The sequence below is a fragment of the Pseudoxanthomonas sp. OG2 genome (assembly GCF_014192765.1).
GTDB lineage: Bacteria > Pseudomonadota > Gammaproteobacteria > Xanthomonadales > Xanthomonadaceae > Pseudoxanthomonas_A > Pseudoxanthomonas_A beigongshangi.
Genome location: NZ_JACHYM010000001.1, coordinates 2778733 through 2836403, shown reverse-complemented (window position 1 = coordinate 2836403; position 57671 = coordinate 2778733). Strand labels below are relative to the sequence as shown.

Annotated in this window: 45 protein-coding genes, 1 tRNA gene and 1 pseudogene (2 of these 47 only partly in view); 29 read left to right on the top strand and 18 right to left on the bottom strand. The window is 66.7% G+C overall.

Annotation, left to right across the window (positions count from 1 at the left end):
- On the bottom strand, positions 1 to 110 hold the 5' portion of the coding sequence (locus FHW78_RS12925; protein ID WP_141454229.1) for a (2Fe-2S)-binding protein. The gene continues 106 nt to the left of window position 1, outside the view; only the first 110 of its 216 coding nucleotides appear in the window; its start codon is at positions 108 to 110; the stop codon falls past the left edge of the window.
- 207 nt (positions 111 to 317) lie between these two features.
- Positions 318 to 773, bottom strand: a pseudogene (locus FHW78_RS12920) (RNA pyrophosphohydrolase); the annotation flags it as partial.
- Between the two features lie 118 nt (positions 774 to 891).
- Here FHW78_RS12920 and FHW78_RS12915 point away from each other — a divergent pair.
- Positions 892 to 968, top strand: a tRNA-Met gene (locus tag FHW78_RS12915).
- Between the two features lie 206 nt (positions 969 to 1174).
- A complete protein-coding gene (locus FHW78_RS12910) occupies positions 1175 to 1501 on the top strand; it encodes a hypothetical protein (protein WP_183640921.1) in 327 nt (108 codons plus the stop codon).
- Between the two features lie 627 nt (positions 1502 to 2128).
- Here FHW78_RS12910 and FHW78_RS20180 read toward each other — a convergent pair.
- A complete protein-coding gene (locus FHW78_RS20180) occupies positions 2129 to 5107 on the bottom strand; it encodes an RHS repeat-associated core domain-containing protein (protein ID WP_183640919.1) in 2979 nt (992 codons plus the stop codon).
- Positions 5108 to 5840: 733 nt separating this feature from the next.
- Complete coding sequence (locus FHW78_RS12900; protein WP_183640916.1) at positions 5841 to 6977, bottom strand: hypothetical protein; 1137 nt, start codon at positions 6975 to 6977, stop codon at positions 5841 to 5843.
- Positions 6978 to 7607: 630 nt separating this feature from the next.
- On the opposite strand from FHW78_RS12900, the gene FHW78_RS12895 reads away from it, so the two are divergent.
- Positions 7608 to 9284: a serine hydrolase domain-containing protein gene (locus FHW78_RS12895; protein WP_183640914.1), complete on the top strand. Its 1677-nt coding sequence runs from the start codon at positions 7608 to 7610 to the stop codon at positions 9282 to 9284.
- Positions 9285 to 9354: 70 nt separating this feature from the next.
- Here the strand turns inward: FHW78_RS12895 and FHW78_RS12890 are convergent, their stop codons facing one another.
- Positions 9355 to 12309, bottom strand: coding sequence for a TonB-dependent receptor (locus FHW78_RS12890; RefSeq protein WP_183640912.1), 2955 nt, complete (start codon positions 12307 to 12309; stop codon positions 9355 to 9357).
- Between the two features lie 374 nt (positions 12310 to 12683).
- Between FHW78_RS12890 and FHW78_RS12885 the strand changes: the two genes are divergently transcribed.
- A complete protein-coding gene (locus tag FHW78_RS12885; protein ID WP_183640910.1) occupies positions 12684 to 14084 on the top strand; it encodes an alpha-L-fucosidase in 1401 nt (466 codons plus the stop codon).
- The gene (locus tag FHW78_RS12880) at positions 14081 to 15538 is read left to right on the top strand and encodes an alpha-L-fucosidase (protein WP_183640908.1); all 1458 of its coding nucleotides are present in this window, start codon (positions 14081 to 14083) and stop codon (positions 15536 to 15538) included. Before FHW78_RS12885 ends, FHW78_RS12880 begins: the two co-directional genes overlap by 4 nt.
- Before the next feature lie 89 nt (positions 15539 to 15627).
- Here the strand turns inward: FHW78_RS12880 and FHW78_RS12875 are convergent, their stop codons facing one another.
- The 3 genes from FHW78_RS12875 to FHW78_RS12865 are packed head-to-tail and all read right to left on the bottom strand — an operon-like array spanning position 15628 to position 21963.
- Positions 15628 to 17142 (bottom strand): alpha-L-fucosidase, encoded by a 1515-nt coding sequence (locus FHW78_RS12875; RefSeq protein ID WP_255443212.1) that lies wholly within the window; start codon positions 17140 to 17142, stop codon positions 15628 to 15630.
- Positions 17143 to 17182: 40 nt separating this feature from the next.
- Positions 17183 to 19597 (bottom strand): glycoside hydrolase family 3 N-terminal domain-containing protein, encoded by a 2415-nt coding sequence (locus tag FHW78_RS12870; protein ID WP_218533333.1) that lies wholly within the window; start codon positions 19595 to 19597, stop codon positions 17183 to 17185.
- Complete coding sequence (locus FHW78_RS12865) at positions 19597 to 21963, bottom strand: family 20 glycosylhydrolase (protein WP_255443211.1); 2367 nt, start codon at positions 21961 to 21963, stop codon at positions 19597 to 19599. Before FHW78_RS12865 ends, FHW78_RS12870 begins: the two co-directional genes overlap by 1 nt.
- Before the next feature lie 91 nt (positions 21964 to 22054).
- Between FHW78_RS12865 and FHW78_RS12860 the strand changes: the two genes are divergently transcribed.
- Genes FHW78_RS12860 through FHW78_RS12820 form a run of 9 tightly spaced genes read left to right on the top strand, consistent with a single transcriptional unit; the run spans position 22055 to position 31188 of the window.
- On the top strand, positions 22055 to 22822 hold the full coding sequence (locus FHW78_RS12860) for an SDR family oxidoreductase (protein ID WP_183640906.1): 768 nt from the start codon (positions 22055 to 22057) through the stop codon (positions 22820 to 22822).
- A gap of 10 nt (positions 22823 to 22832) precedes the next feature.
- Positions 22833 to 23675, top strand: coding sequence for a fumarylacetoacetate hydrolase family protein (locus FHW78_RS12855; RefSeq protein WP_183640903.1), 843 nt, complete (start codon positions 22833 to 22835; stop codon positions 23673 to 23675).
- A 44-nt stretch (positions 23676 to 23719) separates the two neighbouring features.
- Complete coding sequence (locus FHW78_RS12850) at positions 23720 to 24994, top strand: L-fuconate dehydratase (RefSeq protein ID WP_183641409.1); 1275 nt, start codon at positions 23720 to 23722, stop codon at positions 24992 to 24994.
- On the top strand, positions 24994 to 26775 hold the full coding sequence (locus tag FHW78_RS12845; protein ID WP_183640901.1) for an alpha-L-fucosidase: 1782 nt from the start codon (positions 24994 to 24996) through the stop codon (positions 26773 to 26775). The genes FHW78_RS12850 and FHW78_RS12845 overlap by 1 nt, the downstream gene beginning before the upstream one ends.
- The gene (locus FHW78_RS12840) at positions 26772 to 27617 is read left to right on the top strand and encodes an amidohydrolase family protein (RefSeq protein WP_183640899.1); all 846 of its coding nucleotides are present in this window, start codon (positions 26772 to 26774) and stop codon (positions 27615 to 27617) included. The genes FHW78_RS12845 and FHW78_RS12840 overlap by 4 nt, the downstream gene beginning before the upstream one ends.
- A 10-nt stretch (positions 27618 to 27627) precedes the next feature.
- Positions 27628 to 28404, top strand: coding sequence for an SDR family oxidoreductase (locus FHW78_RS12835; RefSeq protein ID WP_183640896.1), 777 nt, complete (start codon positions 27628 to 27630; stop codon positions 28402 to 28404).
- A gap of 10 nt (positions 28405 to 28414) precedes the next feature.
- Complete coding sequence (locus FHW78_RS12830) at positions 28415 to 28753, top strand: L-rhamnose mutarotase (protein ID WP_183640893.1); 339 nt, start codon at positions 28415 to 28417, stop codon at positions 28751 to 28753.
- A gap of 25 nt (positions 28754 to 28778) precedes the next feature.
- Complete coding sequence (fucP, locus tag FHW78_RS12825) at positions 28779 to 30017, top strand: L-fucose:H+ symporter permease (RefSeq protein WP_183640891.1); 1239 nt, start codon at positions 28779 to 28781, stop codon at positions 30015 to 30017.
- Positions 30018 to 30045: 28 nt separating this feature from the next.
- Entirely contained in the window at positions 30046 to 31188 is a 1143-nt protein-coding gene (locus FHW78_RS12820) for an alpha-hydroxy acid oxidase (protein ID WP_183640889.1), read from the top strand.
- 19 nt (positions 31189 to 31207) lie between these two features.
- On the opposite strand, the gene FHW78_RS12815 is transcribed toward FHW78_RS12820, so the two are convergent.
- The 5 genes from FHW78_RS12815 to FHW78_RS12795 all read right to left on the bottom strand — a co-directional run bounded on the left by FHW78_RS12815 (position 31208) and on the right by FHW78_RS12795 (position 36039).
- On the bottom strand, positions 31208 to 31972 hold the full coding sequence (locus tag FHW78_RS12815) for a FadR/GntR family transcriptional regulator (protein WP_183640887.1): 765 nt from the start codon (positions 31970 to 31972) through the stop codon (positions 31208 to 31210).
- A gap of 134 nt (positions 31973 to 32106) precedes the next feature.
- Positions 32107 to 32847, bottom strand: a complete 741-nt coding sequence (locus FHW78_RS12810; RefSeq protein ID WP_183640885.1) for an SDR family NAD(P)-dependent oxidoreductase — start codon at positions 32845 to 32847, stop codon at positions 32107 to 32109.
- A gap of 329 nt (positions 32848 to 33176) precedes the next feature.
- Positions 33177 to 33284 carry a cytochrome bd-I oxidase subunit CydX gene (gene cydX / locus FHW78_RS12805; protein WP_141454247.1) on the bottom strand — a complete coding sequence of 36 codons (108 nt, stop codon included), beginning with the start codon at positions 33282 to 33284 and terminating at the stop codon, positions 33177 to 33179.
- A gap of 12 nt (positions 33285 to 33296) precedes the next feature.
- Positions 33297 to 34451 carry a cytochrome d ubiquinol oxidase subunit II gene (gene cydB / locus FHW78_RS12800; RefSeq protein ID WP_183640883.1) on the bottom strand — a complete coding sequence of 385 codons (1155 nt, stop codon included), beginning with the start codon at positions 34449 to 34451 and terminating at the stop codon, positions 33297 to 33299.
- Between the two features lie 13 nt (positions 34452 to 34464).
- Entirely contained in the window at positions 34465 to 36039 is a 1575-nt protein-coding gene (locus tag FHW78_RS12795; protein WP_183640881.1) for a cytochrome ubiquinol oxidase subunit I, read from the bottom strand.
- Positions 36040 to 36265: 226 nt separating this feature from the next.
- Here FHW78_RS12795 and ccoN point away from each other — a divergent pair, with 226 nt between their 5' ends.
- The 12 genes from ccoN (at position 36266) to cydC (ending at position 48731) form a co-directional block, all read left to right on the top strand.
- Entirely contained in the window at positions 36266 to 37705 is a 1440-nt protein-coding gene (ccoN, locus tag FHW78_RS12790; RefSeq protein ID WP_183640879.1) for a cytochrome-c oxidase, cbb3-type subunit I, read from the top strand.
- A gap of 13 nt (positions 37706 to 37718) precedes the next feature.
- A complete protein-coding gene (ccoO, locus tag FHW78_RS12785; protein WP_183640878.1) occupies positions 37719 to 38339 on the top strand; it encodes a cytochrome-c oxidase, cbb3-type subunit II in 621 nt (206 codons plus the stop codon).
- Between the two features lie 16 nt (positions 38340 to 38355).
- A complete protein-coding gene (locus FHW78_RS12780) occupies positions 38356 to 38484 on the top strand; it encodes a cbb3-type cytochrome c oxidase subunit 3 (RefSeq protein ID WP_318288375.1) in 129 nt (42 codons plus the stop codon).
- Positions 38481 to 39416 carry a cytochrome-c oxidase, cbb3-type subunit III gene (gene ccoP / locus FHW78_RS12775; RefSeq protein WP_183640876.1) on the top strand — a complete coding sequence of 312 codons (936 nt, stop codon included), beginning with the start codon at positions 38481 to 38483 and terminating at the stop codon, positions 39414 to 39416. Before FHW78_RS12780 ends, ccoP begins: the two co-directional genes overlap by 4 nt.
- A 17-nt stretch (positions 39417 to 39433) precedes the next feature.
- Positions 39434 to 39730 carry a hypothetical protein gene (locus tag FHW78_RS12770; RefSeq protein WP_141454254.1) on the top strand — a complete coding sequence of 99 codons (297 nt, stop codon included), beginning with the start codon at positions 39434 to 39436 and terminating at the stop codon, positions 39728 to 39730.
- A gap of 179 nt (positions 39731 to 39909) precedes the next feature.
- Entirely contained in the window at positions 39910 to 41460 is a 1551-nt protein-coding gene (locus FHW78_RS12765) for a 4Fe-4S dicluster domain-containing protein (protein ID WP_183640874.1), read from the top strand.
- Complete coding sequence (locus tag FHW78_RS12760; protein WP_183640872.1) at positions 41457 to 41969, top strand: FixH family protein; 513 nt, start codon at positions 41457 to 41459, stop codon at positions 41967 to 41969. The genes FHW78_RS12765 and FHW78_RS12760 overlap by 4 nt, the downstream gene beginning before the upstream one ends.
- Entirely contained in the window at positions 41966 to 44371 is a 2406-nt protein-coding gene (locus tag FHW78_RS12755; protein WP_343205563.1) for a heavy metal translocating P-type ATPase, read from the top strand. The genes FHW78_RS12760 and FHW78_RS12755 overlap by 4 nt, the downstream gene beginning before the upstream one ends.
- Complete coding sequence (ccoS, locus tag FHW78_RS12750; protein WP_183640868.1) at positions 44368 to 44610, top strand: cbb3-type cytochrome oxidase assembly protein CcoS; 243 nt, start codon at positions 44368 to 44370, stop codon at positions 44608 to 44610. Before FHW78_RS12755 ends, ccoS begins: the two co-directional genes overlap by 4 nt.
- On the top strand, positions 44600 to 45325 hold the full coding sequence (locus FHW78_RS12745; protein ID WP_183640866.1) for a sulfite exporter TauE/SafE family protein: 726 nt from the start codon (positions 44600 to 44602) through the stop codon (positions 45323 to 45325). Before ccoS ends, FHW78_RS12745 begins: the two co-directional genes overlap by 11 nt.
- The gene (cydD, locus tag FHW78_RS12740; RefSeq protein ID WP_183640864.1) at positions 45322 to 47016 is read left to right on the top strand and encodes a thiol reductant ABC exporter subunit CydD; all 1695 of its coding nucleotides are present in this window, start codon (positions 45322 to 45324) and stop codon (positions 47014 to 47016) included. The genes FHW78_RS12745 and cydD overlap by 4 nt, the downstream gene beginning before the upstream one ends.
- Positions 47013 to 48731, top strand: a complete 1719-nt coding sequence (gene cydC, locus FHW78_RS12735) for a thiol reductant ABC exporter subunit CydC (RefSeq protein WP_183640862.1) — start codon at positions 47013 to 47015, stop codon at positions 48729 to 48731. The genes cydD and cydC overlap by 4 nt, the downstream gene beginning before the upstream one ends.
- Before the next feature lie 360 nt (positions 48732 to 49091).
- Here cydC and FHW78_RS12730 read toward each other — a convergent pair whose 3' ends face one another.
- Complete coding sequence (locus FHW78_RS12730; protein WP_183640860.1) at positions 49092 to 49865, bottom strand: helix-turn-helix domain-containing protein; 774 nt, start codon at positions 49863 to 49865, stop codon at positions 49092 to 49094.
- Between the two features lie 386 nt (positions 49866 to 50251).
- Here FHW78_RS12730 and FHW78_RS12725 point away from each other — a divergent pair, with 386 nt between their 5' ends.
- A complete protein-coding gene (locus FHW78_RS12725) occupies positions 50252 to 51598 on the top strand; it encodes a DEAD/DEAH box helicase (protein WP_183640858.1) in 1347 nt (448 codons plus the stop codon).
- 104 nt (positions 51599 to 51702) lie between these two features.
- Here FHW78_RS12725 and FHW78_RS12720 read toward each other — a convergent pair whose 3' ends face one another.
- The 3 genes from FHW78_RS12720 to FHW78_RS12710 all read right to left on the bottom strand — a co-directional run bounded on the left by FHW78_RS12720 (position 51703) and on the right by FHW78_RS12710 (position 56050).
- Entirely contained in the window at positions 51703 to 54048 is a 2346-nt protein-coding gene (locus FHW78_RS12720; protein WP_183640856.1) for a TonB-dependent hemoglobin/transferrin/lactoferrin family receptor, read from the bottom strand.
- A gap of 261 nt (positions 54049 to 54309) precedes the next feature.
- Positions 54310 to 55221 (bottom strand): EF-hand domain-containing protein, encoded by a 912-nt coding sequence (locus FHW78_RS12715; protein WP_183640854.1) that lies wholly within the window; start codon positions 55219 to 55221, stop codon positions 54310 to 54312.
- A 31-nt stretch (positions 55222 to 55252) separates the two neighbouring features.
- Positions 55253 to 56050, bottom strand: coding sequence for a DUF4198 domain-containing protein (locus FHW78_RS12710; RefSeq protein WP_183640852.1), 798 nt, complete (start codon positions 56048 to 56050; stop codon positions 55253 to 55255).
- A gap of 181 nt (positions 56051 to 56231) precedes the next feature.
- Between FHW78_RS12710 and queD the strand changes: the two genes are divergently transcribed.
- Both queD and FHW78_RS12700 read left to right on the top strand, forming a co-directional pair.
- Positions 56232 to 56585, top strand: coding sequence for a 6-carboxytetrahydropterin synthase QueD (queD, locus tag FHW78_RS12705; RefSeq protein WP_141454267.1), 354 nt, complete (start codon positions 56232 to 56234; stop codon positions 56583 to 56585).
- 322 nt (positions 56586 to 56907) lie between these two features.
- The gene (locus FHW78_RS12700) at positions 56908 to 57303 is read left to right on the top strand and encodes a phasin family protein (RefSeq protein WP_183640850.1); all 396 of its coding nucleotides are present in this window, start codon (positions 56908 to 56910) and stop codon (positions 57301 to 57303) included.
- Between the two features lie 192 nt (positions 57304 to 57495).
- Here the strand turns inward: FHW78_RS12700 and bioD are convergent, their stop codons facing one another.
- Positions 57496 to 57671: the 3' portion of a dethiobiotin synthase gene (gene bioD, locus FHW78_RS12695; protein ID WP_183641407.1), read on the bottom strand. It continues 493 nt past the right edge of the window; only the last 176 of its 669 coding nucleotides appear in the window; the start codon falls outside the window, past its right edge — the gene reads right to left on this strand; its stop codon occupies positions 57496 to 57498.

The window sequence follows — 57671 nt, the reverse complement described above, 5'->3', positions numbered from 1 at the left end:
GTGGCGCCGCAGCCGGTCCGCATGGTCAGTTCGGCCACCGTGCGCACGCCGTTGGCGGCGGCTTCGCGGATCTGGTGGTCGGTGACTCCGTTGCAGATGCAGACGTACACGGCGGCGAGGTCAATGTGCGGGCCGGGGTGGCTCGAGGCACATTTGACCGCGAATGAGAATGATTGTCAATTCTTGGCGTCGCCGGCGCCCTGGCCCTGTTTACGCTTGGGCCGGCTTCGTGGACGCGGCCGGCTGTGGCCTTCCCCCAACCGTTCCGACCGCTGTGGCGGCAGCGCCAGGGTCCCGACCACGCTGCGGGCATAGGACGCTAGATGTCCCAGCGCGCGGGCGTAAACGCCGCGCTTGAACATCACCACGTGCTCGATGGGGTACCAGAAATCCACCCACCGCCAATGGTCGAACTCGGGGGTGTCGGTGGCGTCCAGGCGCAGGTGCGCCTCGTCGCCGACCAGGCGCAGCAGGAACCAGACCTGCTTCTGGCCGATGCAGACCTGGCGTTCGTGGTGGCGGATGGCGCGGGGCGGCAGCCGATAGCGCAGCCAGCCGGGCGTGGCCCCCAACACTTCAACATGTTCGGGCAACAGGCCGGTTTCTTCGTGCAACTCGCGGTACATGGCCTCGACCGGCGTCTCGTCCGTGTTCATCCCGCCCTGCGGGAACTGCCAGCCGTCCCGGCGCACCCTTCGCGCCCAGAACACCCGGCCATCCGGGCGCATCAACACTATGCCGACGTTGGGTCGGTAGCCGTCCGGATCGATCACGATGCGGACTCCTGAAATCTACTGTCCCCGACTCTGCCACGGCCGGCCCGCGCCGACAAGCCGGCCCGACCGGATTGACAGCCGCCCCCCGAACCGGAAAAATGTGCGGTTCCTGCACGGCTATGTAGCTCAGCCGGTTAGAGCACAGCACTCATAATGCTGGGGTCGGTGGTTCGAGTCCACCCATAGCCACCATGCAGGGTTTAGGAATCAAAGCGTTAGCCAAGGCCGCCCACGAGGCGGTTTTTTTGTGAGCGCGTATTTGGAGTACGGGGCGGGAAGACGCCGGCTTCAGGGCGGCTCAGAGAGCCACAGGCCCCAATCAACTCCACGAGCCCAGGAGTCCACTTGCCCCGGCGGCTAGTCCAAGTAGCATCAAGTAGGGACAACTGGAGCGAATCATGACCGCGATAGAAGTCATTGCTGTCGTGCTGGGTAACACTGCGGTGATAGGCATCTTAGGCACTGCAGCCGCCTACGTTACAAAATCGGTGTTCAACAACTACCTCACTTCCCGACTTGACGTCCATCGCGCGAACTTAGAACAACAAGCGAGCGCCGCACGGGCAAGACTTGAACACGAGCTTCGCCTAGTAGCGCAAGAACACCAGATTAGTTTTGCAGGCCTCCATGCCCGCAGAGCGGAAGTTATTGCTGAACTGTATCGCCTCTTAGCCGAGACTCATTGGGACAATGCGGCTTCCTTCAACTCGAGGGCTTATCAGTAATTGCTGGTACGGCGAACGGGAACGAGTCAGATAGCTCCAGACTTCCTGCGCACTAATCCCGCACAGTTGAATGTCCGCCAAACACAAAGCAGGGACACATCGTCACATAGTGCCCGCTATTCGCCAGACTGGCTTTGCATCTTCCTTTCCGCAACCCACAGCCTCGCGAAAGAAACGGATCTGAATAAGCATCTGAACTTAGTATGGAAATACTATTTTTGAGTTCTTAATGATGTCATATGCGCCAACGCCACTCAGATAGCACTTCCCATCAATGACAATCTCCCTGCTGGCGTTCGCATAAGCAACGTTATATCTACCTATCGACACAACCAGATCAAATCCATCCTTGGTGCAATCAAAATCCTCTGCCGTCTTAGCCTGCTCAACCAACACATCAAATGTGCGCAAACAGTTTAGGCCACAAGCTCGATAAACCCGCCTAGATGCGTTTTTTCTTTATATATTCCACATCTCTTACGTAATTATCAGTTACTTCATAGAAGTACATATCGACTGAAGTCGCACTTGATAGTGCACTCTCCATGCGCGAAGTCCTATATTCAGCACGCCCTGGCTGTTCAGCCTGCCCATGGCACGCACAAATAAATACAGTAAGTGCAATTATCAGCACTTTGAAATTGTTTTGCATGGCACTAGCTCACCTGCGTTTTGATAAACTCGCCGCGACGGCACCTTTAATTCATCAGCGACCTTGCTTTCTTGTTTAGTCGCCCTCACCTCCTCAGGCGCATTCCCCAGCACCGGCCTCCCCGACGGACTCTTCCCGATTTCGGGCTTCATCATGTCTTCTTTCCACTTAACCGGCCCATCACGATAAAATTTCACAGCATGAATTATTTCATGAAACCCATTTACTAACGGCGGCTGCACCTCTCCGGTGCTTATTATCTCCATCCCCATTCTCGGATTGATAAATATTTCATCCTCGTTTGGATTAAACCCATATTCATCTCCGAATGTTATAGACACGTAAAACGGAAGTCGCTCAAGCGCCTGCATAGCATCCATACCCTCTGACGTTGTAGAAAGATGCACCATAAAGGTGTAAGCCTCTTGCATGGAAACTCCGTCTTGGCTAACTATCATAATTTTTCGTCCATCGGGGTCCTTATAACGATAAGGATTCCCGCTGGCATACCAGTAACGATTGAATGAGGCAATGCCTCCTGAGTAAGGAGTCACCGGGTCCACCGACAGGAATCGCCCGATGAGCGGGTCATAGTAGCGCTGCTGCATGTAGGTCAGCCCGGTGGCCGCATCCTGCACATGCCCGGTGAAGCCCGGCCCGTCCGTCAGCGGTCGGTTGACCAGGCGCCCGTAAGGCTCGTACTCACTCCGCTGCAGCACACCCTTGGCCGCATCCGTCACCGCGATGGGCGTGCCCAGCGCATCGGTGTGCTGGTACTTCACCGTTGTCACGCTGCCGGCCACTTCCCGCACCGCCACCAGGCTGCCGCCCAGGTACACGTACTGGCTCGACTTGCCCGCCCGGGCATCCGAGTCAAACACCAGTTGCCCACTCTGGCTGTACAGGCTGTACTTGCTGGCCGTGGTGTAGTCCCGCACCCGTCGGCCATGGCCGTCATAGACATAGCTGGCCACGCCGTTCACACCGCGCAACCGGTTGCCGAAATCGAAGTTGAATACCTGACCATTCTTGTTGGCCAGGTTGCCCTGCACGTCGTAGCTCAAGCCCGTTACCGTGGCCCCGCCCACCGTGTTGGTCACGCTGGTCAGCCGGTTGCTGGCGTCGTAGTGGTAGGTGTGGTCGCGGGCGTGGCTGCCACCGGTCACCTTCAGCGTGGTCAGGTTGTCCAGCACGTTGTAACTGTAGTTGGCCACACCGAAACTGGCGCCGGTGGTCTGGAGCAACTGGTCCAGCCCGTTGTAAATCATCGCGCGGCTCTGGCGGGCCCCGGTCGTGTAGTCGGTGATGCCGGTGACGTTGGCATGCTTGTCGTAGGCATAGCCCAGGTCCAGCACGCCATTGCTGTCAGTGCTGCGCGCCGGCAACTGGCGTGCGTTCTGGGTCATCGTGTGGACGATGCCGTTGCCGTAGGTGAATTGCTTCATCCCCCCGTTGGGGTGGTATTGCACCCCGGTGGCGTAAGTGCCGGCCTGGGTCGGCTGGCCCAGCGCATTGGGGGCAAAGGCCACCGTGCCGGTGTTGGGGTAGGTCTGGCTGGCCAGATGCCCCAGCGCGGTATAGGCGTAACCGATGGACCAGTCGATGCTGCCCCATTGCATCCGCTCGCTGATGGGCAGGCGGCGGCGGTTGTAGCCATACGTGGTGGTCACCACGTTGGTGCCGTCGTTGTCCACCGCCGTGCTGGCCAGCAGGCCGTCCGGTGCGTAGGTGTTGGTCGTGTTGCCGCGTCCGTCCGGGAACACCAGCGTCTTGACCCGGTTGCGGGCGTCGTAGGTCCGTGCGGCTTTGCGGGCCAGCACCGCCGCGCTGGTGCCGTTGGCCTCGCAGGCCGTGGTCGCCGGCAGGCCCGCCGCGCTCCAGGCCAGGTTCCCGGCCCCGTCATAGCCCATCAAGGTGGCCCCGGTCTCCGGCTCCACCGAACGGCACAGCTCCTGGTTCGCGTTGTAGGCGTAACTGCGGGTCACGGCCAGCGTCCCGGCCGCGTTGCGCTTGCGGATGGACAGCACCTTGCCGAACACGTCCCGGGTGATGTCGATGCCCACCCGCTCGGCCAGGTTCTGGCCCTGGTCGATGAGTACCGGGGTGTCGTAGCTGGGCTGGTCGAAGGCCTGGTGCCGGGTTACCGTCACCACGCCGCGGGGACTGACCGTGCGCACATACGCGCTGGTCGCATCGCCGAGATACTGGGTGGTGGTGGTCAGCAGCCCCAGCTCGCTGTCCTGGCTCACCGACGTCACCCGGCCCAGCGCGTCGTACTCGGTCCAGGTGCCGGTGGCCAGCGCGTCGGTCGTGCCCGGGTAGGAGGCAAATGTCACCCGACCGTCGGCGTCGTAGGTGAAGCGCTGGAAGCGCTTGGTCAGGGTCTCGGTCGTGCCGTTGGTGGCGTCCAGCTCCTTGGTCACCAACGGCCGCCACAAGGCATCGAAATAGGTAATCTTCTGGCCGGCCCCGGTGCTCACCGTCTGCCGCCAGTGCCCGGCCGGAATGCCGTACTCGGCCACTGCCACCGGCTGGAAGCTCAACAGGGTCTTCTTCCAGTTCCCCTCGGTCGTGTCGCAGGCATTGGCCGCAGTCTCCGACGGCGGGGTGAGGCTCGCCAACCGGCCCATCGCATCAAAGGTGTAGCAGGTCTTGTAGCCGTTCTCGTCGGTGACGGAGTCAATCCAGCCGTGGTCGTTCACCACCGCCGACTGGGTCGTGCTGTCGGCATAGGTGATGGACTGCGGAATGCCCCGCTTCCAACTGCCAAAGGTGGTGACGTTGCTGTTGCCGTCCTTGGCCGTCTTCAAGGTGCCGTCGGCGTTGTAGGTCAAGGTCTGCTGCAGCTTGCCGTAGGCCTTCGCTGTCACCGGCGGGGCCAACGTGTCATACGTGGTCTCCGACACCACGATGCCGGTCGGCGCCCAGCTTGGTGTGCAGGCCGCCGGCGCCACGCAGGTCACCTTGGCCGTCTGCCCCAATACCCATAGCGTGGAATTGTCATGGTACTCGTTGGCATCGACCCGGCTATTACCGAGTGAATTGGACCGCGTAATACGTACTGGACGAGCAAAGGAATCGAACTCGCCAATAGCCCGGACAAACGTTACCCCGTCTTGTACCACTACACTCTTAGATGTTGGCGCCAACTGCTCCAGCTGAGCGTTGTTAACGTTCGGCTGCCGGACAGTGCCTATTCGAGATGGCCAAGGGCCTGCAGTCGGAGCTGCATAAGCATATTCCTCAGCTCGCACCACTGCCGACCCTGAAGCTCCCGAATAGTAGTCCTTGCGCAGGAGTTGACCTTCGCTCACATCATAACGATTGCTATATGTGTATCGCACCACCTTGCCGGAAGGATCGGTCACTTCCGTCCAGACACTCGTCGCGCAACCCGAGACACAATCTTTGGCCCAACTTTGGTTGGCAGGTGAGTACTTGTAACTCCGCACCTGCGCCGCCACTCCGGGGCCAGAGATCTTTATCTGATCCACAGCCGCCACGGTACGAGCATTTGCGATGTCCAGACTATGCGCCCCTCCGGACAGCGTGCTGCACCGATATGGCACATAGGAGCTTCCTCGCATGACAAATTTCAGATTGAACTCACCCACCAATCCGGATGGATGAACGATACTTCCCTGCAAGGAGGACGTCGTATTTTCTATATCGTAAAGACATCCATCACTACTGCGATACTTGATAATCGGCGCGGCGCCCCCCCGTGAAGCGCAAAGCTCCAAGATTGAAAGACCATGCGCTTCCATCAGGTTGCACGACCGCGGTAAGGCGCTGATTCGACGGCGAGTCTTGAGCCGAACTATAGGTATATGTCCAAGTGCGCGAAGGGGCGTCATTAGCAGAAAGGACTGCGGTACGAATACGCGTCGATGGTTGGCTTACGCCATAGGGTTGCCATGGTTCATAGGAAAGCACCAGCTTGCGCCCGTCACTGGCCTGAATGGATGCAAGATCCCCATTGGCATCATAGCTGTAAGACAAGCTATTGCCGAAGCGGTCCTCCACGCGGGATACCATCATCATCGCGACACGCCGAGCCACTCCGCCGAATCCGGGCTGGGCAAAACCAACCTTCCGATACGGTTTATACGTAAGCCAATCCATCCAGTATTTGATGCCGTCAGGAGAAACCACGAGAAACCCTTCTCCTGCCATGCCGTTGGATGTATTTGCCAAGCAGCTCACCATCCAGTTCTGCTTCGTCACGATATGAAAGTTCCGCACTCCTCCACCACCAGATGGCATTTGCGGAGAAGCGGTGTTCGACGAGTCTCTAAGCAGAAGATCCTGCGAACCTAGACCAGGGATCGCAAGTTGATAACCGTTCCACCAGTGACCTGGAAGGTAAAAAATAGGAACTGGCGAACCACCTGAGGACAAAACTATGCTGGGCGCTTGCCTGAAATTGCTGCATCGACTGGCATCGTTCAAGAAGAACCACGGCCCCCCACCATCCTCTGTTCCATTCGCATTCGCCGAGAGCGTTTCAATATGCGGAGCTTCCAGCTCCCAGTCCAGGAACTTCGATGCTCGCATCGAATCGTCCGTTCGGTATGTGCGTGCCAATTGAATTGGCAGCCCCAGCCCTGGCTGTTCAATATCTACTTGCCTAAAGGAAACCGTCCCGTCATAGAGATTGATACTTTCACCAAATGGCGATTCGCCTAGAGGCTGTACTTCGCCAGCAGCGCGAACTTTCTTCCCCAGCTCTTCTTCGGGAGTGATGGAAGCCGTCTGAGCAAGAGCCGAGCCAGCGAATAGAACCCCAAACAACAGAACAGATTTCCACTTTTTATTACTCACACAATTCCCCTCGAGTCCTTTCTTGTTTTGATTCAGACCTCAAGCCATCAGGCAGCAATCTTCAGGCTAGCATCGTTTCCCCGTCTGCTATTCCGAGCGCAGTCACGCGATCAACCAAGGATACGCAGGTGACTGTATCCGCTTGATTTAGCGCCTCACCGCTTTCCATAGAAAGAGGTCACGCTTCGGTCAGTCACCTAGCTCACCGCACACCAGCTTCAAACCATACCGCCCCAAGAATAAGAAGAAAAGATATGGCTTCACGTAGCACGTTACAAAGTAACCAGCTATCTACGCTATGGCTCACACCTAAGACCCATTCACCACGATATCGAAGCGTTCAATGTTAGACGTGACCGTGTTACACGAATAACATCTTAGTGGCGTTCGGACAGCTCGAATGCGGACCTCAGTCTCGCCTTGCTCAGGTTTAAATCCAAGGGGCGGACAAGCGCTTCCGAATGGCCTCTTCCGGATTCTCAGATTTCAGGCCTGCTTGTCGCAGAACACCCCCCCACCGGCCGCGCGTTCAGGTTCGAGCAACAAGCTGCAACGGTCATGCGGACTTTGTCTAAACCCTGATGGTCTATCGAGCATCCATGGCTGGGGCCACCCGCGAGATTGCAGACCATGAAAACGATGCGTCCCGTCTTCCTGTTCCTGCTGCTTGTGGCCGTTGGCGCCCACGGCGCGGAAAAGGCCTCTTCCCTCGCCGAACGGGTCGATGCGATTTTCGGGAGCACGGCAGGCGATTCACCCGGGTACGCGATCGCGGTCATCAAGGACGGGAAGGTGGTCCTTGAGAAAAGCCACGGACTGGCCAGCGTGGAATATGGCTCGCCGTTTACTCCGACCACGCCTTTCAACACCGCTTCATTGTCCAAGCAGTTCATCGGGCTGGCCGTGTCGATGCTGATCGAACAAGGCAAGATCGCGCTGGACGATGACGTGCGCAACTATGTGCCCGAATTTCCGGAATACGACGAAGGTCCGGTCAGCGTTCGCCAGCTGCTGCATCACACCAGCGGCATTCGCGACTGCTACGCGGTCCTGGTCGCGGCCGGATGGCGGTGGGACGACGCTTTCTCCGGAGAGGACTGCATGCGTACGGCGATCGCGCAGAAAGACCTGGCGTTCAAGCCGGGCACGCGCTACGCCTACAGCAATACCGAGTACCTGTTGTTGCAGAAAATCGTTGCCAAGGTGGGCGGCAAGCCTTTTCCGCAATGGGCAACGGAAAACATCTTTCATCCGACTGGAATGGATTCGACCTGGTTCGTCGATGACTATTCCAGCATCGTCAAGGATGCAGCAATGCCCTATTCGCGAGGCGAACAAGGCTTCCGCCGGGACCTCCAGCAGGACAGTGGTGTCTACCTGCTGTCCACCCTGCGCGATCTCGGTCGCTGGGCGGTCCATTTCGACCGCAAGCTGGCCGCTCGGGACCCGACCTATCTGCGGATGGTGGAGCCAGGGGCGCTGGCCGACGGCGAAGAAGTCCCCTATGGCTTCGGCCTGATGCTGGGCGAAGACCGGGGCCTGGACATCGTCTTCCATACCGGCGCCTGGGGAGGCTATCGCGCCAACATCCGCCACTACCCCGCACGGCACCTTTCGATCGTCGCCCTGAACAACGCTGGCGACAACGACATGAATCCGAGGAGGGTGCCGCAGGTGGCGGCATTGTTCCTGGACGAGGCAAACGCCCCCGCCCGTGGCAAGGCCGACGCATTGCGCGAAGCACCGACCGTGCGACCGGATCCGGCGCGGCTGCGTGGCCTTGCGGGTGTCTATCGCTGGAAAGACGACGCGATCACCATCACCCTGGAGGAGGGACGCCTGATGGCGCAGTACCTGGGCGAAGAGAAGGTATCCACCGAAGCGAAATCGGACACGGAGTTCTGGGTGTCCGCCTATCGCGCGCCCATTTCCTTTTCGGCAAGGCAAGGCAAGCCCGTGCTCCTGTTCCGCTCGACCGAAGGGCAAAGAGTGGAGCCGTTCGCACCCGGAGATCTGGACGCGTATGCGGGCATCTATGCCAACGACGATCTGGCGACGCTGTACAAGGTCGATATCGAGGACGGCAGGCTGTACATCCATCACTTCCGCCGGGGTGACGCGGAGCTGGCGCCGCATCCGGCCCATATCGACAGATTCATGGGCGACATGGGGATCGTCCAGTTTGTCAGGAACAAGGCCGGACGAATCGACGGCTTCGATTTCGTGGGCGAGAACCTGGGTAAGCTCCGTTTCGCCAGGAAACCTCCCGCGCCCTCTTCAAGGCGTCCGGTTCCTCAGTTCCGGTAACGCCCGCAAAAAAAAGGCCCGGCTTTCGCCGGGCCCCAGTCGCATCGGGAGAGACGATGCGATACAGCGGTTACTTGAACTTGTAGATGATTTCCGCCGCCACTTCGCGACCGACCGGATCGTCGATGCAGTAGGCGAAGTCGCCGCACCACTTGTCGCCGTAGATCTTGTCGAAGATGTTGCTGACGTACAGGTTGACCTTGAAGTTCTCGGTGAACCAGTAGCCCACGCTGCCGTTGAAGTAGCGGCGCGGCTCGCGGCGGTTGAAGATGCGCTGGGTGGATTCGCCCGTGGTTGGGCCAGGGCCAAGATCCTGGCAGTTCGCCGCGCCGCTGGGCACGTAGCCGTCCTCGAACGGCATGCAGCCGCCCCAGCGGTTATCACGACCACCGGACTTCTGGTACATCATCAGGGTCGCGTTCCAGTTGTCGTGGACCCAGTTGGCGCTCAGGGTGATCTTGGTGCGCGGGTTCTGGGTCTTGCGGGTGTCCTCCAGCTTGTCGGTGGGGAAGCCGCGCGACTTGTAGGTCAGCATGTTGGTGTAGTTCAGATCGAAGCTCCAGCTGCCCCAATTGGTGTCCGGCAGCGCGTAACGCGAGCTCACGTCCACGCCGGTGACCTCGGTCTCGGCGCGGTTGATCGGATTGACCAGGATGGTGACCGAGCCGGCCGTGCTGCTGGGAACGCCCGCGGTGCGCTGGATGCGGCTGGTGACTTCGCTGCACCAGGCCGCGCTCGGGGCGACCGCGCGAATCTTGCCTTCCGGATCGAAACCACCGCGCGTGCAGTACGCCTCGTCGAGCAGCAGCTGTTCGGCGCTGATGTCGTCGATCAGGTTGTCGATTTTGATCGACCAGTAGTCGGCCGACACCGAGAAGCCCTTGAACGCGTCCCAGACGAATCCCGCGCTCCAGGATTCGCCTTCCTCGTACTTCAGGTCCGGGGTGCCGGTGCGCTCCACCGCCGCATCCTCGATCTTGAAGTCGTCGCGCGGACACTGGCGGTTCGGCCAGCCGGCGTCGGCGCAGCCGACGTAGTCGGTGAAGTCGGAGATGCCCGAGCTCGGCTTGGCGTAGATGTAGTGCATGTCCGGCGCGCGGAACGCGGTGCCGTAGCTGCCGCGCACCAGCAGGGTGTCGATCGGGCGCCATTCCAGGCCCAACTGGTAGGTCACGGCGGCGTCGCTGGCGACGGCGTCGTACTTGTCGTAGCGGGTGGCGATGTTGGCGTTCAGGGTGCTCAGCACCGGCACCCGGAACTCCACGCCGGCGGCGTAGCGGTTGCGGTCACCGCCGCCCTGCTCGACGTTGCCGAACGGGGTGTACCAGCCGTCCTCGTCCTGGACCAGGGTCTTGGGTTCCGGAGTCAGGCGGTAGCCCTGCTTGCCGGCTTCCAGCACGGCGGCGAAGCCGATCGGGCCGGCCCAGCCTTCGAACAGGTCGCCGCTGAGCACGAACTGCGCCTGGTTGAGGTAGGAGCGCGCCTTCTTGTGGCCGCGATCGGAGAACGAGCGGAAGTCGTCGACCGAAATCGGATTCCACAGCTTGTTGTAGTTGGGCGTGTAGATCGGCAGGCCGTTGGCGGACGTGCCCTGCTGCGCGCCCATGTAGTAATCGAACATGTCGCCCTGGTTGAGCACCGGGAACGACTCGCGCACCTCGTAGGTGGCGCGGCCGATCATCGCTTCCCAGTCGAACCTGTCGGCCAGGCGGCCGCGCAGGCCGACGCTGATATCCAGCGCCTCTTCGTTCGACTTGGTCAGGGTCGCGCCCTCACCGCCCATTTCCTGCGGTGAATGGAACTTCAGGAAACGGCGGCTGCCGCCGGCACCGTTGTTGACGGTCGGATCCCAGTACACCGAGCTGTCGAACGCATCCAGAAAAGTGTTGAAGTCGCCGGTCGAACGCCAGATGCCGAGCGAGGCCCAGCCCTGCAGGTCCTCGTTGAAGTCCCAGGTGCCGTGCAGATAGGCCGAATCGTCCTTGCTGCCGGTGCGCAGCGCCCAATTGGCGAACACGCGCTGGGCGCAGTACTCGCCGGCGTTGTTGGCGGTGCCGGAGTTGCGGTCGTAACCCAGCAGGTTGGCGCGATAGTAGAGGTCGCCGTACTGCTCGCAGGCGCCGGACGGCGGCGCGATGCGCTGGTACGCGGTGCCCAGGCCCAGCGGGACCAGATTGTCGCGGTCCTGCAGGTACAGGCCGGGATAAGGGGTCAGGTGGGCTACGCCGAAGTGACGCTCGCCCGGACCCCACGCGCGGTAGTCCTTGTCGGCTTCCTCGTCCATGAACGGACGGTCCTTGGCCAGCAGCACGCCACGGTTGAAGTGCTGCAGGTTGTAGATGAAGGAACCGCGTTCGCCGGTGAAGCCGCCGGACAGCGAGAAGTCCATGTTGTTGCGGCCGCCGCGGGTGGCTTCGCCGTAGCGCACGCGCACCACGTGATCTTCCATGTTCTCCTTGAGCACGACGTTGATCACGCCGCCCATCGCGTCGGAGCCGTAGATCGCCGAGGCCGAGCCGGCCAGGATTTCAATGCGCTCGACGATGCCGGTGGGGATGTTGTTGAAGTTGGCGAAGTTGCTCTTGCCCTGGTAGGGCATCGGGTAATCGGCCACGCGGTGGCCGTTGATCAGCAGCAGGCTGCGGCCGGGGCCAAGATTGCGCAAGTTGATCGGCGAGGCGTTGACGCTGGACTGGCCCCAGTCGTAATCGTTCTGCACCGGTCCCAGCGCGGCGGTGATGGTCTGCAGCGCGTCGTAGACCGTGGCGAAACCTTCCTTGCGCATCTGGTCGGCGGAAATCACGGTGACCGGCGCCGGGCCTTCGATCTCCGAACGCTTGATGCGTGAGCCGGTCACGGTGACCGTGTCGAGATTCTTCGCCTTGCCGTCGTTCGCTTGGCTTTCATCGGACTGGGTCTGCTGCGCGGTCTGTTCTTCCTGCGCCATCGCGGCCAGGGGACAACTCAACGCCAGCGCCATGGCGGCCGCCAGAACGGTGCGGCGGTTCGAATACAAGCGGTTCATTACTTCCCTCCCAGGAAAAACATTGGTTTAAAGGTCCAGCCTATCGGCGCGCACGAGTCCCTAGCTCCTGCGCTCCCGGCAAACATAGCGGTAAGAAATGCGTAAAAATGTGATGTAGCTCTCTTTTTGTACCGATTCAATTCCCTGAAATCGATTTCGGTGCCGGACTGTCATCACGGTTACGCTTCGATGTGCAGCCAGGCGCCTGTCCCTGCCGTCAAAAGGGATTTCCCACGCCATGCAGCCCGCCCGGCAGCGGTTATCCGCACTCCGGGCAGTCACTGTTTGCTCCCATGGATCACTGAATAGCGGGCTTGCGTGTGCACGCAATGTGATTACGATTGGTCCAGCCTTTGAACCAAACGGATTTCCGCATGCGCGTTCGACGCCCGGCACGCCTTCCCCTGCTCCTTTCCCTGCTCGGCCTGCTTGGCGGAACCGGCGCCTCCCTGGCCGCTGCACCGCTTGCCGATGAGTCCCCCGCGCCGACCTCCCTCCACGGCGAAACCGATGCGCAGCATGCCCAGCGCATGCAGTGGTTCGCCGACGCCAAGCTGGGCATCTTCATCCACTGGGGCATCTACGCGGTGGATGGCGTGGACGAATCCTGGTCGTTCTTCAACGGCAAGATGTCGCATGCCGATTATCTGAAGCAGTTGCGCGGCTTCACCGCCAGCGCCTACGACCCGCAGGCGTGGGCGCGGCTGATCCGCCAGAGCGGCGCTCGCTATGCGGTGCTGACCACGCGGCATCACGACGGCGTGGCGCTGTGGGATTCGAAGCAGGGGCTCAACGTGGTGCGCGATACGCCGGCCGGACGCGATCTGGTCGGCCCGTTCGCCGATGCACTGCGCGCCAACGACCTGAAGGTGGGCCTGTACTACTCGCTGCCGGACTGGTCGTACCCGGACTACGACGTGTTCACCCGCAAGCAGAAGCGCTATAGCCTCGCCGCCGAGCCGCAGCGCTGGCAGCGCTTCCTGGATTACTACCAGGGCCAGATCGCGGATCTGCAGCAGCGCTACCGGCCTGATTTGATCTGGTTCGACGGCGACTGGGAGCACAACGCGGGCGAATGGCAGTCGGCCAAGCTGCGCACCGACATGCGCGCGCGCAATCCCGGGCTGATCATCAATTCGCGCCTGAACGAATACGGCGACTATGCGACACCCGAACTGGGCGTGCCGGTGGTCAAGCCGGCGCAGACGTATTGGGAACTGTGCCTGACGATGAACCGGTCGTGGGGCTACCAGCCGCGCGATACCGAGTACAAGAGTCCGCACCAGATCATCCAGGTCTTCAGCCAGACCCTGTCGATGGGCGGCAACCTGCTGCTGGACATCGGACCGAAGGCCGACGGCAGCATCGATCCACGCCAGCTGGAAATCCTGGAAAAGCTGGGCCGCTGGACCGGCAAGCACGCCGAGGCCATCTACGGCACCCGCGCCGGCATCGGCCTGGATCACTACGCCGGGCCGAGCACGGTGTCGAAGGATGGCCGCACGGTCTACCTGTTCCTGGACGGAACGCCCAACGGCGATTTGCTGGTGAAGGGTTTCGACAGCAAGGTGCTGCGCGCGCGCGTGGTCGGCGGCGACCAGCCGGTGCAGGCGCGGGTGCTGGGCAAGTACGACTGGTCCAAGCACCCCGGCCTGCTGTTCCTGAGCGTGCCGAAGGCGGCGCTGGATCCCGATCTCACCGTGATCGCGCTGGAACTGGAGGCGCCGGTGAAGCTCTACCGCGAAGAATCCAAACCCATCGAGAGCAACGGATGAAACTGCATCGCCTGTTGTCGCTGGCGCTGCTGGGCGCGATCGCCCTGCACGCCCCTTCCGCCGCGCGCGCCGACAGCCGCGGCGAATACGTCGCCGAAACCGATCCGCTGGTGGTGCGCAAGCTGGACCAATGGCAGGACTGGAAGTTCGGTTTCATGATGCACTGGGGCCCGTACAGCCAGTGGGGCGTGGTCGAGTCGTGGTCGATCTGTTCCGAGGACGTGGGCTGGTGCCAGCGCCCGGAGGGCGTGGCCTATGTCGATTACGTGAAGCAATACGAGGCGCTGCCCGACACCTTCAATCCGGTACGTTTCGATCCGGCGGCCTGGGCGGAGGTCGCACGCGAGGCCGGCACCAAGTACGTGGTGTTCACCACCAAGCACCACGACGGCTTCTCGATGTTCGACACCCGCCAGACCGACTACCGGATCACCGCGCCGAACGTGCCCTTCCATGACAATCCGCGCGCCGACATCACCCGCGCGGTGTTCGACGCGTTCCGCGCGAAGGGTTTCGGCATCGGCGCCTATTTCTCCAAGCCGGACTGGCACAGCGACGACTACTGGTGGCCGCGCTTCGCCACCCCCAACCGCCACGTCAACTACGACACCCGCAAGTATCCCGAGCGCTGGCGGCGGTTCGTCGACTTCACCCACGCGCAGATTGGTGAACTCACCCGCGACTACGGGCGCGTGGACATCCTGTGGCTGGACGGCGGCTGGGTGCGTCCGGGCGATACCCTGGAAGACGCCGCGCAGGGACTGGCCGGCGTGCCGTGGCCGCAGGACATCGACATGCCGGGGCTGGCGGCGATGGCGCGGCGCAACCAGCCGGGCCTGATCGTCGTCGATCGCGCGGTCGGTGGCCGTTACGAGAACTACCGCACACCGGAGCAGAAGATTCCCGACGAGCCGTTGCCGTATCCGTGGGAAACCTGCATGACCCTGGGCGATTCCTGGAGCTATTCGCCCAACGACAAATACAAGAGCACGCGCACGGTGGTGCAGATGCTGGTGGACGTGGTCGCCAAAGGCGGCAACTACCTGCTCAACGTGGGGCCGCAGCCGGACGGACAGTTGCCGGCCGAGGCGGTGAGCCGGCTGCGCGAAATCGGCGCGTGGATGAAGACCAACGGCGGCGCCATCTACGCCAGCCGCGCGGTGGCGCCGTACCGCGACGGCAAATTCCGCTACACCCGGATGAAGAATGGCGACGTGTACGCCATCTACCTGCCCGACGCCGACGAACAGCGGTTGCCGGCGCAGCTGGAAATCCCCGGTCCGTCACCGCGCGCGGGCAGCCGGCTGGCCGTGCTGGGAAGCGATGTGCAACTGGAGTGGCGCCGCGAGGGTGAACGGACCATCGCGTTGATTCCCGAAGCGGCGCGCGAAGCCACCGCCGGCTCACCGGCCTGGGCGATTCGCCTGCCGGGGGCGACGGAGCGGATGCGCTGAGCGTGGTGAGAAAGAAAAGGGGCGCCTGGGCGCCCCTTTTTTTTCCAGATATCGGCGAGCGCCGCGCACTCCGGACGACGCGCCCTCTTTCAGTCCCCGTGATAGTCGGGGCGGTCCCAGGCGGCGTCGGCGCTTCGGTGCAGCCCGATGCGTGCGATGCGCGGCGCCGCGTAGGCGTGCTCGATGACCAGGCGCAAGCGCCCGGTGCGCGTGGAGGGCACCCGATCCAGCTTGCAGTGGCCGATCGTCGTGCCCCAGGTCAACGGCTGCCAGGCGTCGTCGCGCCAGACGTCGATGCGGTAGTTGGAGACGTGCTGGCCATGCGCGATGGCTTCCTCCAGCCGGATCACGTCGAACTCCGCATCGGGCGGCAGCGACAGCTCCAGCCAGCCTTCGCGGGCGTCGCCGCCCGGTGTCCAGAAGCTGTCCGCATCGCCATCCACGACCCGCGCCGCGCCGTCCCCCGTGCTCGCCTTCGCGCTCGCGCCACGCGCCAGATCCTTCGCCAGCAACGCCTCGCGCAGGCGTGCGAAGCCTTGCAGCGCGCGCACGTCGTTGTCGTGGAACAGGCCATCGGGTGTCGGCGGCACGTTCAGCAGCAGCTTGCTGTTGCGGCCCACCGAGGTGAAGTACAGGTTCATCAGGTTCTGCGGCGTGCGCACCTTCGCGTCCTGATCCGCATGCCAGAACCAGCCGGGCCGGATCGATACGTCGGTTTCGCCGGGACGCCAGACCGCGCCATAAGGATCACCCTGCTGCAAGGCTTCACCGGTCCACGGATCATCGGCGCCAGGACGCGGCACCCGCGCCGGATCGACGCTGGCCCAGCAGGTGCTGCCGGCGCTGCCGGTCTCATTGCCGATCCAGCGCACGTCGGGGCCGGCGTCGGAGAACATCACCGCCTGCGGCTGCAGTTCGCGCACGGTGCGGTGGATGCGCGCCCAGTCGTACTGCTGGCGCTTGCCGCTGGGGCCTTCGCCATTGGCGCCGTCGAACCAGACCTCGACCACCGGACCGTAGCCGGTCAGCAGTTCGGTCAGCTGCTGGATGTAGAAATCGTCGTAGGCCTTGCCCTCGCCGTACACGCGCGCGTTGCGATCCCACGGCGACAGGTAGAAGCCGACGCCGAGTCCTTCCGCGCGGCAGGCATCGGTGAATTCACGTACCAGATCGCCCTTGCCGCCGCGCCAGGGACTGCTGGCGACCGAATGCGTGGTGGTCTTCGTCGGCCACAGGCAGAAGCCGTCGTGATGCTTGGCGGTGAGGATCATGCTGCGGAAGCCGCTGGCCTTGGCGGTGCGCGCCCACTGGCGCGCGTCGAGCGCCTTCGGGTCGAAGATGGCCGGACTTTCGCTGCCGTCGCCCCATTCGCGCCCGGTGAAGGTGTTCACCGTGAAATGCACGAACATCGACAATTCCTCGCGCTGCCAGGCCAGTTGCGCGGCGCTGGGGCGCGGACGCGGCGCCGCATCCACGATGCCCGTTGCGGACCGCGCCGATGTGGCCGCGCCGGCCGCCGCCAGCGGCACCAGCGCGCCGGCCATGCCGGCCGCGCCGGCGCCCAGGAAACCCCGCCGCGTCCAGCGCGGCCATTGCATCGTCATTCGATTACTCCTTCGCGCGCATCGCCACGATGCGTCGCGGTCATGGTTGTACCTCGAACTCGCCCTGCTGGCGGATGTCTTCCGAACCCGCCCCGATCATCACCCGAAACATCCCCGGCTCGACCACCCGCCGCATCCGCCGGTCCCACAACGCCAGATCCTCCGGCGTCAGGCGGAATCGCACGGTGCGGGTCTGGCCCGGCGCCAGGTGGATGCGCTCGAACCCGCGCAGGTTCTTCTCGTAGGTGGTCACCGAACCGACCAGGTCGCGGGTGTAGAGCTGGACCACCTCGTCGCCGGCGACACGGCCGGTGTTGCGTACGTCCACGCTCACCTCGACGCTGCCATTCGCGGGTATGCGCCTTGGCGCGATGCGCAGGTTGGCATAGTCGAAGGTCGTGTAACTCAAACCGTGGCCGAACGTGTACAGCGCGCCGTTGACGCGTGATTTCTCCCCTTCCCACTGCGCATTGGGCTTGGTCGGGAAATTGAACGGAATCTGCCCGGCGCTCTTCGGGAAGGTGACGGTCAGCTTGCCGCCCGGGTTGTAGTCGCCGAACAGCGCATCGGCGATGGCGGTGCCGCCCTGATCGCCGGGAAACCAGGCTTCCAGGATCGCCGGCACGTGCGCATTGGCCCAGTTGATGCTCATCGGCCGGCCATTGATCAGCACCAGCACCACCGGCGTGCCGGTGGCATGCACGGCGCGCAGCAGTTCCAGCTGCCTGCCCGGTAGATCCAGACTGGTGCGACTCAGGCTTTCACCAACCGTGCGATCGCCATCGCCCAGCACGACGACCGCCACGTCGGCGCCGGTGGCCGCGCGCACGGCCTCGTCGATGCCGGCCTGCTCGATGGCACTCAGCGGCTCGGGCAGGATCTCGATGGCCGGCCAGTTGTCGCCGGCAATCTCCACGCCCTTGGCATGGCGCACCTCGGCACGTGGCCCCAGTTTCGCGCGCACGCCTTCCAGCACGGTCACCACATGGCCGCCGGAAGGGCCATAGTGGCGGTGTGAATAACGACCGTCATCGGCATTGGGGCCAATGATCGCGACCGTCTTCAGATCCTTGCGCAGCGGCAGCGCGGCATCCGCGTTCTTCAGCAGCACCAGGCTCTCGCGCGCCGCCTGCAGGGCGACTTCGCGGTGTTCTTCCGAATTCACGAGGCGCGCACTGGCTTGGGCATCGTCCACATAGGGACGGTCGAACAGCCCGAGGGTGAACTTCACCCGCAACACGTCGCGCACGCGATCATCCACCGTCGCGATCGCCAGCGAACCATCGGCCAGCGCCGCGCGCATCGGCAGCACGTAGTCCTCCGGCGGGGTGAAGTTGGTGCGGATGTTCAGGCCGGCCTCGGCCGCCTGCCGCACCGCGTCCTTGGCGTCGGCGGCCACGCCGTGCTTGGTGTGCAGGAATTCGACCGCCTCGCTGTCGGAGACGACGTACCCGCGGAAGCCAAAATCGCCGCGCAGGCGCTGGGTCAGCCAATAGTGGCTGCCGGTGACCGGCACGCCGTCGTAGTCGTTGTAGGAACTCATCACGCCCAGCAGGCCGGCCTCGCGGATCGCGGCGGCGAACGGCGGCAGGAAGATTTCCTCGACCTCGCGCGGCGCCACCTGCGGATCGGTGCGGGCCATGCCCTCGCGCGCGCCCTTGTTGGCGCTGTAGACGGCGAAGTGCTTGGCGGTGGCGGCCACGGTGAAGTCCTGTTGCAGCCCCTTCACCATTTCCACGCCCAGGCGCGAGACCAGATACGGATCCTCGCCGTAGACTTCCTCCATCCGGCCCCAGCGCTGATCGCGCGCGACGTCCAGGATCGGCGCGTATACATGGGTGTAACCCAGCGCGCGCGCCTCGATGCCGGTGATGCGGCCCATCCGGCGCACCAGCGCGCGGTTCCAGGTGTGGCCAATGCCCAACTGGCTGGGGAAACTGGTCGCTCCACGCGCCTCGACGCCACGGATGCCTTCGTTGGTGAAATCGACCGGGACGCCGAGCCGGGTCTGTTCGACGAAGAACCGCTGCACCTCGTTCATCGCCCACACGTGCCGGCGCAGGTCGGTGGCGTACGCGCTCCTGCGGCCATCGCCCCAGCCGTTGTGCATCTCGTCGATGTTGCCGATGCCGTCCTTCCACAGCGCCGCCTTCCATTGCGCGGTGGGCAGCGGATCCTTCAGCACCCGGCCGTAGCCGTACAGCGTCGCCAGCTGTACGGTCTTTTCCTCCATGCTCATCCGCGCCAGCAGATCCTCCACCCGCGCGTCGATCGGCGCGCGGGCGTCCTCGTAGACGTCCTTGCGGCCGTTCTTGTCCAGGTCGATCCAGCCGTCGTGGTAGATCCCCGGGGTCGGCGCGAAGGCCGGTGCCGGTTCGTCCGCCGGATTGGTCGCGGGCGTGGCGGCGGTGAATCCCGCCGCCATCAGCACAGCCAGCGTTGCCGGCGCGCGCATCAGCGCGGCTCCGCCGCCGTCAGCAGCTGGATCCGATCGATGGCCCACAGCACGCGCCGGTGATCGCCGGTGAACTTCAGGCACAGATCCTGCGCGCCTCGCAGCGAAGGCAGGGCCACGTCGACCCGCTTCACCGCGTCGGCGCCCACTTCGACCCGCGCTTCCGCCACCGGCTTGCCTTCGCAGCCGCCAACGCGCACCTGCAGATCCACCGGCCCGGCCGGCGGCGGTTCGACGCCAACCGAATCACCGCCGAACTGGAAGTTGTACGGCAGGTCCAGCACTTCGGCGCGCAGGGTGGTGACGCCGTCCAGCGGCGCCTGCTTCCACTGCCAGCACGGCGTGCCGATGTCGACCGGCACCACCGCGCGTTCGCCTTCGCGCGGTTCGTCATCCTCCAGTCGCAGCACGTAGCTGTCCTTGCGGCAGGCATCCAGGTACTCCGCCTCGCGGGTGCGCAGCGCGAGCGCGTCGACACGCAGCTCGCGCGGCGCCGCCAGCGGCTTGCCCTGGAAGAACGCATTGGCCTTCACCGTGGTCGGCAACGTCACCTGCAATGCCTGCTGGTAGCGAGGCGACTGCGCCGTCGGTTCGCTGCCGTCGGTGGTGTAGCGCAGTTCACCGAAGCCGGTCTGGTTGAGCAGGGTCACCTGCGCGCGTTCGCCCTCGGCCCGCGCGCGGATGCGCACGGCGAATGCGCTGTCGGCGGCGCGAATGCCGGAACGCTGGAAGCGCCGCATCTGCGGCGCCAGCCGTTGCAGGAAGCCTTCCCAGTCACGCGTGGCCTTGGGCGACCAGGCAATTTCGGCCAACGCCGACAGGCGCGGGAACGCCATGTGTTCCACCCGCGGCTCGGTGCGCACGTGCTCGGTCCACAGGTTGGCCTGTGTGCCGAGCACATGCCTGGCCTGATCGGCATCCAGTTCGGGCGGCACCGGTTCGAAGTCATACACCTTGCGCAACGTCGTGGTGTAGTCGTGGCCCGGCGGTTCGTCGGACTCGTCGGACTGCATGCGGTTGATGTAGGTGACGTTGCTCGGGCTCAGCACCACGTCGTGCCCCTGCCGCGCGGCCTCCACCGCGCCTTCCATGCCGCGCCAGGACATCACCGTCGCTTCCGGGGGCAGGCCGCCTTCGAGGATTTCGTCCCAGCCAATCAGGCGGCGATCGTGCGCGACCAGGAAGGTTTCGATGCGCTTGATGAACCAGCTCTGCAGTTGCATGTCGTCGGTCAGGCCGAGCGCCTTGCGGCGCGCCTGGATCGACGGCGAGTTGCGCCACTGGTACTTGTCCGCCTCGTCGCCGCCGATGTGGATGTATTGGCCGGGGAAGATGTCCATCACCTCGGTCAGCACGTCCTCCAGGAACTTGAAGGTCGGATCCTCCACGCCATACAGCCAGGTGTTCACGCCCCAGTCCGGCGAAACCGGCGGCGCCTTGCCGGTGGCCCCGAACTCGGGGTATGCCGCGATGGCGGATTGCGCGTGGCCGGGCATCTCGATTTCCGGCACCACGGTGATATGGCGCTGGCGCGCGTACTCGACGATCTCGCGGGCTTCGGCCTGGGTATAGAAACCGCCGTAGCGCACCGGCTTGCCGTCGGCGCCCTGCCCGGCCTTGCCGGCGGGAATGCGCCATGCGCCGACTTCGGTGAGTTTCGGATAGCGCTTGATCTCCAGGCGCCAGCCCTGGTCGTCGGTCAGGTGCCAGTGGAAGACGTTCAACTTGTGCCGCGCCATCTGGTCCAGCAGGCGCTTGATCTCGTCCACGCTCTGGATGTGCCGGGCCGAGTCGAGCATGAAGCCGCGCCAGCCGAAGCGCGGCGCGTCGGCGATGCGAACCGCCGGCACGCTGATCGGCAGGGTGTCGGCGGTGGTCAGCAGTTGCCACAGGCTGACGCCGCCGTAGAACAGGCCGGCGCCATCGCGGGCATGGATGCGGATGCCGTCGGCGGCCACCTCCAGCGCATAGCCTTCCGCACGGGTGTCCAGCTTCGCGTCGCTGCTGAAGACGATGGCCGGCCCCGATGCCGAATCGACCTGATGCAGGGAAACGCCGGTGCTTTCGCGCAGCATGGCGATGAACTGGCCGGCGGCGGCCCGGGCGGCGGGATCGGCCGCCGCGGCGACGACCGGCGTATCGGCCGCCACCACGAAACGGCCCTGTCCGGGCGTGGCCTGCGCGGGCGCGGGAATCAGTGGCGGCGGGCTCCCGGCGGCGAAGGCCTCGGCGGGTGTGGCCGCCTGGCCCGGGTCAGTTGCCGAGCCACCGCAGGCGCCCAGGGCCAGCAACAGGATCGCCAACCCGGTCGCCTTTCCCATCACGACGGCGCGGGCCGCCTCCCCTTTCCGCTTCACCTGTTCCATCATCGGTCCTCGCCTTAGCCATGCCGGGTTGCAAGTTTCAGATCTCACGATAGCATTGGTCCAACCACTAGGCCATTAACCCGGAGTCCCCATGCGCCTGCAAGGCAAACTCGCCCTGGTCACCGCGGCCGGCCAGGGTATCGGCCGCGCCACCGCGCTTGCCTTCATCCGCGAAGGCGCGCGGGTGATCGCCGCCGACATCGACCAGGAGGCCTTGCAGCGGCTGCGGGTCGAGGCCGGCGAGGCGCTCGTGCCGCTGCGCCTGGACGTGACCGACACCGCCGCGATCGCCGCCCTCGCGCAGCGCCACGCGGACGCCGGCAACGCGGTGGACGTGCTGTTCAACTGCGCCGGATTCGTCCATAGCGGCAGCATCCTGGAAGCCGGCGAGGAGGACTGGGACCTCGCCTGGCGCCTCAACGTCGGCTCGATGTACCACCTGATCCGCCGGTTGCTGCCAGGCATGCTGGCACGCGGCGGCGGCTCGATCATCAATGTCGCCTCGGTCGCCTCCAGCATCAAGGGCGTACCCAACCGCTTCATCTACGGCACCACCAAGGCCGCGGTGATCGGCCTGACCAAGGCGGTGGCCGCCGATTTCGTCGGCCGCGGCGTGCGCTGCAACGCGATCTGCCCGGGCACGGTCAGCTCGCCGTCGCTGGAAGCGCGCATCGCCGAGCAGGCGCGGCAACAGGGCAGTTCCGTCGAGGACGTGCAGGCCGCGTTCGTCGGCCGCCAACCGATGGGCCGGCTGGGCCGCCCCGAGGAAATCGCCGCGCTGGCGGTGTACCTGGCCAGCGACGAATCCGCATTCACCACCGGCACCACGCACGTGATCGACGGCGGCTGGATCAACTGAAGGAAACCTCATGAAACTGTTGCGCCATGGCGCACCGGGCGCGGAAAAGCCCGGACTCCTCGACGACGAAGGCCGCATCCGCGATCTCTCGGCGGTCATCGCCGACATCGCCGGCGAAGCGATCACCCCCGAAGGCCTGCAGCGCCTGCGCGCGCTGGACGTGTCCACGCTGCCGTTGGTGGATGGCGCGCCGCGCCTGGGCCCCTGCGTGGGCCAGGTCGGCAAGTTCGTCTGCATCGGCCTGAACTACTCCGACCACGCCGCCGAAACCGGCGCGCAGGTGCCGGCCGAACCGGTGATTTTCAACAAATGGACCAGCGCGATCTGCGGACCCGACGACGACGTGCAGATTCCGCGCGGTTCGCACAAGACCGATTGGGAAGTGGAACTGGGCGTGGTGATCGGCCGCGGCGGCCGCTACATCGCCGAAGCCGACGCGATGGAGCACGTCGCCGGCTACTGCGTGATCAACGACGTGTCCGAGCGCGAGTTCCAGCTGGAAGGCACCGGCACCTGGGACAAGGGCAAGGGCTGCGACACCTTCGGCCCGCTCGGTCCCTGGCTGGTGACCGCCGATGAGATTCCCGATCCGCACGCGCTCGATCTGTGGCTGGAAGTGGATGGCCATCGCTACCAGGACGGCAACACCCGCACGATGGTGTTCCAGGTGCCGTTCCTCATCAGCTACCTGAGCCGTTTCATGAGCCTGCAACCGGGCGACGTGATCTCCACCGGCACGCCGCCAGGCGTGGGCCTGGGCCAGAAACCGCCGGTGTACCTGCGGCCCGGCCAGGTCATGCGGCTGGGCATCGACGGCCTCGGCGAACAGCGGCAGAAGGTGGTGCAGGCATGAATGCGGTTGCCCTTCCGGCGCTGGCCGGCGTGCGCATCACCGGGATGCGGGTCGAGGATCTGCGTTTCCCCACCTCGCAGCACCTGGACGGTTCGGATGCGATGAATCCGGATCCGGACTATTCGGCCGCCTACGTGGTGCTGGAAACCACGCGCGACGGACTGGAAGGCCACGGCCTGACCTTCACCATCGGCCGCGGCAACGAGATCTGCTGCGCCGCGATCGAGGCGATGCGGCATCTGGTGGTCGGGTTGGAGCTGGACTGGATCGCGCAGGACATGGGCCGCTTCTGGCGCCACGTCACCTCCGACAGCCAGCTGCGCTGGATCGGCCCGGACAAGGGCGCCATGCACCTGGCCACCGGCGCGGTGGTCAACGCGGCCTGGGATCTGTGGGCCAAGGCCGAGGGCAAGCCGGTGTGGCGGCTGGTCGCCGACATGACCCCGGAACAATTGGTGCGCTGCGTCGATTTCCGCTACCTGAGCGACGCCATCACGCCGGAGGAAGCGCTGGCGCTGCTGCGCGATCGCGAAGCCGGCAAGGCCGGGCGCATCGCCACCCTCGAACGCGAGGGCTATCCCTGCTACACCACCTCGGCCGGCTGGCTGGGCTATCCGGACGACAAGCTCCGCCGGCTGTGCCAGGAAGCGGTGGACGCCGGCTTCCACCACGTCAAGCTCAAGGTCGGCCGGGATCTGCAGGACGACATCCGCCGGGTGACCATCGCCCGCGAGGTGCTGGGACCGGATCGCCGGCTGATGATCGACGCCAACCAGATCTGGGAAGTCGGCCAGGCCATCGACTGGGTGAAGCAGTTGGCCTTCGCCCAACCGTGGTTCATCGAGGAGCCCACCAGCCCCGACGATATCGCCGGGCATCGCGACATCCGCCAGGCCATCGCGCCGGTGCAGGTCGCCACCGGCGAGATGTGCCAGAACCGGATCATGTTCAAGCAGTTCATCGCCGGCGGCGCCATCGACGTGGTCCAGATCGACGCTTGCCGCGTGGGCGGGGTCAACGAGGTGCTGGCGATCCTGCTGATGGCGGCCAAGTACGGCCTGCCGGTGTGCCCGCACGCCGGAGGTGTGGGCCTGTGCGAATACGTGCAACATCTGGCGATGATCGACTACGTCTGCATCGCCGGCACCCGCGACGGCCGCGTGGTGGAATACGTCGACCATCTGCACGAACACTTCCAGGACCCCTGCGTGATCCGCGACGCCGCCTACCTGCCCCCGACCGCGCCCGGCTTCTCCATCACCATGAAGGACGCCAGCCGTCGCCAGTACCTGCATCCCGCGCCCGGCGGTGGCGCCTGATGCGGGCCACGGCGCGCCGCCGATCCGCCCTGCCGGCCGCGCTGCTGTCCGTCGCGCTGTCGCTGGCGGCGGGCTGCGACGAACAGCGGCCGACCAGCACGCCGCCCGCACACGACGGCACGCCCGCCGCGGCCACCACGCTTCCGGCCGCCGGTCCCGCCGCGCGCATCCGCCACTGGCAGGAGCAGGGCTACGGCATGTTCGTGCACTGGGGCCTGTATTCCGAACTTGGCGGCGTATGGAACGGCCAGCCGGTGACGCGCGGTTACTCGGAGCAGATCCAGAGCTTGGCCAACATTTCCCATGACGAATACGCGAAGGTCGCCGCACGCTTTTCCGCGCCGAAGTTCGACGCCGACGCGATCTGCAAACTGGCGCAGGACGCCGGCGCGCGCTACGTGGTGGTCACCAGCAAGCACCACGACGGCTTCGCGATGTTCGATACCGCGAGCACCGACTTCGACATCGTCGATCGCACGCCGTTCGGCAGGGACCCGATCAAGCTGATCGCCGAGGCCTGCCGCGCGCGCGGCATCGGCCTGGGCCTGTATTTCTCGCTGGTGGACTGGCACGCCGGCCACCCCTTCGACCCGGACAACGGCAATCCGATTCCGGCGTCGATGGAACCGCTGATCGAAAAGCAGATCACCGAGCTGATGACGAACTACGGGCCGATCACCGAGGTGTGGTTCGACATGTCCACGCCGACGCCGGAGCAGAGCCGCCGGTTCGCCGGCATCGTCCATCGCCTGCAACCGGCGGCGGTCATCAACGGCCGCATCTGGAACAACGCCGGCGACTTCGTCACCCTCGGCGACAACGAGGCGCCACCGCCGTCGATGCAGCCGCCGTTCGAAGTGCCGGCGTCCATCTACCACGCCACCTGGGGCTACCGGAGCTGGCAGCAGCGCGACGATCTGCCGGGCAAGGTGCGCGAGCTGGCCAACGGCCTGGTGCAGGCGCGTAGCGCCGGCGGCAACTACCTGCTCAACATCGGCCCGATGGGCGATGGCTCAATCGTGCCGTTCGAGGCCGACGTCCTGCGCGGCATCGGCCAGTGGCTGCATCGCCACGGCAATCTCGCGATGACCGCGCGGCCCAGCGGGCTGCCGCCGCAGGCCTGGGGCAGCACGCTGGTGGACGACAAGGCGCTCTATCTGTTCGTGCGCGACTGGCGCGGCGGCAAGCTCGTCGTCGAAGGCCTCGCCAATGATCCGCGCGGGATCCACATCGATGGCAATGACACCGCGCCGCCGCTGGCCTGGCGTCGCGACGGCGATGCGCTGGTGATCGATCTGCCCGCGGGGGTACCGGACGCTGTGCTTCCGGTGCTGCGTGTTGAATTGCAGGGCGCGCTCCGGATCATGCCGGCCGATGCGGCCGCGGTCCCCGCTTCCGGCATCGCGACGCTGCCCCGTTCGTCCTGGCATCCCGGCACCAGCTTCGCGTTCGGCAGCGGCTATCGCAGCCAGCGCTCGACCACGGTATCGCTGCGCGCCATGCTGCGGCCCGAACAGGCGCAAGCCGCCGCATGGCTGCGTTTCTCGGGCGTGCAGGCGGCATCGGCGCAGCGCTATCGCATCCGTGTCGGCGAACAGGCACGCGAGGTGGACGCGGCCACGTTGCGCGGGCAGGCCATCGGACCGTTCGCGATCCCTGCCGCTGACGCGGGCGCGACTCCGGTGACGATCGAACTGGCCGCACCCGCTTACCCCGCGCAGGATCTGGAACTGCGCTTCGACGCGATGTCGATTTCACCGCGGGCGGACGCCGCACCGTGATCGCCCGCGTCGACGCCCACCAGCATTTCTGGCGCTACGCGCCCCGGGACTATCCCTGGATGGGCGACGGCATGGACGTGCTGCGACGCGACCGGTTGCCGGAAGATCTGGCGCCCTTGCTGCAAGCCGCCGCGCTGGACGCGTGCATCGCGGTGCAGGCGCGCGCCGACGAGGCGGAGAACACGTTCCTGCTCGACCTCGCGCAGCAGCACGCCATCATCGCGGCGGTGGTCGGCTGGGTGGATCTGTTCGCCGCCCATGCGGAGGAGCGGCTGGCGCACTGGCGCGCGCACCCGCGCTTCGCCGGCGTCCGCCACCTGCTGCAGGACGACCCTGACGTGGCCGCGACCCTGGCCGACCCGCGCTTCGCGCGTGGCGTCGAGGCGGCGCAGCGGCAGGGCCTGGTCTACGAAATCCTGGTGCGTGGACCGGCGCAGCTGGCCGAGGTGCCGGCGTTCTGCGCGCGCCACGATCGCCATTGGCTGGTGCTGGATCACCTCGGCAAGCCCGCCATCGGCGGCGACGGCGAGGCCGACTGGCGGCGGCACCTGCATGCGCTGGCCGCGCAGCCGCACGTGCTGTGCAAGGCGTCGGGACTGGTGACCGAAGTGGTCGGCGCCGGGTTGGATCGCGATGCGATCCTCCGGCACCTGGATGCCGCGCTGGAAGCGTTCGGCGCGGATCGATTGATGTTCGGCTCGGACTGGCCGGTCTGCCTGCTGCGCGCCGACTACGCCGCGGTCGCGGCGCTGGTGCGAGACTGGGCGGGCCGGTTGTCGGAAACCGAACAGGCGCTGCTGTGGGGCGGGACCGCCCTGCGCTGCTATGACGTACACGGCTGAGGGGGTCGTGATGGATCTGGAACTGCGGGACAAGGTGGTGATCGTGACCGGCGGCGGCGCCGGCATCGGTGGCGCGATTTCACGCGCGTTGGCGCGCGAGGGCGCGATTCCGGTGATCTTCGGGCGCAGTCCGCTGGACGCCGCATTCGAGGATGAATTGCGGCAGGCGCAACCACGCTTCCGTTTCCACCAACTCGATCTGGCCGACGCGGACGCCTGCGAGCGCGCGGTGGCCGCGACGCTGGCCGAAAACGGCGCATTGCACGGCCTGGTCAACAACGCCGGCGTCAACGACGGCGTCGGGCTGGAAGCCGGTCGCGATGCGTTCGTGCAGTCGCTGGAGCGCAATCTCATCCACTACTACGTGATGGCGCACCTGTGCGTCGACGCGCTGAAGGCCAGCCGCGGCGCCATCGTCAACGTCTCCTCCAAGACCGCGATTACCGGCCAGGGCGGCACCAGCGGTTATTGCGCCTCCAAGGGCGCGCAGCTGTCGCTGACCCGCGAATGGGCCGCCTCGCTGGCCGCCGACGGCGTGCGGGTGAACGCGGTGGTGCCGGCGGAAGTGATGACCCCGCTCTACCAGAGCTGGCTGTCCGGCTTCGACGACCCGGATGCCAAGCTGGCCGATATCACCCGCCGCATCCCGCTGGAACGGCGCATGACCCGCGCCGACGAGATCGCCGACACCGCGGTGTTCCTGCTGTCCGCGCGCGCCTCCCACGTCACCGGCCAATGGCTGTTCGTGGATGGCGGCTACACCCATCTGGATCGCGCCCTGACCTGAGGAAATCCCGATGCGCCATTGCCTGGCCCTCGATCTGCACGACGATCCGGATCTGATCGCCGCCTACGAGCACTACCACCGGCAGGTCTGGCCGGAAGTGCTGGCCCACCTGCGCACGCAGGGCGTGCGCGAGCTGGAGATCTTCCGGCTGGGCACGCGCATGGTGATGGTGATGGACACCGACGACGCGGTGTTCGACGCCGCGCGCATGGCCGACGCCGAGCGCGACGATCCGCGCCTGCGCGCCTGGGAAGACCTGATGTGGTCGTTCCAGAAGGCCACGCCGTGGACGCCGGAAGGCACCAAGTGGACCCCGATGCAACCGATTTTCCGCCTGACCGACGCCTGACCCTCTTTCCGCAGGAGCTTCCACCATGCCCGCAATGCCCGGTACCGCCTCCCCGACCCTGCAGGACAGCGGCGCGCAACGCTACCGGCTGGCGTTCATCCTGGTGACCTGCCTGTTCTTCCTGTGGGGCTTCTCCTACGGGCTGCTGGACGTGCTCAACAAGCATTTCCAGGAAACGCTGGACATCACCCGTGCACGCTCGGCGCTGCTGCAGGCCGCCTACTTCGGTGCCTACTTCCTGATGGCGCTGCCGGCCGCCGCGCTGATGGAGCGGCATGGCTACAAGACCGGCATCCTGCTCGGCTTGGGCCTGTTCGCCTGCGGTGCGCTGCTGTTCATTCCCGCCACCCGCGCCGGCGTGTTCGAGTACTTCCTGTTCGCCCTGTTCGTGATCGCCTGCGGGCTGGCCTGCCTGGAAACCGCGGCCAATCCCTACGTCACGGTGCTGGGTCCAGCCGGTGATTCGGAACGGCGGATAAACCTGTCGCAGTCATTCAATGGACTGGGTACGTTTATCGCCCCGTTCATCGCCGGCGAGTTGTTCTTCGGCGACTCGGAGTCGGGGATTTCCGGCAGTCATGGCGTTCAGCTTATTTACGTCGCCACCGCGCTGGTGGTCATCGCCATCGCAGTGCTGATCTGGCGAACGCGGATGCCGGAAATTTCCAACGATGTCTCGGCCGCCACGAATCCAGCGCCCGCTGTGCCGCTGTTCTCCCAACGTCATTTCGTGTTCGCGGTGGTGGCCCAGTTCTTCTATGTCGCCGCGCAGGTCGGCGCGGGCGCGTTCTTCATCAACTACGCGGTGGATCACATCCCTGGTCTGTCCTCCAAGCACGCCTCTCACCTGCTGTCGGTTGCGCTGGGCTGTTTCGTGGCAGGTCGCTTCCTCACCACCCTGCTGATGCGCATGATCTCGCCCGCACGTGTGCTCAGCGTGTACGCGGTGATCAACATCCTGCTGTGCGGCGTCGTCATCGCCGGCATGGGCAAGGTCTCGGTCGCCGCCCTCATCGCCGTGTTCTTCTTCATGTCGATGATGTTCCCGACCATCTTCGCGCTGGGCATCAAGGGCCTGGGCGCGCAGACCAAGCGCGGCGCCAGCTTCATCATCATGGCCATCGTCGGCGGCGCCATCGTGCCGTGGTTCATGGGCCGGCTGGCGGATGTCGCCGGCATCGAGACCGCGTTCTGGATTCCCGCCTTCTGCTTCCTGGTGGTCGCGCTGTACGGTGTTTACGCGCGCCGCCACCCGCAGTCCTGACCGTACTTCGACCCGAACCGTTTCCATCATGACCCCGATCACCTGCAACGAGGATCTCCGCCAGCTGGCGATGCGCCGCGCGCCGCGCGCGATCTTCGACTACGTCGACCGCGGCTCGTATGACGAGCACACCCTCAACGGCAATCGTCGCGCGCTGGACGCGCTGATGCTGCGCCAGCGGGTGATGATCGATGTGGACCAGCGATCGCTGGCCACCACCATGGCCGGTGAAGCGGTGAGCATGCCGGTGGGATTGGCGCCGACCGGACTGACCGGCATCCTCCACGCGGACGGCGAAATCCTCGCCGCGCGCGCGGCCCAGGCCGCCGGCGTGCCGTTCACCCTCAGCACGGTGTCGATCTGCTCCATCGAGGCGGTGCGCGCGGCGGTGGAAAAGCCGTTCTGGTTCCAGCTCTACGTGATGCGCGATCGCGATTTCGCCGCATCCCTGATCCAGCGCGCAAAGACCGCGCAATGCTCCGCGCTGGTGCTCACGGCCGATTTGCAAATCCAGGGCCAGCGCCATCGCGACATCAAGAATGGCCTGACCGTGCCGCCCAGACTGACCGTGGGCAACGCGCTGGATCTGCTGCGCCGACCGCGCTGGGCGTGGGGCATGCTGCGCACGCCGCACCGCAATTTCGGCAACCTGGCCGGTTTCATTCCCGGCGGCGGCAAGGGCATGACCACGCTGTCGCAGTGGATCGGCAGTCAGTTCGATCCCACCCTCAGCTGGCAGGACGTGGCCTGGGTGCGTTCGCTGTGGCCGGGCAAGCTGATTGTGAAGGGCATCCTGGACGCGGACGACGCGCGTGCGGCGGTCGATGCCGGTGCGGATGTGATCGTGGTGTCCAACCATGGTGGCCGCCAGCTCGATTCCGCGCCGCCGGCGATCCTCGCCTTGCCGCAGGTGGTGGCGGCGGTCGGCGACCGCTGCGAGATCTGGTTCGACAGCGGCGTGCGCAGCGGCCAGGACGTGCTCAAGGCGCTGGCGCTGGGTGCGCGCGCCACGCTGATCGGCAAGGCCTTCCTGTACGGCTTGGGTGCGATGGGCGAACGCGGCGTCACCACCGCGCTGGACCTGATCCGCCGCGAGCTGGACGTGAGCATGGCGCTGACCGGCACCCGCGACGTGCGCGAGATCGGTCCGCAGGTGTTGTGGCGGCCCTAGGGTCGACGGCTGCCCGGCGTCAGCGCTCGCCGCCGGAGAAGATCCGGATCACCGAATCCAGGTGCCGTTCCATCGCCGCGCGTGCGGCCTCCGGATCGCGGTCGCGGATCGCATCGACGATGGCCTCGTGCTCCAGCTCCGAGCGGCGCGGCATGTCTTCCACCGTGTACAGCGCCTGCACGCGCTGGAACATCGCTCCGTACTGGTGGCCCAGCAGGTGCCGGATCAGCAGCGAATAGGCGGGGTTGCCGCTGGCGTCGGCGATGCGGATATGCAGCAGCCGGTCGCCGGGATGGGTGGTCGAGGCGTGCTGGTTGTCGGCGATGTTGCGCTGCAGGGCTTCCTCGATGCCGGCGATCTGGTCGTCGGTGGCGTTCTCGGCCGCTAGCGCGGCGGTTTCCGGTTCCACCAGCCGGCGGGCGCTCAGCAATGAGAACGGCGGAATCTCGGCATCGAAATCGGCCACCACGCCCAGTTCCGGATCCAGCGTCCACGGATTGAGCTGGCGGGCGCGATCCAGCGCATGTTCGGCCGGCGGCGCCTCGTCGGCGTCCGGCCCCACCACGCTGACCCCGTCGCCCACCCGGACCCGCACCAGGCCCAGCACCTCCAGCGCGATCAGCGCCTCGCGCAGCGAGGTGCGGCTGACCCCGAACTGCTGTGATAGCTCGCGCTCCGGCGGCAGGTAGCTGCCCGGCGGAAATTCGCCACGGTTGATCATGCCGCGCAGCTGGTCGGCGATCTGCTGGTAAAGACGGCGGTTCTGGATGCTCTTGACTGGCATGTCCGGGGCTCCGCATCCGGCGGGCTTGCTGGGAACATGCGGCGATTATAGGCCAATCCCCGTACCGTCCCGGACGGTCGGGGCCGGCGTGTACCGAAGCGGCGGGGCGCACCGCGCCCCGCGCTCCCGATTCGTCACTGCGCCGTGTAGCCGCCGTCTACCAGCAACGAGGCGCCATTGACGAAGGAAGCATCGTCACTGGCGAGGAACAGCACCGCACGAGCGACTTCCTCCGCCCGGCCCAGCCGGCCCATCGGATGCAGCTTCTCCAGCGCGTACCTGCCCTCGGCCGGGACGTCCTTCAGCAGCGGCGTGTCGATGTAACCCGGGCAGACCGCATTGACGCGGATGCCGCGCGCGCCGTAGTCGATGGCCAGGGTCTGGGTCAGCAGCTTCACGCCGCCCTTGGCCGCCGCGTAGGCGGTGACGCCCTGCTTGCCGACGTGGCTGTGGATGGAACCGCAATTGACTATGACGCCGCCACCCTGCTTGAGCATCTGCTCGATGACGTACTTGTCGCACAGATAGACACCGGTGAGGTTGATGCCGATGGTGCGGTCCCAGGCCGCTTCGGACAGCTGGTCGATCGGACCGTCGGCGGCGATGCCGGCGTTGGCGAACAGCACGTCGATGCGACCGAACGCGGCGACGGTTTCCGCCACCATCCGCTGCACCGCCGCGCTGTCGGTGACGTCGGTCTTCACGAACAGGGATTTCGCGCCCTGCTTCGACAGTGCGTCGGCGACCGCCTGCCCGTGATCCGAGAAATCCGCGATCACCACATGCGCGCCGCGCTCTGCGAACAGCTTCGCGCTGGCCTCGCCGATGCCGCTGGCACCACCGGTGACGATGACGACCTTGTTGTTGAAATCCATGTTGACGCTCCTGGCCGTGGGGGCCGATGTGAACTTTCAACAGGTTAGTCCCTGCTGCCTTTACCCATGCCGAGTCCAGCGCCAATGACAGTCGAATCACATTGTCCCAGTCGTCGCACCGCCGTCATTCCAGCGAAACCTGGAATCCATTTTCGCCGGGTTTCTCGACGTCCAGGACCACTCACCATCACGGCAAATGGATCACGGCATTCGCCGGGACAATGATGGAATGGCGATGCAGGCAGGGACATGCCGGGGATTCGCCACGCGACACGCTGGCGGCATTGGCTTGCGGAGATGGCGTGCACGGGCACGCCGCCGCTCTCCACTCAATCGCTCTTGCGCTTGTCCGTATCCCGCATCTCGTACCACATGCCATTGAGGATGGCGAAGCTGGCCGCGAGTCCGGCGCCGAGTATCCAGCTGAAATACCACATGCGTGCTTCTCCTCAGTAAGCGTTCGGATTCTGGTCGTGATCCAGGCTGTCCTCGCCGACCTTGCCGCGCATCACCCGGTATACCCAGGCCGTGTAGGCCAGGATGATCGGCAGGAAGAACGCGGTCACCAGCAGCATGATGAACAGCGTCAGGTGGCTGGAGGACGCATCCCACACCATCAGGCTGGCGCCGGGATTTAGCGAGGACGGCAGCAGGAAAGGAAAGGTGGTCAGGCCGAAGGTCAGCAGGATGCCGGCAATCGCCAGCGCCGAGGACAGGAACGCCAGTCCGCCCTTGCCCGCGCGCAGGCAGAGCGCGCTCAGCAGCGCACCCAGCACACCCAGCACCGGGAACAGCCAGATCACCGGCCAGCGCGCGTAGTTGCCCATCCACGCGCCCGGCTGCGCGATCACCACCTTGGCCAGCGGATTGGACGGACCGGCCGGATCCATGGCGACCTGCAACACGTAACCATTCAATCCCTTGGCCAGCCAGACACCGCCGATGACGAACAGCACCGCGGTGGCGATCGCGGCCACGCTGCCGTAGCGGCGCGCGCGCCGGGCGATCGCGCCGTCGGTCTTCATCGCCAGCCGGCCGGCGCCATGGGCGACCAGCATGCACACGCTGACCAGGCCGCACAGCAGCGCGAAGGGCGTGAGCAACCCGAACAGGCCGCCCTCGTAGTGGGGACGCAGGATGTCGTCGAAGGTGAACGGCGCGCCGAGCAGCACGTTGCCCATCGCCACGCCGAATACCAGTGCCGGCACCAGCCCGCTGACGAACAACGCCCAGTCCCATACCGCGCGCCAGCGAGGGTCCGGCACCTTGCTGCGGAACTTGAAACCGACCGGGCGCAGGATCAGCGCGACCAGGATCAGGAACATGGCGATGTAGAAGCCGGAGAAGCTGACCGCGTACAGCGGCGGCCAGGCGGCGAAGATCGCGGCGCCGCCGACGATCAGCCAGACCTGGTTGCCCTCCCACACCGGGCCGATCACGTTCAGCGTGATCCGGCGTTCCTCGTCGGTGCGGGCCACTGCCGGCAGCAGCGTCGCCACGCCCAGATCGAAGCCGTCCATCACCGCGAAGCCGATCAGCAGGATGCCCAGCAGCGCCCACCAGATCAGGCGCAGGGTCGGATAGTCGAGCGGAATGGTGTCCATGGACGCGCTCCTCTCAGATCGCCGTGGCCGGCGGGGTGGCGGATGCGGTCGCGCCGTGCGGTTCCGGTGAGAGCTCTTCCGGGCCCTTCAGGATCAGCTTGCGCATCAGCCATATTTCGACCACCGCCAGCACCGTATAAATCGTGACGAAGCCGCTCAGGGTGATCAGGATCTGGTGCAGCTTCAGGCCCGAGGCGGCGAAGAAGGTCGGCAGCACGCCATCGATCACCCACGGCTGGCGGCCGTACTCGGCGATCAGCCAGCCGGCCTCGATCGCGATCCATGGCAACGGCAGGCTGTAGAAGGCCAGCCGCAGGAACCAGCGCCGCTTGTCCAGCTGGTGTTTGCTGGCAAGCCAGAACGCGAAGGCGAAGAAGGCGATGAAGTAGAAGCCCAGTCCGACCATCAGGCGGAAGCTCCAGAACAGCGGCGCCACGTGCGGCACGGTGTCGAACGCGGCCTTGACGATCTCCTCGTCGGTCGCGTTGGCGATGTCCTCGCGGTACTTCTTCAGCAGCAGGGCGTGGCCGATGTCGCGCCAGTGGGTTTCGAACATGTAGCGCGCGTGGGAATCACCGCGGTTGGCGCGCAGTTTCTGCAGGTTCTCGTAGGCGACGATGCCGTTGCGGATGCGCCCCTCGGCGCGCTCGACCAGTTCCAGGATGCCCGGCATCTCCTTGTTGAGCGAACGGGTGCCGATGATCCCCATCACGTAGGGGATATGCACCGCGTAGTGGTTGGTGCGGGTTTCCTGGTCGGGAATGGCGAAGGCGTTGAAGCCCGCCGGTGCCGGCTCGGTTTCCCACATCGCCTCGATCGCGGCCAGCTTCATCTTCTGGTTCTCGCCGACCGCGTAGCCACTCTCGTCGCCCAGCACCACCACCGACAACGCCGCGGCCAGGCCGAAGCTGGCCGCCACCGCCATCGAACGCTTGGCGAAGTCGGCGTTGCGGCCGCGCAGCAGGTAGAACGCGCTGATCGACATGACGAACATCGCCCCGGTCACGTAGCCGGCGCTGACCGTGTGGACGAACTTGGCCTGCGCGACCGGGTTGAAGATCACCGCCATGAAGTCGGTGATCTCCATGCGCATGGTCTCGGGGTTGAACACCGCCCCGACCGGGTTCTGCATCCAGCCGTTGGCGACCAGGATCCACAGCGCCGAGAAGTTGGTCGCCAGCGCGACCAGCCAGGTGACCGCCAGGTGCTGGACCCGGCTGAGCCGGTTCCAGCCGAAGAAGAACAGGCCGATGAAGGTCGCTTCCAGGAAGAAGGCCATCAGGCCCTCGATTGCCAGCGGAGCGCCGAAGATGTCGCCGACGTAGTGGCTGTAATAAGACCAATTGGTCCCGAACTGGAACTCCATTACAATACCAGTGGCGACGCCCATGGCAAAGTTCACCCCGAACAGGGTGCCCCAGAACAGGGTCATCCGCCGCCACACGTCCCGTCCGGTCATGACGTAGACGCTCTCCATGATGGCCACCATGAAGGACAGGCCCAGGGTCAGTGGCACGAACAGGAAGTGGTACATCGCCGTGAGGGCGAATTGCAGGCGGGACAGCTCGACAACGGTCATGTCCGGCATGAGGGAGGCTCGGCAGCGGTGTCGAGGGGGATTCTAGACCCCTGCCGGGCAAGGGCGGGGGTGACAATCTGTCGCACCCTGGACCTCGTCCCGGGTTGCCAACATGCCGCCCGTGGTTCGCTGACCACTCCCTGTCCGTATTTCCCCCCTCCCGGTTGATTCAAATCAATGTGGGCGGGGGCCGATGGGGCTGAAGATCATGGTGTTGAGCCTAGGAGCAGGTGGCATGCAGAGCGTGCGGGGTACTTATAACGACAAGGTGGTGCGCCAGTTCGCGGTGATGACCGTGGTCTGGGGCATCGTGGGGATGGCCGTGGGCGTGTTCATCGCCGCCCAGTTGTACTGGCCGGCGCTGAATTTCGATCTGCCATGGCTCAGCTATGGCCGGCTGCGCCCCCTGCATACCAATGCGGTGATCTTCGCGTTCGGCGGCAGCGCCCTGTTCGCGACCAGCCTGCACGTGGTCCAGCGCACCTGCCACGTCCGGCTGATCTCGGACAAGCTGGCCGCGTTCGTGTTCTGGGGCTGGCAGGCGGTGATCCTGGCGGCCGCGATCACCCTCCCGCTGGGCATGACCCAGGGCAAGGAGTACGCCGAGCTGGAATGGCCGGTCGACCTGCTGATCACGGTGGTCTGGGTGGCCTACGCGGTGCTGTTCTTCGGCACCATCGCCAAGCGCGCGGTCAAGCACATCTACGTGGCCAACTGGTTCTACGGCGCCTACATCATCGCCGTGGCCCTGCTGCACATCGTCAACAACATCGCCATCCCGGTCGGCTTCACCAAGTCCTACCCGGTCTACAGCGGCGCGGTCGATGCGATGGTGCAGTGGTGGTACGGCCACAACGCGGTCGGTTTCTTCCTGACCGCCGGCTTCCTCGGCATGATGTATTACTTCGTGCCCAAGCAGGCCGGCCGCCCGGTCTACTCCTACCGGCTGTCGATCGTCCACTTCTGGGCGCTGATCGCGGTCTACATGTGGGCCGGTCCGCACCACCTGCACTACACCGCGCTGCCTGACTGGGCGCAGTCGCTGGGCATGGTGTTCTCGCTGATCCTGCTGGCGCCGTCGTGGGGCGGTGCGCTGAACGGCATCCTGACCCTGTCCGGCGTGTGGCACAAGCTGCGCACCGACCCGATCCTGAAGTTCCTGATCGTCGCCGTGTCGTTCTACATGATCGCGACCTTCGAGGGACCGATGATGTCGATCAAGACGGTCAACTCGCTGAGCCACTACACCGACTGGACGGTCGGCCACGTGCACGCCGGCGCGCTGGGCTGGGTGGCGATGATCTCGGTGGGTTCGATCTACGCGCTGCTGCCGCGCCTGCTGGGCCGGGACAGCATGTTCTCGACCAAGGCCATCGACCTGCACTTCTGGCTGCATACCCTGGGCGTGGTGTTCTACATCGCCTCGATGTGGATCGCCGGCGTCATGCAGGGCCTGATGTGGCGCGCCACCAACGCCGACGGCACGCTGACCTACAGCTTCGTCGAGGCGCTCAACGCCACCTATCCGTACTACCTGATCCGCCTGGGCGGCGGCCTGCTGGTGCTGAGCGGCATGGGCGTGATGGCGTGGAATACCTGGAAGACGTTTGCATCCGCGCGTTCGACCGCACCGCAACCGATCCTGCCGGTTGACGTTTCCGAAGTGCGCGCCTGAGGACGAGACCGACATGAGCAACAGCAACTCCCACGAGAAAATCGAGAAGAACATCGGCCTGATGGCCATCCTGATCGCGGTGGTCGTGTCGTTCGGCGGCCTGGCCGAGATCGTGCCGCTGATGTTCCAGGCCGAGGCCATCAAGCCGCTGGATGGGGTCAAGCCCTACCCGGCCCTGCAACTGGCCGGCCGCGACGTGTACGTCCGCGAAGGCTGCTACAACTGCCACTCGCAGATGGTCCGCACCCTGCGCTTCGAGAGCGAGCGCTACGGCCACTATTCGCTGGCCGGCGAGTCGGTGTACGACCGTCCGTTCCAGTGGGGCAGCAAGCGCACCGGCCCGGACCTGGCCCGGGTCGGCGGCCGCTACTCCGACGACTGGCATCGCGTGCACCTGATCAACCCGCGCGACGTGGTGCCCGAGTCGAACATGCCCGGCTTCCCCTGGCTGGAGAAGAACAAGGTCGACGGCGAAGCCACCGCGCGGCGGATGGGCGCGCTGAAGGCGCTGGGCGACCCCTACACCGATGCCGAGATCAAGGCCGCGCCCGAGGAACTGAAGGGCAAGACCGAGCTGGACGCCGTGGTGGCGTACCTGCAGGCGCTCGGCAAGCACGCACCGCGGGGAGGCTGAGATGGTGTCCGGAATCGTGACCGCAATCCTGCTGGTGTTGTTCATCGGCGGCTGGATCTGGGTATGGAGCCCGCGCCGCAAGGCCGAATTCGATGACGCCGCGGCGCTGCCGCTGAACGAGGAAGACGAGGAGTACAAGGCATGAACAGCGGCTGGTCGTGGTACGTCATCGCCCTGGTGGCGCTGAACATCGTCGGCTGCGCGTGGTTGCTGTGGTGGACGGCGCGCCGTCGCCCGGGCGATCCGGCGCCGGAGGAAACCAGCCATGTCTGGGACGGCGATCTGACCGAGTACAACAAGCCCTTGCCGCGCTGGTGGATCAACATGTTCTACCTGACCATCGCGTTCGGCATCGGCTACATCGCGTGGTATGGCGGCCTGGGCGGCTACGCCGGCGCCGCCGACTGGTCCTCCGCCGGCGAACATGCCGCCAAGAAGAAGGTGGAAGACGCCAAGCTGGAACAGACCTTCAAGCCCTACGCGGACCAGGCCATCGACAGGCTGGCGCAGGATCCGAAGGCGCTGTCGCTGGGCCGTTCGATCTTCAACAACACCTGCGCCACCTGCCACGGTTCGTCCGCGCAGGGTGCGATCGGCTATCCCAACCTGACCGACGACATCTGGCACTGGGGCGGCTCGCCCGAGAAGGTGCTGGAAACGGTGCTCGACGGCCGCGACGGCGTGATGCCCGAATGGGGTACCGCGCTGACCGGCATGGGCGGCCCGAACGCGGTCGACTACACCATCGCCTACGTGCGCACGCTGGGCCATCCGGACCAGCTGATCAACAACTTCCCCGCCTCCCAGGGCAAGAAGCTGTACGAAGGCGTGTGCGTGGCCTGCCACGGCGTCGAAGGCAAGGGCAATCCGGATCTCGGCGCGCCCGACCTGACCGACGACTACTGGTTGTACGGTGACAGCAGCGAAAGCCTGCGCCAGACCATCGGCAAGGGCCGCCATGGCATCATGCCGGCGCACCGTGAGCTCCTCGGCGAGACCCGCGCGCGCCTGGTCGCCGCGTATGTCTGGTCGCTGTCGCACAAGGGCAACAAGGAAACCGCCGCCGCCACGCCATAGAAGGAAACGTCGTCGCCATGACCGATTTCAGCGAACCCCGACTGGACCACCCGCCCCGCCCGCTGGCACAGCGGATCGGGGCCATCCTCTGGCCCAGTTTCTTCGCGGCGGGCGTGGCGACGATGGTGTTCTTCGCCTTCGTGGATCCGCTCCAGCTGCGCGACGCGACCTTCCCCGACTGGCCGTTGACCCGCGAGCTCGGCTACACGCTGGGCTTCTTCATGTTCTGGCTGGCGACCGCCTCGTCCAGCCTGTTCACCTGGATACTCCTGCGGCCCTCCAGCCGCTTCAACCGCGCGCTGCCGCCGGAATGAAAGCCTGGAGCGGGCCTGCGACAAACCGTCGCTCCCGCTTCTGTCGTGCGCGCCGGAGACTGGATCCGTCCGGTACTCCCTCAACGCCACGCCGGTAACCCCCGGCGAAGCCATGCCATGAACGTTCCGATTCCGCTTTACCGCAAATCCCAGCTCCCATCGCGCAACGGAGTATCGCCATGAGCCGGCAGATCCCGATCGACGTGGTGGACGACCAGGGCAATTCGCTCTACGTCAGCGAACGCAAGATCTACCCGCGCGACGTGTCCGGCCGCCTCAACCGCCTGCGCGTGGCCGCGGTGTTCTGGCTGCTGGGCATGTTCTACGTGTTCCCGTGGCTGCGCTGGGACGGCCGCCAGGCGGTGCTGTTCGATCTGCCGGCGCGCAAGTTCTACGTGTTCGGGCTGTCGTTCTGGCCGCAGGACTTCCTGTTCCTGGCGCTGCTGCTGATCATCGCGGCGATGGCGCTGTTCTTCTTCACCACCCTGGCCGGGCGCCTGTTCTGCGGGTACGCCTGCCCGCAGACGGTGTGGACCGAAGTGTTCCTGTGGATGGAGCGCTGGACCGAGGGCGACCGCGGCCAGCGCATGAAGCTGGACGCCGGCCCCTGGAACGGGCAGAAGATCCTGCGCAAGGGCGGCAAGCACGCGATCTGGCTGCTGTTCGCGCTGTGGACCGGCTTCACCTTCGTCGGCTTCTTCACTCCGATCCGCGATCTGGCCGTGCGCGCGCCGCTGGAATGGGGCGGCTGGGAAACCTTCTGGGTGCTGTTCTACGCGCTGGCCACCTGGGGCAACGCCGGTTTCCTGCGCGAGCAGGTGTGCAAGTACATGTGCCCCTACGCGCGCTTCCAGAGCGCGATGTTCGACCGCAACACCCTGATCATCGCCTACGACCCGATGCGCGGCGAACCGCGTGGCCCGCGCAAGCGCGGCCTGGGCAGCGTGCTGGAACGCGCTCGCGGCCTGCTCGACAAGGCCACCGCCTACGACTACGTGTTCCGCGCGTACCAGCATCCCACCGCGGCCGACAACCGCCTGCACGCGCGCGGCACCATCACCTTTGCTGGCGCCGGCGCGCACGCCGAGCCGCTGCCGAAGTTCGCCCCGGATCAGCTGGGCGACTGCATCGACTGCACCATCTGCGTGCAGGTGTGTCCGACCGGCATCGACATCCGCAACGGCCTGCAATACGAGTGCATCGCCTGCGGCGCCTGCATCGACGCCTGCGACGACGTGATGGGCAAGATGGGCTATCCCAATGGCCTGATCCGCTATTCGACCCAGAACGCCATCGACGGCAAGGGCACCCGCGTGCTGCGTCCGCGCGTGTTCGTCTACGGCACCATCCTGCTGGCGCTGCTGGCCGCCTGGGCCTGGGGCGTGACCCACCGCAGCGACGTGATCGCCGAGGTGCTGCGTGATCGCAACGCGCTGTACCGCGACGTCGGCGGCGGACGCATCGAGAACAGCTACACGCTCAAGCTGGTCAACAAGGATCAGCAATCGCACCATTACCGCATCGTGCTGGAATCGGACACCGCCGGCATCACCCTGGCCGGTGGCGGCAAGCAGATCCAGGCCGATGCCGAGGAAGTGCTGTCGCTGCCGCTGGTCGCGACCGCGCCGTCCAGCGTGACCGGCCGGCACGCCATCCGCATCCGCGTCGAACGCGAGGACGGCGTGTCCACCAAGATCGTCGAGAGCAGCTACTTCGGACCCGCCCCATGACCCCGCAACCCAAAGTTCCCCTCTGGCGCATTCCGGTGATGTGGCTGGTGATCGGCCTGCCGATCGCCTCGATCGTCGCCGGCGTCGGCCTGGTCTACATCTCCGTGCGCGCCGGCGGCGCCGACGCGGTCACCGACAAGGTGGATCGGATGGCGCAAATCCAGACCACCGACCTCGGTCCGGACCAGCGTGCGCAGTCGATGAAGCTGGCGGCGGTGCTGCGGGTGGACGCGGGCGTCGTGGAAGTCATTCCGGTCAGCGGCGAATTCGATCGCCGCGCGCCGCTGGAGCTGCATCTGCAACATCCGACCAAGGCCGAGGAGGATCGCCGCCTGCGCCTGCCGCCGGCCGGCAACGGCTGGCGTCTGGATGAAGCGGTGGACGCCTCGCACGCGTGGAAGGTGCAACTCGGCCCGGCCGACGGCCAATGGCGCCTGCGCGGCCGCCTGCCCAAGGCGCAGCGCGCCACGCACCTGTCGCCCTCGTTGCAGGACGACGCCGCCTCGTGAGCGCAACGGCGCCTTCGCCGCATTGCTACCACTGCGGCGAGGCGCTGCCGGCCGCACCGGTCCTGCGTCCGCTGGACGGCCAGACCGCGGGATTCTGCTGCGAAGGCTGCGCCGCGGCGGCCGAATGGATCCGCCATTCGGACCTGGGCAGCTACTACCGCCTGCGCAGCGCCGCGGCCGGACGCGTGGACGCCGAGCCCGTCGATCTGGGCATCTGGGATCGCGAGGAGTTGCAGGCCGAACACAGCCATCCGGTCACCGGCGGGCGCGAGATCATCCTGCTCACCGACGGCATGCGCTGCGCCGCCTGCGCCTGGCTGATCGACCGCGCGCTCACCCGCGAGGAGGGCGTGCTCGACAGCACCGCCAACGCGGTGACCGGACGCATCCGCATCGCCTGGGATCCGCAGCGCGCGGCGCTGTCGCGGATCCTGCAGCGGCTGTCCATGCTCGGCTACCGGCCTTACCTGGCCGGTGGCGAGGCCAGCGAACGCGCGCGCCTGGACGAGCGCAAGCGCTGGCTGCTGCGGCTGGGCATCGCCGGGCTGGGCGCATTGCAGGCGATGATGTTCGCCGAGGCGCTGTACCTGGACGTGGACCGGACGATGCCGGTGCCCACGCGCGATTTCTTCCGCTGGCTGACCTTCCTGGTGTCCACGCCGGTGGTGTTCTACTCCGGCTGGCCGTTCCTGGCCGGCGCCTGGCGCGAACTGCGCGAACGCCACCTCGGCATGGACACGCTGATCGCCGGTTCCACCCTGCTCGCCTACCTGGCCAGCCTGGTCGAAACCATCCGTGGCGGCGTGCATGTCTGGTACGACGCGGCGGTGATGTTCGTGTTCCTGCTGCTGGCCGCGCGCATGCTGGAACAGCGCGCGCGCAACATCGCCACCGCCCAGGTCGATGCGCTGGCGCGGGCGCGCCCCGCCTTCGCCACCCGCGAGCGCGCCGACGGCAGCCGCGAGTCGGTGGCGGTCGGCAGCCTCGCCGCCGGCGACGTGGTGCGGGTGGCCGCCGGCGACAACGTGCCCGCCGACGGCGTGCTGCTGGACACCGACGCGGTGTTCGAGGAAGCGCTGCTGACCGGCGAGTCGCATCCCATCCACAAGCGCGCCGGCGCGTCGGTCTACGCCGGCACCGTGTGCCGCGAGCACCCGGCGCGGCTGCGGGTCACCGACGTCGGCAGCGCCACCCGGCTCTCGCAGCTGGCGCGGCTGGTCGATCAGGCGCAGGCGCACCGGCCGCCGATCGCGCGCGCGGCCGATCGCATCGGCGGCCGCTTCGTCGCCGGCCTGCTGCTGGCGGCGCTGGCGGTGTACGTGTTCTGGTATTTCCACGATCCCGCGCGCGCCTTCGAGGTGACCCTGGCGTTGCTGGTGATCAGTTGTCCTTGCGCGCTGTCGCTGTCGGTGCCGACCGCGCTGGCCGCCGCGCACGGCACCCTGGCGAAGCTGGGCGTGCTGGCGACCCGCGCCGATGCGCTGGACACGCTCTCGCGCGCCAGCGACATCGTGTTCGACAAGACCGGCACGCTCAGCGATCCGCGCGCGTTGAGCGTGGAGGCGCAGGGCCTGGACGGTTTCGATCGTTCGCGCGCGCTCGCGCTGGCCGCGGCGCTGGAGCGCGACAGCGGCCATCCGCTGGCCGCCGCGTTCCTCCAGGCCGCCACCGACGCGGACGTGGACACGCTGCGCGCCGAGCGGGTGGAAACCGTCACCGGCCGGGGCGTGCAGGGCCACATCGATGGCCAGGCGTGGCGGCTGGGCCAGGCCGGGTTCGCCAGCGGCGGCGAAGACGATGGGGCGATCTGGCTGGGCGATGGCACGCGTGCCGTCGCGCGGTTCGTGCTGCGCGAATCGGCGCGTCCCGACGCCCGGGACGCGCTGGCGGCGCTGCGCGCGCAGGGCTACGCGGTGCATCTGGCCAGCGGCGACGGCGTCGCGCCGGTGCAGCGCTTCGCCGCGGAAATGGACATCGCCGATCCGCGCGCGCGGCAAACGCCGGAGGACAAGCTCGCCTTCGTGCATGAACTGCAGGCGCAGGGCCGGATCGTCGCGATGGTCGGCGACGGCATCAACGACGCGCCGGTGCTGGCCGGCGCGGACGTGTCGGTGGCGATGGGCCAGGGTGCGCCGCTGGCGCAGCGCGCGGCGGACCTGGTGATGACCGGCACCTCGCTGTCGCGCCTGCCCGCCACCGTGGATCTGGCCCGCCGCACCCGCCGGATCATCCGCGAGAACCTGGCCTGGGCGCTGGCCTACAACGTGCTGGCGCTGCCGCTGGCCGCCACCGGCAAGGTCACCCCGTGGCTGGCCGCGCTGGGAATGGCGCTATCCTCGCTGCTGGTCACCGCCAACGCCCTGCGCCTGACCCGCGTGCCCACGAGCAAGTCCGCACCATGACCATTCTGTTGATGCTCATTCCGATCAGCCTGGTGCTGCTGGGCCTGGCGGTCGCCGCCTTCATCTGGGCGGTGCGGCGCGGCCAGTTCGACGATCTGGACACGCCCGCGCTGGACATCCTCGACGACGAGGACGCGCGGAAACCCGCGCACGCGTCGAAGCCATCCGCACCGGAAGGCGACGGCGCGGCACCCGCGACGGACGCGGCGCGCGACACGGGCAAGGACGATGCCGGTTGACAGCCTCACCCTGCTCGCGGCGCTGCTGAGCGGCCTGCTGGGCGGCGTGCATTGCGCCGCGATGTGCGGCGGCATCGCCACCGGATTCTCCGCGATGAGCCCGCAACGCGGCTGGGGCGCGGCCTTGCAGGTCAACCTCGGCCGGGTCGGCGGCTATGTGCTGGCCGGCGCGATCGTCGGCGGTTTCGGCGGCGGGCTGCTGAAAGTGTTCCGATTCGACAACCTGGCACTGGTCCTGCGCATGGCGGTGGGCGTGGTGCTGGTGCTGGTCGCGCTGCGCCTGCTGGATCGGCGCGCGCGCCTGCAGTTCCTGTCGCGTCCGGCGGCGCGCGTGTGGCAGTGGTTGCGGCCGTTGCAATCGCGCCTGCTGCCCGCCGATCGCGCGTGGCGCCGGATCGCGCTGGGCATGCTGTGGGGCTGGCTGCCCTGCGGACTCAGCCTGAGCCTGCTGACCGCCGCGTGGTTGCAGGCCAATGCGCGCGACAGCGCGCTGACCATGCTTGCCTTCGGCCTGGGCACGCTGCCGATGATGGTGCCGCTGACCTGGTCGGGCGCGCGCATGGGCCGCTGGCTGCAACGGCCGGGCGCGCGCATGGGCGCGGCGATGATCGTGCTGTTCGCCGGCCTGCTCACCCTCGCCGGACCGTGGCTGGCGCACGCGCCGGCACTGCATGGCCTGCTCAGCGCGCTGGGCTGCCGCACCCTGCCGACATGAGCGACGTGGCGGATGCGCGCGCGCCCGACGCGGCGCGACACCTGAAGGCATTCGCCGCGCTCGGCGCGCGTCCGCTGCGCCTGGCCGGCGTCTGCACGGTGCTGGCTGGCGCGCTGCTGGTGCCGCAGGCGCTGCTGATCGCGCGGGCGATGCAACAGGTCTTCGTAGACCATGCGCCGGTGCGCGCGGTGGCGGCGCTGCTGGTCGGACTGGCCGTCGTCGGCATGTTGCGCGCGTTGCTCGGATGGGCGTCGCGGCGGTTGGCCGACGAAGCGGTGGAAACGGTGCGCGTGCAGGTACGTGCACGGCTGGCGCGCCGCCTGATCGCGCGCGGCCCGCGTTGGCTGCGCCACCGGCGCAGCGGCGAACTCGCCGAGACGCTCGGCGGCCACGTCGATGCGCTGGAAGGCTACCTCGGCGGTTTCCTGCCGGTGCGGCTGGAAGTGGTGGCGGTGCCGTTGCTGATCCTGATCGGCGCGTTCTGGGCCGACCGCGTGGTCGGCCTGATCCTGCTGCTGACCCTGCCACTGGCGCCGATCTTCATGATGCTGGTGGGCTGGGGCGCGGAAGCGGCCAGCCGCCGCCAGTTGCAGGCGCTGGCGCGGATGGGCGGCCATTTCGCCGATCGCCTGCGCGGCCTCGGCCTGATCCGCCTGTACGGACGCGGCGACAGCGAACTGGCCGGCATCGAACAGGCCGCCGAAGGCCTGCGCAGCAGCAGCCTGAAGGTCCTGCGCATCGCCTTCCTGTCCTCGGCGGTGCTGGAGTTCTTCGCCTCGCTGAGCGTGGCGATGATCGCGCTGTACCTGGGCCTGTCCTACCTGGGCATGCTCGATCTGCGCGGACCGCCGCTGGATCTGGCGACCGGCGTGTTCTGCCTGCTGCTGGCGCCGGAGTTCTACGCGCCGCTGCGGCGGCTGGCGACGCATTACCACGATCGCGCCGCCGCGCTGGCCGCGGCGGGCGAGATGGCGCAGCTGCTGGAAGACATCGAACCCGAGACCGCGCCGCCATCGCCGACGACCGCGAACGCGGCCAGCGATCCGCGCGCGCCGGCGCTGCGGGTGGAACGCCTGGCGCTGCGTCCCGCCGCCGGTGCGCCGCTGGCGCTGCGGGATCTCTCGTTCGCGCTGGAAGCCGGTGGACACCTCGCGATCGCGGGCGCCAGCGGCGGTGGCAAGAGCACGCTGCTGGAAGCGCTGGCCGGCTGGCTGCCGCCCGCCGAAGGATCAATCCAATACGACACGCCGCCGCGCATCGGCTATGCCCCGCAGCGACCGTTCCTGTTCCAGGGCACGCTGGCCGACAACCTGCGTATCGCCGCGCCCGACGCCAGCGACGCGGAGCTGGAACACGCCGCCGAGACCGCCCAGGTGATGCGCTTCGCCCGGCGCCTGCCGCAAGGCCTGCATACCGCCATCGGCGAGCGCGGCTTCGGCCTGTCCGGCGGCGAGGCGCGGCGCGTGGCGCTGGCCCGATTGTTCCTGCGCAAACCCGGCCTGCTGTTGCTGGACGAACCCACCGCCTTCCTCGACCCGGAAACCGAACAGGCCGTGCTCCAGGCGCTGGCGGAGTTCGCGCGCGGACGCACGCTGATCATGGCCACCCACAGTCCGGCGGCGATGCGGATGGCTGGGCGCGTGCTGGATCTCCACCACGCATGCCCGCGTGTGCCGGAGGCGTCGCCATGAGCGCGCGGCCGGACGATCTGCGCGGCGTGTTGCGCCGCCATGCCGGCGGCATCGCGCTGACCTTCGCGCTGCTGCTGATCACCCTGCTGGCCGGCACCGGCCTGCTCGGCCTGGCCGGGCATTTCCTCACCGCCGCGGCGCTGGCCGGCAGCGCGGCGATCGGCTTCAACTTCTTCGGTCCCTCGGCCGGCATCCGTGCATTCACCTTCGCCCGCATCCTCTCGCGCTACGCGGAAAAGCTGGTCGGCCACGACGTCACCCTGGCGCTGGCGAAGGATCTGCGGGTGTGGTTCTTCCGCCGCGCGCTGCCACTGGCGCCGCTGGGGCTGGGGCGCTATCGCGTGGGCGATCTGCTGGCGCGACTGGTCGCCGACATCGAGGCGGCCGACGGCCTGCTGGTGCGCGCGCTCGGGCCGCTGGTGTCGCTGGCGACGGTGCTGTCGATCGGTGTCGCCGTCGCAGCCTGGCGGCTGCCCGTCGCCGGACTGTTGCTGGCGGTGGCGTTCGTCCTGATCGCGGTGGCGGTGCCGTGGGCGATACAGGCCGGCGCGCGCGGCCTGGAACGCGAACGCGCCGAAGCACGCGCGCGCCTGCGCTACGCGGTGCTCGAAGGGCTGGAAGGCGCCAGCGATCTGGTCGCGCTCGACGCGGTGGACGGTTGGCTGGCGCGGGTGGACGCGGACGCAGTGGCACTGGCCGGACGGGAGCGCCAGCGCAAGCGGCGGCTCGCGCTCGGCGTGTTGCTCCACGGCCTGCTGGCGGCGGCGCTGCTGCCGGCGCTGGGCTGGCTGCTGTTCGACGCGGTCGATGCGCGGCGATTGTCCGCGCCCGCGGCGGGCGGCCTGTTCTTCATGACTCTCGCCCTGCTGGAAGCCGCCGCCGGCATCGGCGTGGCATGGCAGGCCTGGCAGGCCGCGCGCGCCTCCGCGCGGCGGCTGGACGAGGTGGCGATGCAGCAACCGGAGATCGACGATCCCGCCGATCCCGTCCCCGTGCCCGCGCACGGTCCGCTGGTGCTGGAAGGCGTGGCCTTCGCTTGGCCGGGCGAAGCGCGCCGGCTGCTGGATGGCGTGGATCTGGTGCTCGCGCCGGGACGTCGCATCGCCATCCGCGGCGACAGCGGCGCCGGCAAGTCATCGCTTCTCGCATTGCTGCTGCGCCTGCGCGATCCCGACGCAGGCCGGCTGCTTTACGCGGGCCACGATCTGCGCCGGTTCCGCGGCGCCGACTGGCATGCACGCCAGGCCTGGCTGCCGCAGGACGCGCCGGTCTTCGCCGGCAGCGTGCGCGACAACCTGCGCATCGGCGATCCCGGCGCCGACGATGCAAAGCTGTGGCGGGCGCTGGCGCAGGTCCGGCTGGACACGCTGGTACGAAACTGGAGCGACGGCCTCGATGGCTGGGTCGGCGAAAGCGGCGCGACCCTCTCGGCCGGCCAGGCGCGGCGCCTGGCACTGGCGCGCGCGCTGTTGCGCGATACTCCGCTGCTGCTGCTCGACGAACCCACCGAAGGCCTGGACCAGGACACCGCCGACGCGCTGATGCGCGATATCGCCGAGGCCGTCGCCGATCGCGCGGTCCTGATCATCACCCACGCGCCCCTGCCCCCCGGCACCGTCCACGAAAGCCACCGCCTGATCGACGGCCGCCTTTGGCCGGATCCCGAGGAGCGGAGCGAGCTCCGCTCTACACCAAGCCACATCGCCTCTTCGTAGAGCGGAGCTCGCTCCGCTTCGCGATGCCTCATGCGCACGTCAGGCCATCGTCCGCACAACAGGCAAAAAGAATGCGGAGCAAGCTCCGCTCCATGCCAAGCCACATCGCCTCTTCGTAGAGCGGAGCTCGCTCCGCTCCGCGATGCCTCACGCGCACGTCAAGCCATCGTCCGCACAACAGGCAAAAAGAAAGCGGAGCAAGCTCCGCTCTACGCCAAACCACATCGCCTCTTCGTAGAGCGGAGCTCGCTCCGCCCCGCGATGTCTCATGCGCACGTCAGGCCATCATCCGCATAACAGGCAAAAGGAAAGCGGAGCAAGCTCCGCTCCACGCATGTATTTCGAGCGGACGACGCCGGCTTACTCGCGCATTTCGGCGAGCGCGGCCAGGCGCTTGCGATCCTTCAGGCTCACCCGGTGCGGGTCATCGGTGGCGATCAGCCCGTCCTGGCGCAGGCGGGTGAAGCTGCGGCTGACGGTTTCCACGGTCAGGCCCAGGTAGTCGGCGATGTCGGTGCGCGACATCGGCAGCACCACCTCGTCGCCGCTGTAACCCTGGCGGCGGCGGCGCGCGTGCATGTCCAGCAGGAACGAGGCCAGCCGCTCCAGCGGGGTCATCCGCGCCAGCGACATCAGGTTGTCGCGGGTGGCGTCCAGCTCCACGCAGGCGCGTTCCAGCAATTCGCGCTCCAGTTCCGGATAGCGCGCGCACAACGTGCGCATGTCCTGCATGGTGAAGGCGCACAGCTCGCTGTCGACGATCGCCTCGATCGAATGGCGGTAGTGGGTGGCGCCGCTGAAGCCGATGAAATCGCCCGGCATCAGGAAGCCGGCCACCAGCCGGCGGCCGTCGGCCAGCAGGCGGATCCGGCGCAGCGCGCCGGCGGTGACGGTGAACACCTCGCGGCGGGAGTCGCCTTCCCGCGCCAGCACTTCGCCGGCCTTGAGCGGAATGTCGCCGGCCAGGGTCTCCAGCGCCCGCGCCTGGTCCAGCGGCAGTGCCGCGCAGACCGCCAGGTGGCGGACCTGGCAACCGACGCAGTCGCCCTGGGCCGGGCCGGCCAGGGGATCGGCGTCCCCTCGGCTCCCGGGGACAACGGGCTGTCCGTTGTGACGCAGTACGCGCAGGCTCATGGGGGCGGTCGGGTCGAGAAAACAGGGGCTTATAGTATATCGGCCCGGCGCGGCATTCCTTTCGGCTGAACGGAAAACCGCCCCTCCCGGTCCATAAAATCCCCGCTGGCGCCCGGAATCGGTTAAAGTGCGCGCCGTTTGCCAGCGGCCGTTCGTTTCCCCGACGGTCCGCCGATGCCGGTCCCCCGCGGTCCCGCATCCGCCCCACTCCGACTGCTTTCGCTGTGCAAACCCGGAGTCGCCATGTGGCGTCTTCCGCCTTTTTCCCCTCTCGCAGCGCGGTTTCCAGGGAACGCTACGGGTAAACGGCCGATCCGCCATCGCCGCCGCGCCTGACCGCGCGTTGTCGGCGCGGGTGGCGTCCGCCGCCTTTGGAGTATTCCGCAATGACGTTCGAATCCCTCGGCCTGGCGCCGGCACTGCTGCGCGCGCTGGACGAGCAGGGCTACACCGAGCCCACCCCCGTCCAGGCCCAGGCCATTCCGCTGGCGCTGGCGGGTCACGACCTGCTGGCCGGCGCCCAGACCGGCACCGGCAAGACCGCCGCGTTCGGCCTGCCGCTGATCCAGTACCTGGCCACCACCCCGCAGGAAGTCGCCCCGCGCGGTGGCCGCAAGCCGCGCGCGCTGATCCTGACCCCGACCCGCGAACTGGCCGTGCAGGTGCACGACAGCCTGCGTACCTACGGCAAGTACCTGCGCATCCCCAGCACCACCATCTACGGCGGCGTCGGCATGGGCAACCAGCTGGACGCGCTGCGCCGTGGCGTGGATCTGGTGATCGCCTGCCCGGGCCGCCTGATCGATCACATCGAGCGCCGCAGCATCGACCTGTCCGGCATCGAGGTGCTGGTGCTGGACGAGGCCGATCGCATGCTCGACATGGGCTTCCTGCCCTCGATCAAGCGCATCCTCGCCAAGCTGCCGCGGCAGAACCGGCAGACCCTGCTGTTCTCGGCCACCTTCGCCGATCCGATCCGCGATCTGGCGCTGGAGTTCATGCGCGAGCCGCAGCAGGTGCAGGTGACCCCGAACAACACCGTCGCCGACACCATCGCCCACCGCGTGCATCCGGTCGACGGCGGCCGCAAGCGCGAACTGCTGCTGCACCTGCTGGCCGCGGACAGCCGCGTGCAGACGCTGGTGTTCGGCCGCACCAAGCACGGCTGCGACAAGCTGGCGACGTTCCTGGAAAAGAGCGGCGTGCGCGCCGCCGCCATCCACGGCAACAAGTCGCAGGGTGCGCGCCTGCGTGCGCTGGGCGATTTCAAGGCCGGCCGCGTCAACGTGCTGGTCGCCACCGACATCGCCGCGCGTGGCATCGACATCGATCAGCTGCCGCGGGTGATCAACTTCGACCTGCCGATGGTGGCCGAGGACTACGTGCACCGCATCGGCCGCACCGGCCGCGCCGGCGCGCAGGGCGAGGCGATTTCGATCGTCGCCCAGGACGAAGCCAAGCTGCTGCGCCAGATCAACCGCATGCTCAAGCGCGATCTGGACATCGTGGAAGTGCCCGGCTTCGAACCGCAGGTGCCGATCCGCTGGGGCAACTCGCAGGCCGGCCGCGACGATCGTCCCGCCGGCAACAAGGCACCGCGCAAGCACAACCGCCGTCCGCACGCCGCCCCGCCGCGGCATGCCCATGCCGGCGGTCCCAAGCCGCAGGGCCAGGGCCGTCGCCAGGAAGGCCGTGGCGCCCGCGGTGGCCGTGGGGGTGGTTCCGGACGCTGATCGCTCCAGCGAAGGCCGTCTCCGATCAGCCGCGTCGACGTCCGTCGACGCGGCTTTTTCGTTTCCGGCAGGTGCGATGGACGCGCGGCGGAAACGGAACCCGCTCAGAAGCTGTACGACACCGACACGCGATAGTTGCGGCCCGGTTCGCTGTAGCGGCCGATGCCGTCGTCGGTGGCGTAGCCGTACAGGTAGAAGTCGCCGCGGGTGACGTTGCGGATGCGCGCCCACGGGTAGTAGCGCTCGTCCATCAGGTTGTACACGCCGGCGTTGATGCGCAGGTGATCGTTCACGCGCAGGCTGCCGAACAGATCGATCGTCGTGTAGGCATCGCTCAGGAACCGCTGCGGCACCTGGCCGAAGACGTCCGGCTGCAGATCCACGTCGCGGCCCTTCTTGGCCAGCGAATGGGTCAGGTTGCCGGTGATGCGCAGGCGGTCATCCCAGCCCTGCCAGCTCAGGCCCAGCACGCCCTTGTCCGGGTTGATGCTGTCCAGCGGGCGTCCGTTCTTCTGCTCGCCCTCGTTGTGCGACCACGCCGTGCGCAGCAGCCAGGCGTCGCCCAGTCGCCACAGGCCTTCCAGCTCCACGCCCTTCACGGTGACTTCGCCGACGTTGGCCGGCGTGTTGTAGTCGTAGCCGAGCCGGGTGGTGCAGGTACCGCGCGAGCAGGTGCGGTATTCGGTGCCTGGATTGGCGGTCACTCGCGTGTTTTCGATGAAATTGTCGTAGCGATCGCGGAACACCGAGATGCCGAAACGCGCGTTGTCGCTTTCCCAGCGATAGCCCAGTTCCACGCTCAGGCTCTTTTCCGCCTCCAGATCCGGATTGGCCGCCGCGGTTGGCACCAGCACGGTGTTTCCGGTTCCCACTTCGGTGATCTGGGTGGTGCTGGTGGGCGCGTACATCTCGCCGGTGGTCGGCGCGCGGAAACCGCGCCCGGCCTGCAGCCACAGCGACTGGTTGGGCAGGAACCGGTAGCTGATGCCGGCCTGCCAGGTGGGCGAGGCGAAACTGACGTCGCGCACGCTGCCGGTGGGATCCAGGAAGGTGCCACCCACCCGCGGTGAGTAGTCATAGCGGTCGTAGCGCGCGCCCAGGGTCAGCTGCAGGCGGTCTTCCAGGAAGCCGATGCGATCCCGCAAATACAGGTTCCAGGAGGTCGCATCGGTCTTTGGCACCTGCGCCGGGTCCACGGTGGCGGTGTCCAGCGCCCCGGCGTTGTTCCAGCGATAGTCGATGGCAAGGAAGTCTATGTCGCGCTGCTGCCAGGCCGCGCCATAGACCAGCGCGTGCCGGGTCGGCCCGGTGTCCAGGGCCTTGTCGAAGTCCAGCGCCACCCGGTCCAGGCTCTGCTCGGTGGTGCGATCCTCGGCGCGCCGGCAGGTCAGCGCGAGCGTGCACGGCGTGGTGACCGGCGTGGCCGGCGTGCTGGAAGCACCGCTGCCGGTCAGGATGCGGGTGATGCCGCGGCTCTTGGTCTCCTGGCGATCGACCTGCAACTCCAGGGTGTCGAACATGGCGTTGCCGGCATCCCACCGGTAGCGGATGCCGTAGCGGTCACGTTCGCTGCTGTCGTCGCCCCAGCGCTCCAGGTAGCCGGGCCCGCTGACCCGGCTCAGGTTCTCGACCAGGTTGTCCACCCGGTTGCGCTCATAGACCACGCCCAACCGGTGCGCATCGCTGATCACGAAATCGACCTTGGCCAGCACGTTGGTGCTGTCGTGATCGATCGGATCCGGCAACCGGCGCGCGCTGCCGGTTGCCACCGCGGTGTTCGAGAACCAGCCCTCGGATTCGTGCGCCTTGCGCCGGGTGTAGACCAGCATCGATTCGACGATGCCGGTGCGGTTGGCCAGGGTCAGCGAGCCGAGTTTCTCGTCGTTGTGGCTGGTGTATCCCAGTTTCATGCCGACGTGGGTGTCATTGCCTTCCTGCTTCAGGTAGTCGGCCGGATCCTTGGTGGTGAACACCACCGCGCCGCCCAGCGCGCCGCTGCCGGCGGCGATCGAATCCGGTCCCTTGATCACTTCCACGGTCTTCAGCGAATCGATGTCCAAACCACCGCGCCCGGCGCGGAAGAATTCGTAGCTGCGCGCCGTCTCCAGGCTCTCGGCCATGCCCAGGCCATCGATGGTCAAGGCGACGCGATCGCCCTCGATGCCGCGGATGTTGAAGCCGTTGTCGCCAAAGCGACCGAGGTCGACGATGCTGACGCCGGGGATGTAGCGGATGACGTCTCCCATGCTCTCCGCCATCTCGTTTTCCATCTGGCGGGCGTCGATGACGGTGACGTTCTGGTTGGCGGACTTGCGCTTCTCACGCGCGGCCTTGACCTCGACGGGGTCGAAGGTCTTGGTGCCGTCGGCATCGGACGGGGTTTCCGCGTGCAGGGGGAAGGACAGGCTCGACGCGATGGCCAGCGCGAGCAGGCTGGGGGGCAGCTTCATGGTGGAACTCCGACAGTCGGGAAGGGAAATGCGCGCTTCGATGGGAGCGCTCCGGTCCTGGCTGCCGCCGCCATCGGCGGTCCTGCGTTGCTGGGAAAGGCATCGCGCACGGGCGATGCGGGAAGTGGGGTGACGCCCGCTATCGCGGGTGTTGGCAGGGATCGACGCGCCGTCGCGACGGAAGGCGCCGCGCAGGACGCGCGCATGGGGACATCCCCTGGAGCGATGCGGTGTTCATCGGCATCCCCATGCCGGTGCCTGTCAGCGTCCCGCGGCGGTGCGGGCCGGCCGTGCCGGCGGCGGCAACGCCGCGTCGGCCGCGTCGACTACGCCGTCGTGGTTGCGGTCCGCGGCGTCGAAACTGCGCCGACCGGACACCTGGTACTCGGCGAAGGTCATCCGGCCATCCTTGTCCGTGTCCAGGGCGGCGAAACGCACGCGCGTCTGCTTGTCCGAACCGCCACCCAGCGCGGCGTAGTGCTGGTCCAGGCGCTGGCGGAATTCCGTCAGGTATTCCTCGCGGTCCAGCGCGCCGTCCCGGTTGGCGTCGGTGCGTTCGAATTGTCCGGCGCGGGCGCGATCGAATTCCGCGCGTTCGACCTGGCCGTCGCCGTTGCCGTCGTACCGCGCCAGGAAGCCATCGCCGGTATGCGCGCTGGGCAACTCCATCCGGCTGCGCCTGCGCTCGGCGCGCGCGGCGCGTTCGGTGGCCGCGTCGCCGCTCTTCGCCAGTTCGGCGTTTTCCATTTCCAGCGCCTTCCGGCCTTCGGCGAACACGCGTTCGCCGGAAGCGTCGAACTCGGCCCGCGACACGCGCCCGTCGCGATCCGCATCCAGCGCTTCGAAGCGGCGGCCGGTCTGGGTGATCTGGTTTTCGCGTGCCTGTTCGCGCGCCTGCCGCGATCGGGTTTCGAACTCGCGCACGTATTCTTCCACGTCCACGCTGCCGTCGCGGTTGGCATCGGTGGCATCGAAGCGCTGGCGGCGGAAGGCTTCGAATTCCTCCCAGCCCAGGCGACCATCGCTGTTGCCGTCATGCTGGGCGATGAAGGCGGTGATGTTGTCGCTGTGGCCCACCACCAGCGGGCGCGCGGGCCGCGATTGCCAGGCATTGGCGGCGAGGGGAAGCAGCAGCGCGGTGGCGACCGCGCCGGTGAGGGAGGCGGTTTTCATCGAGGGACTCCAGCGGATCCGGAAAGGCGGCTCAGGGTTCGAGCACGCGGAAGGTCAGGGTGTAGCTGTGGCTGTATTCAGCCACCGGCGCGCCGGCCGGGGCCGGCGTGCGATGACGCGACAACGCCAGCCAGGTGCCGGCGCGCTGCAATGGAAAACTCACCCGGCCTTCGGCGTCGGTGGTCAGGTTCACGACCTGCGCCTTGCGATCCGACGTCCAGACCGCCTCGGTGATCTCGACCGGCTGGTTGGCCAGCGGCTTGCCGTCATGCTGGACGACAAAGGCGAACGACTCGCCCACGTACAGATCGTTGGGATGATCGACCGGCACGAACTCCAGCCCCTGCCCGCGCGCGCGCAGCGCCGCGGTATCCGGCGCGCCGATGCTGACGTAGGTCTCGGCCAGGGTAAGTGACTGGAAATTGGACAGGATCTTGGCGCCGGCCGGGATCTTCACCGCCGGATCGCGCGAACTCTCGCGCTTGCCGCCGGCTTCCCAGGTGCGGAACAGCGCGCCCAGGCGCGGCCCGGTGCTGAACCGGTAGGTGCCCTTGCCCTGCGGCATGCGGTGCTCGGCGACCACGCGGGTCTTGAACACCTGTACCGTGTCCGGCGCGGCGCTGGCGCCGTCCGGCCCGATGATCACGAAGCGGCTGTTGTCGAACGCGGCTTCGGGCACGAAGAAGGTTTCGGCGAAGGCGGCGTCGAGCGCCAGCGTTTCGCCGGCCTGCGGGGCGAAGTTGCTGGGCGAGAGATAGGGCGTGTGGGCGGAGGCGGTCGCGAAGGCGGCCCAGGCGAGCGCGCCGGTCAGCAGGGTCAGCGGTTTCATCGTCGGTTCCTGAGGGGACGGAATCGCTGGCGGAACCGGGGACGGCTGCTGGCTGCCGGGCGCATCTTAGATGCAAATGCGAATCGTTACAATCCAGTGAAGATGGATTTCCGAAAGAAGCCCGACACAGCGGGCGACGCCGGATTTGCCGCCTTCATGCGCCGCAGCGGACAATACGCGCATGGATATTTTCAAGATCTTCACCCTGGAAGCCGCGCACCGCCTGCCCAACGTGCCGGAGGGGCACAAGTGTGCGCGCCTGCACGGCCATTCGTTCCGGGTGGAACTGCACGTTTCCGGCGACATCGATCCGCACACCGGCTGGGTGATGGACTTCGCCGACATCAAGGCCGCGTTCAAGCCGATCTACGACCGCCTGGATCACCACTACCTCAACGATATTCCCGGTCTGGAGAACCCGACCAGCGAGCGCCTGGCCGCGTGGATCTGGGAACAGCTCAAGCCCGCCCTGCCCGGCCTGAGCGAAGTCGTGGTCCACGAAACCTGCACCGCCGGCAGTCGTTATCGCGGCTGAGCGCCCGGACCGGCCACAGGCCGGTCGCTGGGTAGGGGCACCGTATCGCATGGTCGAAAACGGCTGGCCTCGCCGACCACGCGAACCCTTGGAAACCCGGAAGAAAACGTTTGCACCGTGGCGGTGCGCCTGTGCACGCCCGTTTCCCGCGCAACCGTGGCTTCCCGTCCTCGCCTCCCCCTGTTCAGCTTTGTCCCGCAAACCGCTGATTTTTAACGGGGACTGACCGTTCGTCGGAAAACCATACGCCTGTTATTGCACCGCAACAAAGACCTCGATATGCTGCGCCGCAACATCCTCGTATTCCCTTTTGGAGTGCACCATGTCCGCACAGTTCAACGAGCAGTTCAGCACCTACACGCACCAGTTCGCGGCGGCCGCTGCCCGCGCGAACCGTCTGGCCCTGGAAAGCGCCGAGACCATCTTCGGCGTCCAGCTGAAGACCTTCGAGAAGAACGTCGACGCCACCACCGCCTTCTTCGGCGAGCTGGCCGAAGTGCGTGATCTCGACAGCTACAAGACCCTGTGGCCGAAGGGCGTGCAGATCGCCAAGGACAACACCGAGCGCCTCGTCGCCGCCGGCCAGGAAGTGTTCGGTCTGGCGCTGAAGACCGGTGAAGCCTTCGGCCAGCTGGCCAAGTCCCAGTACGAAGCTGCCACCGACAACGTCCAGGCCACCGTGGCCAAGGCGACCAAGGCTGCCAAGGCCGCCAAGTAATACCGCTTCAAAGTTCTCTCTACATTGCGCGGACTCCCCTCCCGCCGCGCAATCCGGCCCGGCCAGCGCCTCCCCGCTGCCGGGCCTTTTCTTTGAGCGAATCCTTCCCCCGCCCGCGGGGGAAGGTGCCCGAAGGGCGGATGGGGGCGCTTTGGGCGGCAAACCAACACCCCTAAAACCCCACACTCCCCATCACCCCGGCAACACCAACCGCCCCGCCCCCACCGCCGGATCCACCGGCGCGGCATGCATCAACCGCCCCCAGCACGGCGCATCGATGCGCGCCTTCAGCAGTTCGAAGTTCTCGTCCCGCCGCGCCATCTCCGGATCCACTTCGCTGGCGATCCAGCCGATCAGCTCCGCACCGT

What these genes read in the sequence shown, in the direction of transcription:
- FHW78_RS12910 (WP_183640921.1), top strand. Translation starts at nt 1,175, where the DNA reads ATGACCGCGATAGAAGTCATTGCTGTCGTGCTGGGTAACACTGCGGTG.
- FHW78_RS12895 (WP_183640914.1), top strand. Translation starts at nt 7,608, where the DNA reads ATGAAAACGATGCGTCCCGTCTTCCTGTTCCTGCTGCTTGTGGCCGTT.
- FHW78_RS12890 (WP_183640912.1), bottom strand. Translation starts at nt 12,309, where the DNA reads ATGAACCGCTTGTATTCGAACCGCCGCACCGTTCTGGCGGCCGCCATG.
- FHW78_RS12885 (WP_183640910.1), top strand. Translation starts at nt 12,684, where the DNA reads ATGCGCGTTCGACGCCCGGCACGCCTTCCCCTGCTCCTTTCCCTGCTC.
- FHW78_RS12880 (WP_183640908.1), top strand. Translation starts at nt 14,081, where the DNA reads ATGAAACTGCATCGCCTGTTGTCGCTGGCGCTGCTGGGCGCGATCGCC.
- FHW78_RS12875 (WP_255443212.1), bottom strand. Translation starts at nt 17,142, where the DNA reads ATGACGATGCAATGGCCGCGCTGGACGCGGCGGGGTTTCCTGGGCGCC.
- FHW78_RS12870 (WP_218533333.1), bottom strand. Translation starts at nt 19,597, where the DNA reads ATGCGCGCGCCGGCAACGCTGGCTGTGCTGATGGCGGCGGGATTCACC.
- FHW78_RS12865 (WP_255443211.1), bottom strand. Translation starts at nt 21,963, where the DNA reads ATGGAACAGGTGAAGCGGAAAGGGGAGGCGGCCCGCGCCGTCGTGATG.
- FHW78_RS12860 (WP_183640906.1), top strand. Translation starts at nt 22,055, where the DNA reads ATGCGCCTGCAAGGCAAACTCGCCCTGGTCACCGCGGCCGGCCAGGGT.
- FHW78_RS12855 (WP_183640903.1), top strand. Translation starts at nt 22,833, where the DNA reads ATGAAACTGTTGCGCCATGGCGCACCGGGCGCGGAAAAGCCCGGACTC.
- FHW78_RS12850 (WP_183641409.1), top strand. Translation starts at nt 23,720, where the DNA reads ATGCGGGTCGAGGATCTGCGTTTCCCCACCTCGCAGCACCTGGACGGT.
- FHW78_RS12845 (WP_183640901.1), top strand. Translation starts at nt 24,994, where the DNA reads ATGCGGGCCACGGCGCGCCGCCGATCCGCCCTGCCGGCCGCGCTGCTG.
- FHW78_RS12835 (WP_183640896.1), top strand. Translation starts at nt 27,628, where the DNA reads ATGGATCTGGAACTGCGGGACAAGGTGGTGATCGTGACCGGCGGCGGC.
- FHW78_RS12830 (WP_183640893.1), top strand. Translation starts at nt 28,415, where the DNA reads ATGCGCCATTGCCTGGCCCTCGATCTGCACGACGATCCGGATCTGATC.
- fucP (WP_183640891.1), top strand. Translation starts at nt 28,779, where the DNA reads ATGCCCGCAATGCCCGGTACCGCCTCCCCGACCCTGCAGGACAGCGGC.
- FHW78_RS12820 (WP_183640889.1), top strand. Translation starts at nt 30,046, where the DNA reads ATGACCCCGATCACCTGCAACGAGGATCTCCGCCAGCTGGCGATGCGC.
- FHW78_RS12815 (WP_183640887.1), bottom strand. Translation starts at nt 31,972, where the DNA reads ATGCCAGTCAAGAGCATCCAGAACCGCCGTCTTTACCAGCAGATCGCC.
- FHW78_RS12810 (WP_183640885.1), bottom strand. Translation starts at nt 32,847, where the DNA reads ATGGATTTCAACAACAAGGTCGTCATCGTCACCGGTGGTGCCAGCGGC.
- cydX (WP_141454247.1), bottom strand. Translation starts at nt 33,284, where the DNA reads ATGTGGTATTTCAGCTGGATACTCGGCGCCGGACTCGCGGCCAGCTTC.
- cydB (WP_183640883.1), bottom strand. Translation starts at nt 34,451, where the DNA reads ATGGACACCATTCCGCTCGACTATCCGACCCTGCGCCTGATCTGGTGG.
- FHW78_RS12795 (WP_183640881.1), bottom strand. Translation starts at nt 36,039, where the DNA reads ATGCCGGACATGACCGTTGTCGAGCTGTCCCGCCTGCAATTCGCCCTC.
- ccoN (WP_183640879.1), top strand. Translation starts at nt 36,266, where the DNA reads ATGCAGAGCGTGCGGGGTACTTATAACGACAAGGTGGTGCGCCAGTTC.
- ccoO (WP_183640878.1), top strand. Translation starts at nt 37,719, where the DNA reads ATGAGCAACAGCAACTCCCACGAGAAAATCGAGAAGAACATCGGCCTG.
- ccoP (WP_183640876.1), top strand. Translation starts at nt 38,481, where the DNA reads ATGAACAGCGGCTGGTCGTGGTACGTCATCGCCCTGGTGGCGCTGAAC.
- FHW78_RS12770 (WP_141454254.1), top strand. Translation starts at nt 39,434, where the DNA reads ATGACCGATTTCAGCGAACCCCGACTGGACCACCCGCCCCGCCCGCTG.
- FHW78_RS12765 (WP_183640874.1), top strand. Translation starts at nt 39,910, where the DNA reads ATGAGCCGGCAGATCCCGATCGACGTGGTGGACGACCAGGGCAATTCG.
- FHW78_RS12760 (WP_183640872.1), top strand. Translation starts at nt 41,457, where the DNA reads ATGACCCCGCAACCCAAAGTTCCCCTCTGGCGCATTCCGGTGATGTGG.
- ccoS (WP_183640868.1), top strand. Translation starts at nt 44,368, where the DNA reads ATGACCATTCTGTTGATGCTCATTCCGATCAGCCTGGTGCTGCTGGGC.
- FHW78_RS12745 (WP_183640866.1), top strand. Translation starts at nt 44,600, where the DNA reads ATGCCGGTTGACAGCCTCACCCTGCTCGCGGCGCTGCTGAGCGGCCTG.
- cydD (WP_183640864.1), top strand. Translation starts at nt 45,322, where the DNA reads ATGAGCGACGTGGCGGATGCGCGCGCGCCCGACGCGGCGCGACACCTG.
- cydC (WP_183640862.1), top strand. Translation starts at nt 47,013, where the DNA reads ATGAGCGCGCGGCCGGACGATCTGCGCGGCGTGTTGCGCCGCCATGCC.
- FHW78_RS12730 (WP_183640860.1), bottom strand. Translation starts at nt 49,865, where the DNA reads ATGAGCCTGCGCGTACTGCGTCACAACGGACAGCCCGTTGTCCCCGGG.
- FHW78_RS12725 (WP_183640858.1), top strand. Translation starts at nt 50,252, where the DNA reads ATGACGTTCGAATCCCTCGGCCTGGCGCCGGCACTGCTGCGCGCGCTG.
- FHW78_RS12720 (WP_183640856.1), bottom strand. Translation starts at nt 54,048, where the DNA reads ATGAAGCTGCCCCCCAGCCTGCTCGCGCTGGCCATCGCGTCGAGCCTG.
- FHW78_RS12715 (WP_183640854.1), bottom strand. Translation starts at nt 55,221, where the DNA reads ATGAAAACCGCCTCCCTCACCGGCGCGGTCGCCACCGCGCTGCTGCTT.
- FHW78_RS12710 (WP_183640852.1), bottom strand. Translation starts at nt 56,050, where the DNA reads ATGAAACCGCTGACCCTGCTGACCGGCGCGCTCGCCTGGGCCGCCTTC.
- queD (WP_141454267.1), top strand. Translation starts at nt 56,232, where the DNA reads ATGGATATTTTCAAGATCTTCACCCTGGAAGCCGCGCACCGCCTGCCC.
- FHW78_RS12700 (WP_183640850.1), top strand. Translation starts at nt 56,908, where the DNA reads ATGTCCGCACAGTTCAACGAGCAGTTCAGCACCTACACGCACCAGTTC.